The 54,744-nt window shown below is 71.3% G+C and carries 53 protein-coding genes and 1 tRNA gene (2 of these 54 cut by a window edge); 29 read left to right on the forward strand and 25 right to left on the reverse strand.

Translation table 11 applies throughout. The annotated features are described in order from the left end of the window. From ACQP2Y_RS06810 to ACQP2Y_RS06825, 4 genes are all read left to right on the forward strand, one after another. Nucleotides 1–2,183 carry the 3' portion of a CHAT domain-containing protein gene (locus ACQP2Y_RS06810; protein ID WP_433725582.1) on the forward strand. 70 nt of this gene lie to the left of the window's left edge, so the window shows 2,183 of its 2,253 coding nt (coding positions 71–2,253); its start codon lies off the left edge, out of view; it ends in the stop codon at nucleotides 2,181–2,183. Nucleotides 2,184–2,245: 62 nt separating this feature from the next. Next, nucleotides 2,246–2,392, forward strand: a complete 147-nt coding sequence (locus ACQP2Y_RS06815; RefSeq protein WP_433725584.1) for a hypothetical protein — start codon at nucleotides 2,246–2,248, stop codon at nucleotides 2,390–2,392. 233 nt (nucleotides 2,393–2,625) lie between these two features. Then, complete coding sequence (locus ACQP2Y_RS06820; protein WP_360814956.1) at nucleotides 2,626–2,760, forward strand: hypothetical protein; 135 nt, start codon at nucleotides 2,626–2,628, stop codon at nucleotides 2,758–2,760. A 703-nt stretch (nucleotides 2,761–3,463) separates the two neighbouring features. Further along, a complete protein-coding gene (locus ACQP2Y_RS06825; protein ID WP_433725586.1) occupies nucleotides 3,464–4,258 on the forward strand; it encodes an SAM-dependent methyltransferase in 795 nt (264 codons plus the stop codon). 78 nt (nucleotides 4,259–4,336) lie between these two features. Here the strand turns inward: ACQP2Y_RS06825 and ACQP2Y_RS06830 are convergent. Beyond that, nucleotides 4,337–4,409: transfer RNA gene (locus ACQP2Y_RS06830), tRNA-Lys, on the reverse strand. 156 nt (nucleotides 4,410–4,565) lie between these two features. Here ACQP2Y_RS06830 and ACQP2Y_RS06835 point away from each other — a divergent pair. The 3 genes from ACQP2Y_RS06835 (at nucleotide 4,566) to ACQP2Y_RS06845 (ending at nucleotide 7,842) form a co-directional block, all read left to right on the forward strand. Then, nucleotides 4,566–5,849 carry an Ig-like domain-containing protein gene (locus ACQP2Y_RS06835; RefSeq protein WP_433725588.1) on the forward strand — a complete coding sequence of 428 codons (1,284 nt, stop codon included), beginning with the start codon at nucleotides 4,566–4,568 and terminating at the stop codon, nucleotides 5,847–5,849. A 188-nt stretch (nucleotides 5,850–6,037) separates the two neighbouring features. Continuing rightward, nucleotides 6,038–7,264, forward strand: a complete 1,227-nt coding sequence (locus ACQP2Y_RS06840; protein WP_433725590.1) for an Ig-like domain-containing protein — start codon at nucleotides 6,038–6,040, stop codon at nucleotides 7,262–7,264. 98 nt (nucleotides 7,265–7,362) lie between these two features. Next, nucleotides 7,363–7,842 carry a hypothetical protein gene (locus ACQP2Y_RS06845; RefSeq protein WP_433725592.1) on the forward strand — a complete coding sequence of 160 codons (480 nt, stop codon included), beginning with the start codon at nucleotides 7,363–7,365 and terminating at the stop codon, nucleotides 7,840–7,842. Nucleotides 7,843–7,865: 23 nt separating this feature from the next. Here ACQP2Y_RS06845 and ACQP2Y_RS06850 read toward each other — a convergent pair whose 3' ends face one another. Then, nucleotides 7,866–8,930 carry an MFS transporter gene (locus tag ACQP2Y_RS06850; RefSeq protein ID WP_433725594.1) on the reverse strand — a complete coding sequence of 355 codons (1,065 nt, stop codon included), beginning with the start codon at nucleotides 8,928–8,930 and terminating at the stop codon, nucleotides 7,866–7,868. Nucleotides 8,931–9,086: 156 nt separating this feature from the next. Here ACQP2Y_RS06850 and ACQP2Y_RS06855 point away from each other — a divergent pair, with 156 nt between their 5' ends. Continuing rightward, entirely contained in the window at nucleotides 9,087–9,836 is a 750-nt protein-coding gene (locus ACQP2Y_RS06855) for an aminoglycoside adenylyltransferase domain-containing protein (RefSeq protein WP_433725596.1), read from the forward strand. Between the two features lie 7 nt (nucleotides 9,837–9,843). Here ACQP2Y_RS06855 and ACQP2Y_RS06860 read toward each other — a convergent pair whose 3' ends face one another. Together ACQP2Y_RS06860 and ACQP2Y_RS06865 are read right to left on the reverse strand one after the other, a co-directional pair. Continuing rightward, nucleotides 9,844–10,209 (reverse strand): nuclear transport factor 2 family protein, encoded by a 366-nt coding sequence (locus ACQP2Y_RS06860; RefSeq protein ID WP_433725598.1) that lies wholly within the window; start codon nucleotides 10,207–10,209, stop codon nucleotides 9,844–9,846. Between the two features lie 21 nt (nucleotides 10,210–10,230). Then, entirely contained in the window at nucleotides 10,231–10,602 is a 372-nt protein-coding gene (locus ACQP2Y_RS06865; protein WP_433725600.1) for a nuclear transport factor 2 family protein, read from the reverse strand. An 89-nt stretch (nucleotides 10,603–10,691) separates the two neighbouring features. On the opposite strand from ACQP2Y_RS06865, the gene ACQP2Y_RS06870 reads away from it, so the two are divergent. Continuing rightward, nucleotides 10,692–11,681 (forward strand): RNA polymerase subunit sigma-70, encoded by a 990-nt coding sequence (locus tag ACQP2Y_RS06870; protein ID WP_433725602.1) that lies wholly within the window; start codon nucleotides 10,692–10,694, stop codon nucleotides 11,679–11,681. On the opposite strand, the gene ACQP2Y_RS06875 is transcribed toward ACQP2Y_RS06870, so the two are convergent. The 4 genes from ACQP2Y_RS06875 to ACQP2Y_RS06890 all read right to left on the reverse strand — a co-directional run bounded on the left by ACQP2Y_RS06875 (nucleotide 11,632) and on the right by ACQP2Y_RS06890 (nucleotide 13,517). After that, a complete protein-coding gene (locus tag ACQP2Y_RS06875; protein ID WP_360555053.1) occupies nucleotides 11,632–11,982 on the reverse strand; it encodes a PRC-barrel domain-containing protein in 351 nt (116 codons plus the stop codon). The two genes, ACQP2Y_RS06870 and ACQP2Y_RS06875, sit on opposite strands and share 50 nt — an antisense overlap. Nucleotides 11,983–12,023: 41 nt before the next feature. Continuing rightward, the gene (locus tag ACQP2Y_RS06880; protein ID WP_433725604.1) at nucleotides 12,024–12,455 is read right to left on the reverse strand and encodes a response regulator; all 432 of its coding nucleotides are present in this window, start codon (nucleotides 12,453–12,455) and stop codon (nucleotides 12,024–12,026) included. A gap of 165 nt (nucleotides 12,456–12,620) precedes the next feature. Continuing rightward, nucleotides 12,621–12,971: a DUF2750 domain-containing protein gene (locus ACQP2Y_RS06885; RefSeq protein WP_433725606.1), complete on the reverse strand. Its 351-nt coding sequence runs from the start codon at nucleotides 12,969–12,971 to the stop codon at nucleotides 12,621–12,623. Between the two features lie 72 nt (nucleotides 12,972–13,043). Further along, nucleotides 13,044–13,517 carry a DUF2000 domain-containing protein gene (locus tag ACQP2Y_RS06890; RefSeq protein ID WP_433725608.1) on the reverse strand — a complete coding sequence of 158 codons (474 nt, stop codon included), beginning with the start codon at nucleotides 13,515–13,517 and terminating at the stop codon, nucleotides 13,044–13,046. 71 nt (nucleotides 13,518–13,588) lie between these two features. On the opposite strand from ACQP2Y_RS06890, the gene ACQP2Y_RS06895 reads away from it, so the two are divergent. Continuing rightward, nucleotides 13,589–14,056, forward strand: coding sequence for an Lrp/AsnC family transcriptional regulator (locus ACQP2Y_RS06895; RefSeq protein ID WP_433725610.1), 468 nt, complete (start codon nucleotides 13,589–13,591; stop codon nucleotides 14,054–14,056). On the opposite strand, the gene ACQP2Y_RS06900 is transcribed toward ACQP2Y_RS06895, so the two are convergent. Then, nucleotides 14,037–14,660 (reverse strand): DUF2238 domain-containing protein, encoded by a 624-nt coding sequence (locus ACQP2Y_RS06900; RefSeq protein ID WP_433725612.1) that lies wholly within the window; start codon nucleotides 14,658–14,660, stop codon nucleotides 14,037–14,039. The genes ACQP2Y_RS06895 and ACQP2Y_RS06900 overlap by 20 nt on opposite strands. 71 nt (nucleotides 14,661–14,731) lie before the next feature. On the opposite strand from ACQP2Y_RS06900, the gene ACQP2Y_RS06905 reads away from it, so the two are divergent. Beyond that, nucleotides 14,732–15,217, forward strand: a complete 486-nt coding sequence (locus tag ACQP2Y_RS06905; RefSeq protein ID WP_433725614.1) for an N-acetyltransferase family protein — start codon at nucleotides 14,732–14,734, stop codon at nucleotides 15,215–15,217. Between the two features lie 166 nt (nucleotides 15,218–15,383). Beyond that, nucleotides 15,384–16,157, forward strand: a complete 774-nt coding sequence (locus tag ACQP2Y_RS06910; RefSeq protein ID WP_433725616.1) for a hypothetical protein — start codon at nucleotides 15,384–15,386, stop codon at nucleotides 16,155–16,157. A gap of 117 nt (nucleotides 16,158–16,274) precedes the next feature. On the opposite strand, the gene ACQP2Y_RS06915 is transcribed toward ACQP2Y_RS06910, so the two are convergent. The 5 genes from ACQP2Y_RS06915 to ACQP2Y_RS06935 form a co-directional block, all read right to left on the reverse strand. Beyond that, on the reverse strand, nucleotides 16,275–18,860 hold the full coding sequence (locus ACQP2Y_RS06915) for a lipopolysaccharide biosynthesis protein (RefSeq protein ID WP_433725618.1): 2,586 nt from the start codon (nucleotides 18,858–18,860) through the stop codon (nucleotides 16,275–16,277). A 232-nt stretch (nucleotides 18,861–19,092) separates the two neighbouring features. Next, nucleotides 19,093–19,599: a GrpB family protein gene (locus tag ACQP2Y_RS06920; RefSeq protein WP_433725620.1), complete on the reverse strand. Its 507-nt coding sequence runs from the start codon at nucleotides 19,597–19,599 to the stop codon at nucleotides 19,093–19,095. Next, nucleotides 19,596–20,699: a magnesium and cobalt transport protein CorA gene (locus tag ACQP2Y_RS06925; RefSeq protein WP_433725622.1), complete on the reverse strand. Its 1,104-nt coding sequence runs from the start codon at nucleotides 20,697–20,699 to the stop codon at nucleotides 19,596–19,598. The genes ACQP2Y_RS06920 and ACQP2Y_RS06925 overlap by 4 nt, the downstream gene beginning before the upstream one ends. Nucleotides 20,700–20,845: 146 nt before the next feature. Then, nucleotides 20,846–21,583 carry an ABC transporter permease gene (locus ACQP2Y_RS06930; RefSeq protein WP_360555036.1) on the reverse strand — a complete coding sequence of 246 codons (738 nt, stop codon included), beginning with the start codon at nucleotides 21,581–21,583 and terminating at the stop codon, nucleotides 20,846–20,848. 3 nt (nucleotides 21,584–21,586) lie between these two features. Then, nucleotides 21,587–22,567 (reverse strand): ABC transporter ATP-binding protein, encoded by a 981-nt coding sequence (locus ACQP2Y_RS06935; RefSeq protein ID WP_433725625.1) that lies wholly within the window; start codon nucleotides 22,565–22,567, stop codon nucleotides 21,587–21,589. Nucleotides 22,568–22,629: 62 nt separating this feature from the next. Here ACQP2Y_RS06935 and ACQP2Y_RS06940 point away from each other — a divergent pair, with 62 nt between their 5' ends. Further along, entirely contained in the window at nucleotides 22,630–23,586 is a 957-nt protein-coding gene (locus ACQP2Y_RS06940) for a helix-turn-helix transcriptional regulator (protein WP_433725627.1), read from the forward strand. A gap of 151 nt (nucleotides 23,587–23,737) precedes the next feature. Continuing rightward, on the forward strand, nucleotides 23,738–24,295 hold the full coding sequence (locus tag ACQP2Y_RS06945) for an NADAR family protein (protein ID WP_433725629.1): 558 nt from the start codon (nucleotides 23,738–23,740) through the stop codon (nucleotides 24,293–24,295). On the opposite strand, the gene ACQP2Y_RS06950 is transcribed toward ACQP2Y_RS06945, so the two are convergent. Continuing rightward, nucleotides 24,285–24,797 (reverse strand): N-acetyltransferase family protein, encoded by a 513-nt coding sequence (locus tag ACQP2Y_RS06950; protein ID WP_433725631.1) that lies wholly within the window; start codon nucleotides 24,795–24,797, stop codon nucleotides 24,285–24,287. The two genes, ACQP2Y_RS06945 and ACQP2Y_RS06950, sit on opposite strands and share 11 nt — an antisense overlap. Before the next feature lie 27 nt (nucleotides 24,798–24,824). Further along, nucleotides 24,825–25,649, reverse strand: coding sequence for an ATP-binding protein (locus tag ACQP2Y_RS06955; RefSeq protein WP_433725633.1), 825 nt, complete (start codon nucleotides 25,647–25,649; stop codon nucleotides 24,825–24,827). 126 nt (nucleotides 25,650–25,775) lie between these two features. On the opposite strand from ACQP2Y_RS06955, the gene ACQP2Y_RS06960 reads away from it, so the two are divergent. Both ACQP2Y_RS06960 and ACQP2Y_RS06965 read left to right on the forward strand, forming a co-directional pair. Further along, nucleotides 25,776–26,618 (forward strand): LLM class flavin-dependent oxidoreductase, encoded by an 843-nt coding sequence (locus ACQP2Y_RS06960; protein ID WP_433725635.1) that lies wholly within the window; start codon nucleotides 25,776–25,778, stop codon nucleotides 26,616–26,618. Between the two features lie 21 nt (nucleotides 26,619–26,639). Then, the gene (locus ACQP2Y_RS06965; RefSeq protein WP_433725637.1) at nucleotides 26,640–27,128 is read left to right on the forward strand and encodes an NUDIX hydrolase; all 489 of its coding nucleotides are present in this window, start codon (nucleotides 26,640–26,642) and stop codon (nucleotides 27,126–27,128) included. Between the two features lie 10 nt (nucleotides 27,129–27,138). On the opposite strand, the gene ACQP2Y_RS06970 is transcribed toward ACQP2Y_RS06965, so the two are convergent. Continuing rightward, on the reverse strand, nucleotides 27,139–27,687 hold the full coding sequence (locus ACQP2Y_RS06970; protein ID WP_433725639.1) for an N-acetyltransferase family protein: 549 nt from the start codon (nucleotides 27,685–27,687) through the stop codon (nucleotides 27,139–27,141). A gap of 114 nt (nucleotides 27,688–27,801) precedes the next feature. Here ACQP2Y_RS06970 and ACQP2Y_RS06975 point away from each other — a divergent pair, with 114 nt between their 5' ends. After that, on the forward strand, nucleotides 27,802–29,328 hold the full coding sequence (locus ACQP2Y_RS06975) for a family 20 glycosylhydrolase (RefSeq protein WP_433725641.1): 1,527 nt from the start codon (nucleotides 27,802–27,804) through the stop codon (nucleotides 29,326–29,328). A 343-nt stretch (nucleotides 29,329–29,671) separates the two neighbouring features. On the opposite strand, the gene ACQP2Y_RS06980 is transcribed toward ACQP2Y_RS06975, so the two are convergent. Together ACQP2Y_RS06980 and ACQP2Y_RS06985 are read right to left on the reverse strand one after the other, a co-directional pair. Further along, complete coding sequence (locus ACQP2Y_RS06980; protein ID WP_433725643.1) at nucleotides 29,672–30,805, reverse strand: hypothetical protein; 1,134 nt, start codon at nucleotides 30,803–30,805, stop codon at nucleotides 29,672–29,674. 107 nt (nucleotides 30,806–30,912) lie between these two features. Then, on the reverse strand, nucleotides 30,913–32,127 hold the full coding sequence (locus ACQP2Y_RS06985; RefSeq protein WP_433725645.1) for a cytochrome P450: 1,215 nt from the start codon (nucleotides 32,125–32,127) through the stop codon (nucleotides 30,913–30,915). 211 nt (nucleotides 32,128–32,338) lie between these two features. On the opposite strand from ACQP2Y_RS06985, the gene ACQP2Y_RS06990 reads away from it, so the two are divergent. Together ACQP2Y_RS06990 and ACQP2Y_RS06995 are read left to right on the forward strand one after the other, a co-directional pair. Beyond that, the gene (locus ACQP2Y_RS06990; protein ID WP_433725647.1) at nucleotides 32,339–34,717 is read left to right on the forward strand and encodes a M48 family metalloprotease; all 2,379 of its coding nucleotides are present in this window, start codon (nucleotides 32,339–32,341) and stop codon (nucleotides 34,715–34,717) included. 194 nt (nucleotides 34,718–34,911) lie between these two features. Continuing rightward, complete coding sequence (locus ACQP2Y_RS06995; RefSeq protein ID WP_433725649.1) at nucleotides 34,912–35,403, forward strand: hypothetical protein; 492 nt, start codon at nucleotides 34,912–34,914, stop codon at nucleotides 35,401–35,403. Here ACQP2Y_RS06995 and ACQP2Y_RS07000 read toward each other — a convergent pair. The 3 genes from ACQP2Y_RS07000 to ACQP2Y_RS07010 are packed head-to-tail and all read right to left on the reverse strand — an operon-like array spanning nucleotide 35,392 to nucleotide 38,543. Next, nucleotides 35,392–36,594, reverse strand: coding sequence for a helix-turn-helix transcriptional regulator (locus tag ACQP2Y_RS07000; RefSeq protein ID WP_433725651.1), 1,203 nt, complete (start codon nucleotides 36,592–36,594; stop codon nucleotides 35,392–35,394). The genes ACQP2Y_RS06995 and ACQP2Y_RS07000 overlap by 12 nt on opposite strands. A 58-nt stretch (nucleotides 36,595–36,652) precedes the next feature. Continuing rightward, nucleotides 36,653–37,888 carry a hypothetical protein gene (locus ACQP2Y_RS07005; protein WP_433725653.1) on the reverse strand — a complete coding sequence of 412 codons (1,236 nt, stop codon included), beginning with the start codon at nucleotides 37,886–37,888 and terminating at the stop codon, nucleotides 36,653–36,655. Between the two features lie 10 nt (nucleotides 37,889–37,898). Then, a complete protein-coding gene (locus ACQP2Y_RS07010; protein ID WP_433725655.1) occupies nucleotides 37,899–38,543 on the reverse strand; it encodes a hypothetical protein in 645 nt (214 codons plus the stop codon). A gap of 298 nt (nucleotides 38,544–38,841) precedes the next feature. Between ACQP2Y_RS07010 and ACQP2Y_RS07015 the strand changes: the two genes are divergently transcribed. From ACQP2Y_RS07015 to ACQP2Y_RS07030, 4 genes are all read left to right on the forward strand, one after another. Next, complete coding sequence (locus tag ACQP2Y_RS07015; protein WP_433725657.1) at nucleotides 38,842–42,147, forward strand: nitrate- and nitrite sensing domain-containing protein; 3,306 nt, start codon at nucleotides 38,842–38,844, stop codon at nucleotides 42,145–42,147. Next, nucleotides 42,148–42,564 (forward strand): roadblock/LC7 domain-containing protein, encoded by a 417-nt coding sequence (locus ACQP2Y_RS07020; RefSeq protein WP_212989688.1) that lies wholly within the window; start codon nucleotides 42,148–42,150, stop codon nucleotides 42,562–42,564. It abuts the gene before it with no gap. 106 nt (nucleotides 42,565–42,670) lie between these two features. Further along, nucleotides 42,671–43,021, forward strand: a complete 351-nt coding sequence (locus ACQP2Y_RS07025) for a DUF742 domain-containing protein (protein WP_360555403.1) — start codon at nucleotides 42,671–42,673, stop codon at nucleotides 43,019–43,021. Next, a complete protein-coding gene (locus ACQP2Y_RS07030) occupies nucleotides 43,002–43,601 on the forward strand; it encodes a GTP-binding protein (protein ID WP_433725659.1) in 600 nt (199 codons plus the stop codon). Before ACQP2Y_RS07025 ends, ACQP2Y_RS07030 begins: the two co-directional genes overlap by 20 nt. 16 nt (nucleotides 43,602–43,617) lie before the next feature. On the opposite strand, the gene ACQP2Y_RS07035 is transcribed toward ACQP2Y_RS07030, so the two are convergent. Then, on the reverse strand, nucleotides 43,618–45,318 hold the full coding sequence (locus tag ACQP2Y_RS07035) for a BTAD domain-containing putative transcriptional regulator (RefSeq protein ID WP_433725661.1): 1,701 nt from the start codon (nucleotides 45,316–45,318) through the stop codon (nucleotides 43,618–43,620). Nucleotides 45,319–45,484: 166 nt separating this feature from the next. Here ACQP2Y_RS07035 and ACQP2Y_RS07040 point away from each other — a divergent pair, with 166 nt between their 5' ends. The 3 genes from ACQP2Y_RS07040 to ACQP2Y_RS07050 all read left to right on the forward strand — a co-directional run bounded on the left by ACQP2Y_RS07040 (nucleotide 45,485) and on the right by ACQP2Y_RS07050 (nucleotide 49,305). Further along, nucleotides 45,485–46,291, forward strand: a complete 807-nt coding sequence (locus ACQP2Y_RS07040) for a hypothetical protein (RefSeq protein ID WP_433725663.1) — start codon at nucleotides 45,485–45,487, stop codon at nucleotides 46,289–46,291. A gap of 78 nt (nucleotides 46,292–46,369) precedes the next feature. Next, entirely contained in the window at nucleotides 46,370–47,422 is a 1,053-nt protein-coding gene (locus ACQP2Y_RS07045) for a lactonase family protein (protein ID WP_433725665.1), read from the forward strand. A 182-nt stretch (nucleotides 47,423–47,604) separates the two neighbouring features. Beyond that, nucleotides 47,605–49,305, forward strand: coding sequence for a VWA domain-containing protein (locus ACQP2Y_RS07050; protein WP_433725667.1), 1,701 nt, complete (start codon nucleotides 47,605–47,607; stop codon nucleotides 49,303–49,305). Between the two features lie 53 nt (nucleotides 49,306–49,358). Here ACQP2Y_RS07050 and ACQP2Y_RS07055 read toward each other — a convergent pair whose 3' ends face one another. After that, nucleotides 49,359–50,492 (reverse strand): PP2C family protein-serine/threonine phosphatase, encoded by a 1,134-nt coding sequence (locus ACQP2Y_RS07055; protein ID WP_433725669.1) that lies wholly within the window; start codon nucleotides 50,490–50,492, stop codon nucleotides 49,359–49,361. Between the two features lie 50 nt (nucleotides 50,493–50,542). Between ACQP2Y_RS07055 and ACQP2Y_RS07060 the strand changes: the two genes are divergently transcribed. Continuing rightward, nucleotides 50,543–51,019, forward strand: coding sequence for a MarR family winged helix-turn-helix transcriptional regulator (locus tag ACQP2Y_RS07060; protein ID WP_433725671.1), 477 nt, complete (start codon nucleotides 50,543–50,545; stop codon nucleotides 51,017–51,019). 86 nt (nucleotides 51,020–51,105) lie between these two features. On the opposite strand, the gene ACQP2Y_RS07065 is transcribed toward ACQP2Y_RS07060, so the two are convergent. Continuing rightward, nucleotides 51,106–52,278: an ROK family protein gene (locus ACQP2Y_RS07065; RefSeq protein ID WP_433725673.1), complete on the reverse strand. Its 1,173-nt coding sequence runs from the start codon at nucleotides 52,276–52,278 to the stop codon at nucleotides 51,106–51,108. Between the two features lie 89 nt (nucleotides 52,279–52,367). Between ACQP2Y_RS07065 and xylA the strand changes: the two genes are divergently transcribed. Both xylA and xylB read left to right on the forward strand, forming a co-directional pair. Further along, entirely contained in the window at nucleotides 52,368–53,555 is a 1,188-nt protein-coding gene (gene xylA / locus ACQP2Y_RS07070; RefSeq protein WP_433725675.1) for a xylose isomerase, read from the forward strand. Between the two features lie 22 nt (nucleotides 53,556–53,577). Then, nucleotides 53,578–54,744: the 5' portion of a xylulokinase gene (gene xylB, locus ACQP2Y_RS07075; protein WP_433725677.1), read on the forward strand. 249 nt of this gene lie beyond the right edge of the window; the window shows 1,167 of its 1,416 coding nt (coding positions 1–1,167); its start codon is at nucleotides 53,578–53,580; its stop codon lies beyond the right edge, outside the window.

The following is a 54,744-nucleotide window of genomic DNA, read 5'->3' on the forward strand; positions in this document are numbered from 1 at the left end:
GCCTGGCCTTTGTCGTCCTGCCCGGAGGGCTGGCCATCGCCGCGACGGGCGTGCTGGTCTACCTCACCTGGTGGACCTGGTGGATGGCGCTTCCCCCGGTGCTTCTCATCGCCAGATTCGAGTTCGAACTCTGGGCTCGGCGGTTCATGCACAAGCCGTCCGTCGCGAGCGCCCTGCTGCTGCAGCAGCACACTGCATACGGCGAGCTGGCGGTATTGGAGGAAGGCATCCAGCTGAGTCGGCGCGCGGTAGCCGATGCGCGGCCCGGCTCTCCCGAGATCGGCTTCTTCCAGGTACGACTGGCCAATGCCCTCACCGCGTTGTTCTTGAGGACCCGGCAAGACGCTCTGATCGACGAGGCCACCGAGCTGACGCGTGGCGTTGTCGCCGCATGTCCACCCGGCGATCCGAAGCGGGCGGACCTCCTCGGCGCGTGGGGCACGATGCTGTGGGCGGCAGCCGAACACGGCGGCCGGCCGGACCTTGCCGACGAGGCGGTTACGGTTCTGCGCGAGGCGGCTGCACTGGGCGGGGAGCTGCACGAGCTCTGTGCCGCTCTGGTGACGTCGTTCACCGTGCACCAGCGGCCGGAGGATCTGGCCGCGGCGATACGAGTGGGCCGGGAAGCCGTCGCACGCTCGCCCGGGTCCCACCCCGAGCGCGGGATGGCTCAGTTTCATCTGGGCCGGGCCCTGGCGGCGCGATACGAACATGACGGCGACCGCGTCGCGCTGGCTGGGTCCTGTGCGGCCTATGCCGAGGCTGCGAGCATGCAGTCCACGTCGGGGAACCCCGAAGTTGTGGCCGCGCAGAGGGCCGCCGAGATGTACATCCGCGCGGGTGACAACGGCGCCGCCCTGGCGATGGCGGAGTCGGCGGTGCGGCAACTCCCGCGGATCACGCCGTGGCACCTGGGCTTCGATGACCGCGTCAACCGTTCCATCAAGGTGCTGGATCTGGCCTCGACGGCGGCGGAGGCCGCGATCCTCGCGGGCGCGCCCGGCCGGGCCTTGGAACTGATGGAGCAGGTGCGGAGCGTCGCCATGGGCAAGGAACTCGCCCGGCGCGACAATCGCGCCGGGACGATCGGGAAGCTCAGCGAGCAAGCGACCCGGGGGCCGATCATCTACGTCGTCGCCCATCGCGACCATGGCAGCGCGCTGATTCTCACCAGCGATCCCGGCGAGCCCGTCGTCGTGGACCTGCCGCTGTTCACCCGGCAGGCGGTCGACCAGCGCGTCACGGCCCTGCAGCAGGCCCAGCAGATCGCCACGGAGCCGGGCGCGGTCGCCGGGCGGCAGCAGGCTCAGCGCGACGTCCTGGCGATCCTCGCCTGGCTGTGGGACGCCGCGGCGGCACCGGTCCTCGACGCCCTCGGCCACACCGGTCCCCCGGGCGGCGGTCAGCCGTGGCCGAGGATCTGGTGGTGCCCGGTCGGCCTTTGTGCGCTGCTGCCGCTGCACGCCGCGGGCCGCCATGCCGACGGCGGTCACGACACCGCGCTGGACCGGGTGATCTCCTCCTATACGACCACGATCCGTGCGCTCGCTCACTCCCACCGCGCCCGGTCCCGGCCCCGTCAAGCGGCGTCCGTCCTGGTCGTGTCCGTCCCCGAGGCCCCCGGCGTCTCGCCGCTGCCCGGTGCCGCCGCCGAAACCCGCCTGCTGGAGAGGTTGTTGCCGGCCACGACGATCCTGCGCTCACCCGGCCACGCCACCGTCATCGAGGCCCTGCCGCACCACGAGATCACGCATTTCGCCTGTCACGGAGTCGCCGACCTGCTCACTTCCACCGAGAACCGCCTGCTGTTGCAGGACCACCTGGAAAGGCCGCTGACAGTGACCGCCATCAGCGGCCTGCGTCTCGACCACGGCGAACTCGCCTACCTGTCCGCGTGCAGCGTCACCCACACCACGGCGTTCCACGCCGATGAGACGACGCATCTGACGGCCGCCTTCCAGCTCGCCGGATATCGGGCGGTCGTCGGCACCCTGTGGCCGGTCAACGACCACGCCGCCACGATGATCACCGAGGACTTCTATCGCGGCCTCCTCGGGCCGGGCACCTCCGACCCGGATCCCACCACCGCTGCGACGGCGCTACATCACGCCGTCCGGGCCCACCGCGCTCGTCACCCCGCCCTGCCGACGCAGTGGGCCGCACACGTCCACCACGGCCTGTGATGCGGCCCAGGAACTGAAGCCCCGCCTCACACCGGGCTGACGACGCGGGCTGGTGCGAAGCGGTGGCCGGCTGCGAGGCGGGCGTCCGGCGCGTGGTCATGACCTCCGCGATCGGCGCGATCGCCTACGGTCACGCACCGCGCGACACCCCGTTCACCGAACAGGACGTGGACGCCGACATCGCCCCGTACCAGCGGTCGCCGCCCTGATCGCCATGCAGTTCGCCATTCGCCGATCACGGCAGGCAACTGTCGCCCCTGTTCGTCTTCTTCCTGCGCATCTTCCGGGGGCAGCTAGCGCTGACGCCGACGTCATCCGGGCTGGATGAGGTGGGTAGGCAGGACGCGCCCCACAGTGACTTACACGCGCACCTCAGCGCGTCGATCGAGTAGCCGGTCCTGAGTGCGTCGGAGAAGAGGGCAGAGGCCTCATGGGAAAGCTCATGAGCAGGATAGAAAAGGCCGCGAAGTCGCCGAAGGCGAAGGAACTCGAGAAGGAGATGATGCGCAAGGCCAAGGACCCGAAGACGCAGGCGAAGCTGTCCAAGGGTTTCCGGAAGCTGAGGTCCAAGCACTGAGACGGATGCTGGATACGCCGTTTCCGGGCCGGGTGTCACGCCGGTCGGAGTCGACGGCCGCACGCGGATGCGCCGTCGGCCCACCCGGTCACTTCTTCTTGTTCTTCTTGCCCTTCTTGTCCTTCTTCGACTTCTTCGCCATGGCGCGGCCTCCCTTCAACCTGTCATCGGCCGCCGGTCGGCACCCCCGCGGGGAGCGCGTTCCCGGGGAGGTGCTGCGGTGGCCATGCATCGAACGATGCTGGAAATCTCGTCCCCGTCCCTCATCCCTGATGGATGACAAGGTTCGGCTGCCCGTCACTTGGTGCCATAGCCGGCGCGGCGGTCACCCGGAGGCGGGTGAACGTCGATCGCCCATTGTGGACACGCGGCCGGTGAGCCCGTTCCGGTGGGCGAGCGGCGCGGCGTGCCGCTCCGGCAGCCGAACCGGGGGAGCGTCGGGTGTGGATGGTCAAGCGATGCACCGCGGTGGCTGGTGATCCGGTGCCGGCCGACCTGCCCGCTCGGTGCGTCACCGGGGACGGCCGCGTCCCGCCGCGCACCTTCACGGTCGTGAGTGACAACCCCGGCTACCGCAATGATTCCCGCCGGTTCGGCTGCCTCGCGTGTGACCGCGTCCTCGGCGTGGTCGCGCGGCCGGGACGGTGAGGCCGACCGCGCATCGGCCTTGTGCACCCGGTGTGGGTCCCGTACAAACGTGCTCATGGCGCCCACTGAGGACGAGATCTCCGCCCAGCTGCAGCCCGATGTGCCGCATGCGGCACGGATCTGGAACTACTGGATGGGGGGCAGGGACAACTTCGCCGCCGACCGGGCCGCCGGGGACGCGGTGGCGCAGGTCTACCCCGAGATCGTGCTCATGGCCAGGCATTCCCGTCAGTTCCTCATCCGGGTGGTCCGATACCTGGCCGCCGAGGCCGGCATCCGGCAGTTCCTCGACATCGGCACGGGACTGCCGACGATGCAGAACACCCACGAGGTCGCCCAGGCGGTCGCGCCCGAATCGCGGGTCGTCTACGTGGACAACGACCCGCTGGTGCTTGCGCACGCCCAGGCCCTGATGGCCGGAACCGGCGGCCAGGGCCGCGCCACGCATGTGGACGCCGACTACCACGACCCGGAGCTGATCCTCGCCGAGGCGGCGAAGGTGCTCGACTTCTCCCAGCCGGTCGGTGTGATGTTCATGGGCGTCATGGGTTACGAGCCCCGCCTCACGGTGGTGTCGTCCATCGTCAACCGGGTGATGGAGGCGACGCCGCCGGGAAGCTTCCTGGTGTTGTGGGACGGCACGAACACCACCCCGGCCGTGGTGGAGGGTGCCGCACGGCTGGCCCAGAGCGGCGGGGTGCCGTATGTCCTGCGCAGCCCGGACGAGATCGGCAGCTTGTTCGACGGCCTGGAGATGGTGGAGCCGGGCCTGGTGCAGATCACGGATTGGCGCCCGGACGGGAAGGCCGAGTGGCTGGATGCGTACGGGGCGGTAGCGCGCAAGCCGTGACATTGAGGTGGCGAGGCCGAGGGACGAAAAATGGCCCCGACCAAGAGTAGAACCTCTGGTCAGGGCCATCGTCACCTGTGCGCCGCGTAGGACTTGAACCTACAACCCGCGGATTAAGAGTCCGCTGCTCTGCCAGTTGAGCTAGCGGCGCTCGCTGACAACGCAGAAACATTAACACGGGGTTCCCGGGAGCCTGAAATCGGCACCCCCGCATGATCGTCTTGGCGAGTCCCACCGTCGGGATGACCCCTGGCGTTGCGCGGGTAGGGCAGGATGTGCCCGCGGAACGTGGGATCGAGGATCAAGGATGGTCAGCATGCGGCGCTCGCTCGTGGCGGTTGTGGCGTTGGTGGTGGTCACGCCGCTGGCGCTGGCTGCTTGCAGTGGTGATGAGGACAAGCCCACCCCTGCTGCCTGGGTCGGCGCCTCACCTTCTGCTGCCGCTTCCGGTGGGGTGCCCGAGTCCGGTGTCGCCGAGTCCGGCCAGTCCGGCGGTTCCACTGCCGTCTCGCTCACTGTGACTCCTGCCACGGGCAAGAAGGATGTTCCGGTCAGCGCCGAGATCGGTTTCAAGGTCTCCGGCGGCAAGGTGACGACCGTCGCACTCAAGGACGCTTCCGGCAAGACAGTCGCCGGCGCGCTGCGCGACGACGGTTCGGCCTGGGTGCCGAGCAAGCCGCTCAAGACCAACAAGAAGTACGACGCCACGGTCACCGCCGTCGACTCCGCCGGTGGCACCAAGACCGCCGGCACCTCCTTCACGACCATGGGCAAGCCGGCCCGTAAGACCGGCACCGGCCTCTACCTCTTCGACGACCGCACCTACGGCGTGGCCATGCCGGTCGTGGTCGAGTTCAACCCGGGCATCAAGAAGAAGGACCGGGCTGCCGTCCAGAAGCGGATGTTCGTCAAGACGTCCCCGGAGCAGCCCGGCGTCTGGTCGTGGACCGCGAGCGGCACCCAGGCCTACTACCGGGCGCCGAACTACTGGAAGACCGGTACCGAGCTCAAGGTGCGCATCGCCGTCGGTGGTCTGCCGACCGGTGGCGGCCGGTACGGCGACCAGGACCGCGGTGCGACCGCCAAGATCGGCCGCAGCTTCGTCATGAAGGTCGACAACAAGACCAAGAAGATGACCGTGGTCCAGGACGGCAAGACCGTCCGTACGCTGCCGGTCAGTCTCGGCAAGAAGAGCACCCCCTCGTCGAGCGGCACGATGGTCATCATGGAGAAGAAGGCGGCCACCGTCTTCGACACCACCGCCGAGCTGGGCCCGGACGAGGGCTACCGCACCGAGATCGAGTACGCCCAGCGCCTCACCTGGAGCGGCCAGTACGTCCACTCCGCGCCGTGGTCGGTCGGCTCGCAGGGCCGCCGGAATGTGTCACACGGCTGTGTCAACGTGTCCCCGTCGAACGCCCGCTGGCTTTTCGACAAGACGCTGATCGGTGATCCGATCACCGTTCGGGGTACTGAGGACAAGCTCGACGCCGGTAACGGCTGGACGGCGTGGGACATGAGCTGGAAGGAATTCATCAAGGGCAGCGCCCTGCCGGTGCCGGCCGAACTGGCAGCCCAGGAAGGCGCCTGAAACTTGAAGCGTAAAGTGGGTCCGGTCGCTTGAACCCGCGGCGCGGCGCCACCCTCCGGGCGCCGCGGCACGAAACCGGGATTGGTGGCCCGGCATTCATGGGGGAAGATGGGCGCCGGGACGACAGCGCGGTGAGAGGGATCATGGGACTTCGTGGAGAACGGTCGACGGGTGCGCGAGCGCTCCGGATGACCAGCCGGGCCGGGCGACGGCCGTGGCAGGTCGCCGTGGCGGCTCTGGCGACCGCGACTGTGCTGGTCACCGCCGGTTGCAGCGGTGACAAGGCCGAGACCCCCTCCTGGCAGGGCGGCGGACCGGGCGACGGCACCTCGGCCTCGGGCGCCCCCTCGCCGCAGCCCACGCTCAGCACGGTGGCGGTGACCTCGCCCGCGGCGGACGCCAAGGACGTCGAGGCGATCGCCGAGATCAAATACGACACCGAGGACGCCGAGAACACCTCCGTCGAGGTCAAGGACGCTGACGGCGCCGAGGTCAAGGGCACCCTCGACAAGGACAAGAAGGTCTTCACGCCGGCCAAGGCGCTCGGCTGGGGCAAGGCCTACACGGTGACCGTCAACGGCACCCCTTCGGGCGACAAGGGCGGCTCCACCACCAGCAACTTCACGGTGATGAACAAGCCGTCGAAGCTGGTCCGGGTGACGAGCTTCCTCGGTGACGGCAACGTTGTCGGTGTCGGCATGCCGATGATCGTCCGCTTCGGCCGCTCCGTCCCGGAGAAATACCGCGACGACGTGCAGCGCCGCATGACGGTGACGGCGACGCCGGCCCAGGAGGGCATCTGGCACTGGACCAGCCCCACCGAGGTGCACTACCGCCCGAAGACGTACTGGAAGGCCTACACCAAGATCTTCTACAAGGTGCAGCTCGCCGGGGTGCCGATGGGTGACGGCTGGTACGGCCGCTCCGACCTGACCGTGGACCTCAAGGTCGGCCGCTCGTTCGTGATGACGGTGTCCAACAAGACCAAGAAGATGACCGTCAAGCAGGACGGCAAGGTCGTCAAGACCATCCCGGTCAGCCTGGGCAAGAAGACCACCCCCTCCTCCAGCGGCACGATGGTCGTGATCGAGAAGAAGGAACACACCGTCTTCGACACGACCGACGAGCTGCCCGAGGGCGAGGGCTACAAGACGAAGATCGACTACGCGCAGCGGATCACCTGGAGCGGCCAGTTCATCCACGCCGCGCCGTGGTCCGAGGGCGTGCAGGGCAAGCGCAACGTCTCGCACGGCTGCGTCAACGTCTCGATGGCCATGGGCAAGTGGCTGTTCTCCCGCACGATGCTCGGCGACCCGATCACGGTCAGCGGCACTGAGGAGAAGCTGAAGAACGGCAACGGCTGGACGGACTGGAACATGAGCTGGGAAGACTACAAAAAGGGCAGCGCCATCTGAGCGCGCCTGACAAACCGCGTGCCGCGGGCCGGTCGGTTTCCGACCGGCCCGCGTGCCGTCTCCCCGGGGTACGCCCCCAGCGGCCTTACCCTGAGCCGATGCCACGATCACTGCCCGCTTTCGCCCGGTCCGTCCTGACAGCCGGCAGCCTGATCGCCGCCGGCCTGGTCGGCGGGAGCATGATCGCCGCCTGCTCGAGCCCGTCGTCGGAACCGGCCTCCGCGCCGCCGGCCAAGGCGAGCAGCGCACCGGTCCCCAGCGCCCCGGTCCCCAGCGCACCGGCACCCTCGGCCGCCTCGGACGACGAGCCACCCGGCGCGATCGCCTGCGGCAAGGCCGTCCGCGCGGTCAGCGACGCCTCACTGATGACCCCCGGCGTGGTCGCCGACATCACCGCCGCCTCAGGAACGGCGGACGCCCCGGTCGCCGACGCGGCGCAGGCCCTGTCGGCGGCGTACACGAAGGCGGTGGCCGCCCACGGCACTGACGCCGAACCGGACGCGGTCGCGGCGGTCAGCGCGGCGGCAGCGGAACTGGTCAAGATCTGCGGCGACTCAGGCCTCGAAACGGTCGGCTGACCCATTACCAAGGCCGCCGGCGCTCAGGTGGCGGGAAGGCCCTTGAGGGAGCGGATGGCCGAGCAGGCGGGAATGAGCGCCGCGCCGGCCGAGACGGCTGCGGCGAAGGCGATCACCAGGCGCGGCCCGATGCCGGTGGCAGCCATCCCACCCGCGAGGGCGCCGACGGTCGTCGCCCCGTACGAGATGGTTTTGACCACGGCGTTGACCCGTCCCAGTAGGGCACCAGGTGTCATCGCCTGGCGCAGGGCGATGCTGTGCAGGTTGAGCATTCCTGGTCCCGTACCCGCGAACAGTGCACCCGCCACGACCATGATCAGACCGCTGCCCGCCGCGACCAGGCCCATGCCCGCCGCGGCCGCGACGGCGGCCGTCACCACGACGCGGCCGATCCCCAACCGGCCCGCCGCGGCCGGGCTGATCAGCGCCCCCAGCAGGAACCCGCCGCCGAACGCCGCGACGGCGACCCCGACGGCGGCCGCCGGCAGTCCCAGCGGGCCGAGCACGAACAGCAGCAACGCGGTCTGGAAGGCCTGCGCGGCCAGATTGTTGACCGCCAGGTAGAGCGTCATCGGCCGCACGTAGCGGTCGCGCCACAGCCACGCCCAGCCCGCTCCCGGCCGGGACGTCCGTCGGTCCGGCGCCGGGACCGGCGACGGCCACCGGTTGACGGCGGTGAGCAGCGCGCCGGCCAGGAACGACAGCGCGTCCAGCAGCACCACCCCGGCCGCGGTCAGCGCGCCCACCAGCGCGCCGCCGACTCCCGGGCCCACCAGCGCGGCGCCCGCGTGCGCCACCTCGACGGCCCGGTTCGCGTGCGGCAGCCGGTCCGGCCGGTCGACCAGCTGGGGGAGCACCGACAGGTACGTGACCTCGTAGAGCACCGTGAACACGGCCACCAGCAGCACCAACGCCACCAGCCACCCGAGGGTCAGCACGTGCAGCGCGGCGGCCACCGCGATCGCCACAGCCAGGGGGAAGCGGGCCGTGTCGGCGATCAGCAGCAACCGCCGCCGTGACACCCGGTCCACCAGCAGCCCCACCGGGACCGCTAGCAGCAGGAACGGCAGGGTCTGCGCGGCCCGCACCGCTCCGACCCCCGAGCCGGAAGCGTCCGATGGCGAGCAGCGGAAGCGCCACGGTGGAGAGGGCGCCACCCGCCGCGCTGATCGCGTCCCCGGCCCAGAACAGCCGGAAACGCCGCTGCTGCCACACGTTTCCACCCTACGGATACCGTGACGCGGGTGAATGTCGAGCAGACCTGCGCGACCTACCTGGACCTGGCCGACCGGCATGCGCCCGGCCTGGTGCGCGGGCTCTACCTGCAGGGGTCGGTCGCGCTCGGGGACTATCAGCCCGGCGTCAGCGACATCGACTTCGTCGCGGTCGTCTCCGGTACGCCGGACGTGGCGACCCTGCGAGCCGTGCACGCCGACCTGCGACGAGCCCACCGCGAGCCGTACTTCGACGGTCTGTACGTGACCGCCGAGGACCTCCGGCGTGATCCCGCCACCTGCCCGCCCGGGCCCGCGGTACACGAGTGGCAGGTCGAGCCGGAGTCACGCTTCGAACGGCATCTCGTGACCTGGCACGTGCTCGCCCAGAGCGGGGTCGCCGTCCGGGGTCCCGGCGTGGCCGGGCTCGGTATCCACACCGACTGGCCGGCGCTGGCCGAGAGCACCCGGCAGAACCTCGCCGGCTACTGGACCCGCTGGCGCGACGTGACCGCGCGCGGCCCGGCCGGTTTCAGCGCCCGGGCGACGTCCTGGGGTGTCCTCGGGGCTGCTCGGCTGCGGCACACGCTTGCCGCCGGGCGGGTCACAGCGAAGACCGAGGCCGCCGACTTCGCCCTGCGGACGTACGACGAACGCTGGCATCGGGTGATCCGGGAAGCCCGGCGGATCCGGGTCGGCGGGCCGGCGCTGTACCGGAACCCGGTGCGCCGGCGCGCCGACCTGATCGGCTTTCTGCGGGTCGTGCTCGACGGGGCCTGAAAGCTGCTCAGACGACGCTCGCGTGGGCCGCGATGATGCGCCAGCCGTGCTCGTCGTCGTGCACCCACGTGCGGGTGTAGCGCATCCGGGCCTCGAACGGCGTGCCGTTGATGCTGCCGCGCAGGTCGCCGAGGAACCAGGTGATCCCGGTCCGCCCGGCGACCAGCACGGTCAGCTCCTCCTCGTGCAGGGCATCGATCACCTGCGTGCCGGTGCGGTGCACGCGCAGGTCGTCCTGTTTGCCGTAGAGCGCGCCGTCGGGCCCGGTGAAGACCAGCCGGTCGTCGAGCAGTTCGTCCAGCGCCGGTACGTCCGACGCCAGCTGGGCAGCCTGCAGGCGGCGTTCCGCCGTGCGCAACTCGTTCTCGTCCACCGGTACCTCCTGCCGCTGACGCTAGGCCATGGCCTGCCTCGCGGCGGCGAAGGGGAGGCGGTCGAAGATGAAGCGGCTGTGGGTGATCCGGCCCTGCCGCACGGTCAGGCATTCGGCGCCGGGAGCGCTGGCTACGAGCGCGGAGCTGGTGTCGTACATCAGCAGGGCTTTGTCCTCGTCGCCGAAGGCGGCGATCAGGGTAGTGCTGATCAGCGACCGGGCGAACGGCGCGAGGAAGTCGCGGTAGGCGTCGCGGCCGTCGATACGGCCGGCCGGTGCGTCGCAGACCAGGTCGTCCGCGACATAGGTCAAGGCCAGCTCGACGTCCTTGCTCGTCCAGGCCCGGTGGTACGCCAGCGCCACGCGCAGGGCGGCACTCTCTTCTTCCGGCATCGGGGTTCCCTTCGGTTCGGTGCTCGGTCCCTTGTTGAGACACCGGCGCGGGGACGATCGGAACGGTCCGGGGATGAGATGCTGCGGGCGTGGACGGTACGGACTTCGGTGAGCTGGTCGAGCCGTACCGTGGTGAGCTGCTGGTGCACTGTTACCGGCTGCTCGGGTCGCTGAGCGATGCCGAGGACGCCCTGCAGGAGACGCTGGTGGCGGCCTGGAAGGGGCTGGCGGGTTTCGAGGGCCGCTCCTCGCTGCGCACCTGGCTCTACACGATCGCGACCAACCGCTGTCTCAACCTCCGGCGCTCGGCCGGCCGGCGTGTCCCAGTGGCGCCGGAACCTCCGTTCGAGCCGCCCGCGCCGACCCGGCGCGACGCGGTGACGTGGCTGCAGCCGTGCCCCGACACCCTGCTGGAGCAGCTTCCCGACACTGCTCCGGGCCCGGAGGCGCGCTACGGCATGAAGGAGGCGGTGGAGCTCGCGTTCATCACCGCGCTGCAACGGCTTCCGCCCCGGCAGGCCGCCGTCCTGATCCTGCGGGACGTCCTCGGGTATCCGACCGCCGAGGTCGCCGGGATGCTCGCGACCACTCCCACCGTGGTGAAGGGCGTGCTCCAGCGGGCCCGGTCCGCGGTGGGCGACGGGCGGACGACGCCGCACGACGGCCGGCTGGCGCGACGCTTCGCGGACGCGTTCACAGCCGGTGACGTGGACACGGTCGTTGGGCTGCTGCTCGACGACGCCTGGCTGACCATGCCGCCGGCGCCGCACGAATATCAGGGCCCGGCGGCGATCGGCGCTTTCCTGCGGGCCAGCGACGCGTGGCGGGGGTCGCGGCAGCTGCTCCTCGTCCCGGCCGAGGTCAACACCCAGCCGGCTTACGCCTGCTATCTGGCCGAGCCCGGCGAGACGGTCGCGCGCCCGGCCGGCCTGCTGGCGCTGACGGTACGCGGGGAGCGCATCGCCGGCTTGACCCGCTTCCACGACAACGCCGCGCTGAGCCGCCTCGGACTCGTCGCGGCCGCCGGGGTCACTTCGGCTGGACGAGCCAGTTCCAGGCCCGGCGCAGACCGTCGGTGAAGGAGTCGTCCTCGCCGGCCTTGGCCATCGTCTCCTCGGTGGGCTCGTGCAGCTCGGCCGCGGGGACCGCCACGATGACACCGTGTTCGAAGAGGCCGTCGATCTGGGTCGCGGCGGCGTAGCGGTGGCCCTGCGCGGTCTTCACGACCAGGCCCTGGAAGATCTCGTCCCGGTCGTCGGAGAGGACGTGCGCGACCGTGCCCACCTTGTCGCCCGCGCGGTCGTAGACCGGCGTGCCGTCGGCGAGGACGAGGAAAGACTGCGGGGCCCCGAGGTCCTCGGGGGCGGTGTTGTCCGACATGGCTCTGCTCGTACCCCGCGGGGATGCGCGGTAACCGGCGCTCAGTCGCCCGGCGGGAGCAGCGCCACTTCGCGGTAGAAGCGGTCGATCGTCCGGACCGTGGCCTCGAACTCGTCCAGCCCGAACGGCTTGGTCACGTACGCGTTCGCCCGGTGCTGGTAGCTCGACGCGATGTCCGGCGCCGCGCCCGAGGTGGTCAGGATGACCACCGGGATGGTCTTCAGCCGCTCGTCGGTCTTGATCGCTTCCAGCGTCTCGCGGCCGTCCATGCGGGGCATGTTGAGGTCCAGCAGGATCAGATCGGGGCGGTGGGCGTCCTCGTACGGCGCCGTGCGCAGCAGGTAGTCGAGCGCCTCGCGCCCGTCCGCCACCCGGTTGACCGTCGTCTGCTGCTCGGAACCCTCGAGCGCCTCCGAGATCATCAGGGCGTCGGCATCGTCGTCGTCGACAACGAGGATCTCGAGACTTCGCACCGCTACCCCTTTGTTTGCAGTTCGGCAAGCATAGGGGGTGCCGGGGTCCGGGGCCACCGGCCCACGCGACGATTGCCCGGTCGTGCCTAGGAACCGTCGTCCGCGAGTGCGCCGACGTGCTGCGCGACTTCCCGCGCAGCGGGTCTCCTTGAGCGGTGAGCGTCGTCAGGGCTGCTCGGTGAACCACGCGGCGACCCGGTCGGGCGCCAGGTCGAAGCCGGTGGCGCGGGCGCCGGCCCAGTTCACCCCGACCAGCAGCCCGTCCTGCCGCAGGCCGGGCAGCCAGCTGTCCAGCCAGTCGGCCATCGGGATCTCCACCACGTCGAAGCCCCGGTACGCCGGCACCGCGCCGACCACGCGTTCGGCCCGGGAGGGCTTGGACCAGAACGGCATGGCCCGCCGGCCGGCCTCGTCCTCCGGAGCCGGATAGCCCGCGGCGTCCCGGATCGACCAGACCCGGCCCTCCTGGGGCGCCTCCCGGCGGAACGCCGCCGAATGGGCCGCACTGAGCGACATGCCGTCTCCCTCTGTCGGTAACCACCCCTATCGTCGCGTATCGGGGCTTTACCGGTGATTTGAACGGTCAAATCAAGCGAGCAGGCCCAGGCGGTGCACCAGCTTGTCGATCCGGTTGCGCGGCCCGACCAGGCTGACCGCGTGGTACGCCAGCTCGGCGCCGGCCGTCTCCCCGACCTGGCGCAGGTACTCGTCGTACACCCGGGTGGCCTGGCCCTGGACCGGCATGTCGGCGACGAAGACGCCCAGCGAGTCGGCTGCCCGCGTACGGATCTCGGTGAGCCGGGCGACGGGCGCGCCCAGCACCGAGCAGCCCGCCCAGGGCAGGCCGGGGTGCACGGAGCTGTCGGCGTCCTTGGCGTCCGGCCCGAGCAGCCCGGTCACCGCCGCGGTCGTGGCCGCCGCGACACAGATGGCCGCGTTGGTGGCGCGTCCGGCGGGCAGCGCCTCGTCGACGACGATCACCCACTTGAGCCGGGCGGAGCGGGTGGGCTCGCCAGTACGGATCTCCGCGGGCTCGAAGCCCACCTGATTAATGCCGTTCATAGTGAGAAACGGTAGGCATCCGCACGGGGTGCTGACAAGGAATCCGTACTTAATCCGGATACGCTGGCGCTATGGCGCATCTGGACGAACTTGATACGGCGTTGCTGCGGGAGTTGCAGATCGATGCACGGCGCACCAACCGCGACATCGCCGCCGCGGTCGGGGTCTCGCCGACGACCGCGCTGGACCGCACCCGGGCGCTGCGCGAGCGCGGCGTCATCCGGGGCGCCAGCCTCACCGTCGACCTGGCCGCGATCGGCCGGCCGGTGCAGGCGCTCATCGCGGTCCGGATCCGGCCCCCGTCGCGACGGAACATCGAGGCTTTCCGGAACTGGGTGACCGCCCTGCCGGACACGCTCGGCGTCTTCGTCACCACCGGCTCGGAGGACTTCCTGATCCACGTGGCGGTGCCGGACAACGAGAGCCTCTATGCCTTTGTCATCGACCGGCTGACCGAGCACGCGCACGTGGCGGACGTGCGCACCTCCGTGGTCTACGAGCACCTGCGCAACGACCGAATTACTCCGGTGGTGTCCTGAGCCCATCCAGCTGACGGTCGTGCCGGCGGGAGAAGAGCAGCTGGCTGACGACCGCACCGCACAGCGCCAGGAACATGTCCCACTGGGTGTCCCACACGTCGCCCTGCGCGCCGAGGAAGTCGTCGGCCGCGCTGCCGCCGATCAGGGCCGACCACCACTCGAAGAACTCCCAGCACGCGCTCACGCCGAGGACCACGCAGACCACCAGGGCGAAGAGCCAGCCGCCAGGACGCAGCGGGGTGCGGCGCAGCAGGATCTCGCGGGCGATGATCGCCGGGGTGATGCCCTGGAAGAGATGCCCCAGCCGGTCGTACGGGTTGCGCTCCAGCGAGAACAGGTCCTGCACCCATTCCCCGGCCGGGACCTGGGCGTAGGTCCAGTGGCCGCCGATCATCAGGATCAGCGCCTGGGCCAGGATCAGCCGGTAGGCGAGCGGCGTCAGCGGGAAGCGCCGGTAGGTCAGCACCAGGACCGGGGCGGCGATCAGCGCCGGCAGCACCTCGAGCAGCCAGGTGCCGTAGGAGTACGGACGGATCGCGGAGATCGCGAGAGCCAGGATCCCGGCGCCCAGCAGGACGGCCGGCTCGCGGCGTGCCTCAGTCATGTCGCGAATCCTGTCAGCGGGACCGCCCCGCCACCTGGGTACGCGAACTCAAGTCGCCCTAGGGTCGACGTATGTGGATCAGAGAGGCGACAGAGCAGGACTGGCCCCGGATCTATCCGTTCTGGTCGCAGATCGTGGAGGCCGGCGAGACGTACGCGTACCCGCTCGGGCTCGGCCCCGACGAGGCCCGGGCGTTGTGGATGGAGCAGCCACCCGGCCGCACCGTGGTGGCGGTGGAGGGTGACGAGATCCTCGGCTCGGCGAAGATGGGGCCCAACCGGCCGGGCCGCGGCGCGCACGTCGCCACCGGCAGTTTCATGGTCGACCCGGGCCGGCACGGCCGGGGCGTCGGCCGGGCGCTGGGTGAGCACGTCGTCGAGTGGGCCCGCGCCGACGGCTATCACAGCATCCAGTTCAACGCGGTTGTGCAGGTCAACGCCGCTGCCGTGCACCTTTGGCAGTCGCTGGGCTTCGTGATCATCGGCACCGTTCCGGAAGCATTTGATCATCAGTCGAAAGGACTAGTAGGCCTCCACGTAATGGTTAAAAAGCTATAAATTCTCCCGAAACGCCTCTAAATCCCGTAGTGAGGCGCAAATCGCCCATAACCTCTCTTTCGTCAGGCCAGCCCTCGGCCTGACAACGAACTAGTTTCGGAGGAATGGGATGAACAAGTCTCGGCGTATCGGAGCCCTCGTGGCCGCCACCGTCGCTTCGGTTGGCATGGCGTCGCTGGTGGCGCCCACCGCTGCGGAAGCGGCACCGCGGGGACCGCAGCCCGTCTCCAACTTCGTGCAGCGGGTCCGGGCCCACACCGACACCTGGGTCAGCATCCGCTGGCAGACCGACCGTCGCATCTGTGACGCCCAGGTCTGGGTGAGCGGCCGGCGCGTCGACGTCGACTACCCGCGCAACGCCCGCTCGACGTCCTTCTCGCGGGGCGACTCGCTGCGCCCGGGGCGCACCGACTTCACCGCGTTCCGCGTGAACGCGGACTTCGACCGCTCCGGCGTGGCGCTGCTGCGCGCCACCCTCGTGTACGACAACTGCGGCCGCTTCGACCGCCCCGTGCGCCGGTCCTTCGGGATCGCCATGCCGGTGGTCGCGTACCGCCCGGGCAACGGTGGCCCGATCGGTGGCGGCAACGGCCACGGTAACGGCAACAACGGTGGCGGCAACAACGGCCACCAGGGCGGCAACAACGGTCACCAGGGCGGCAACAACGGTCACCAGGGTGGCAACAACGGTCACCAGGGTGGCAACAACGGTCACCAGGGTGGCAACAACGGCGGCACCACCGGTGGCGGCACGACGGGTGGCGGCACGACGGGTGGCGGCACGACGGGTGGCGGCACGACGGGTGGCGGCACGACGGGTGGCGGCACGACGGGTGGCGGCACGACGGGTGGCGGCACGACGGGTGGCGGCACGACGGGTGGCGGCACCACGGGTGGCGGCACCACGGGTGGCGGCAGCCACGGTGGCGGGCACCACTGACGTCCGGCTCACTGAAGTGACGCGCGGGTGGCCGGACGGCCACCCGCGCGTTCTCCTGTTCCGGAGCTGATTACGCGCGACCGGCGGGGGCGGCCGGCCGCGCGTAAGTCCTCATCCTCAGCGGGTCGCCATGATGAGCGCGGCCGGGTCGGTGCAGACCAGCTCCAGCGCCCGGGCCACCACGGCCGGGTCGTACGTCGAGGCGTGGAACGTCGCCTCCAGGTGCAGCACCCCGCCCATCTCGGACGTGGTGAGCGTGATGCCCTCCGGCCCGTTGAGCGTCGGCACGCTCTGGTTGACCCGGCCCGCGGCCTCGGCCGCCCACGGCAGGTCGGCGAGCACGTCGTGCCGGCCCTGGTTGCTGAACGTCAGCCGGGGCCGCGGTTCGATCGCCGCCTCCGACGGGTACGCGTCCGGCAGGCCCGGTGCGCCGGCCACCGCGATCTTGCCCTCGCGCAGCAGCATCATGGTCAGGATCCGGCCGGTGGCCAGTTCCGCCTTGAGCGTCGTGTGGATCGCCTGCGGGTCGGTCAGGCTCGGCGGGCTCAGGAACGGGCCCATGCAGAAGTTGCTGTCGATGCTGACGCCCTGGTCCACGTAGCGCCGGGCGTCGGCCAGGAACGTGCCGCCGGACAGGTCCGGGTTCAGGCCCAGCTCGCGCAGCGCCGCCGTGAACGCGGCGAACGTGATCGCCGAGGTGGTGACGCCGGGCGCGTACTGGTCACGCCACGTGCGCATCTTGCCGAGCACCTCCGCCGAGCGGGCGGTCTCCACTGTCAGTCCCGGCGTCCACGGCCGCGTCGGCGACTCCTGCGGGTGCGGCGGCCGGGCGAAGCTCAGCCCCTGCTTCCACCGGCCCGGCTTGGTGCCGAACTGCTTCCACCAGGCCTTCGGCAGCGCCCACCGGTGCCGGACGGACGGGGCGATCTGGGCGGCCCGTTCCTCGCCGGCCGCCCGGATCAGCTCGCGGAGCAGCGTGTTCACCGGGCCCGCGTCGCCGTACGCGTGCGCCACCTTCATGGCCACGTACCCGCCGCCGGCCAGGATCCGCACCGGGTGGTGACCGCGCGGCTCGGCCTGCAGCTCGCGGGTCATCGCGTCGAAGTCGGCCGGTCCGTCACCGAGGTCGGTGACCGCCTCCCGCACGTAGGCCGCGAACGCGGTCGCGTCCATGTGCAGCCACTTGGCGCCGGCGCGATCGAGACGCGACACCGCCCGGTGGGTCGGGTCGGCGGCGTGCAGGCCGATCAGGGCGGTCCGCAACCGCTCGGCGGTCACCCCGGTCAGCGGGCCGACGGTACGGATGTACTCCAGCGGCAGCCAGGCGCGTTCGCGCAGAGTCAGGCTGGTGGTCGACATGATGTTCTCCTCCAGGGGCGGGCGGGCGAGGACGACCCGCAGCACGGTCGGCGCGACGAGCACCATCTCGACGGCCATCACCACTGCCACCCAGGTGACGAGTTCGGTGAGGCTGCCGCGGCTGCCGCCGTACCAGGCGGCGACGAGCTCGGCGATGCCGGCGAAGACCGAGAAGATGCCGGCGCCCCGGACGCGGCCCTGCACCCGGGAGATCGCCAGGAAGAAGTGGTGGAAGACGAACGGCACGTAGGTCAGCGCCAGGATCATCAGCGCGGTGCCGGCCGACTCGGCGTAGCTGGCCCCGAACAGGCCCATGATCGGCTTGGCGAAGAAGACCACGACCAGCGAGACCGGCAGGCCGCCGCCGAGACAGATGAGCAGGCCCATCCGCACCTTGGAACGCAGTGCGGCCTTGTCACCGCTGGCCACCGCGAACAGCGTCAGGGCCACGTTGCCGGGCACCATCGCCAGGAACGAGAGCACCATGAACGCGGTGTAGAAGGACGCGTTCGCCTCGGCCGACAGCACCGCGGTGACGACCAGGGGCAGGGCCGCGCGCGGCAGGTAGGTGGCCAGGTTCAGCAGGTTGTGGTCGAACGTCGCCCGGCCCCGGCCGCGCAGCAGCGACACGCGGGGGCGTACCGAATCGACCATGCCCTTGCGCCGCAGCGTGCGGCCCAGGATCACCACCGAGAGGACCATGCCGGCGATCCAGGTGAGCAGCAGTTCGCCGCCGGTCAGGGTGAGCGGCAGCACGGCGAGCACGCCGAGCAGGACCAGCTTCACCACCGAGAACCAGGCGTTGCGCATCAGCTGCAACGGTCCCTGCAGGAGCCCGACCAGGGCCTCGTCCAGGACCAGGGTCATCGCGTTGAGCGCGATGCCGAAGACCAGCAGCACGGTGGCGGCCGTGCTGCCGAGCGCGTTCTGCAGGCCGGGGACGGCCAGGTGGGCGAGCGCGACGTAGATCAGCCCGCCCAGGGTCGCGGCGCTGCCGGCGACCAGCAGGCAGGTGGAGATCAGTTCCCACTTGCGGCCGCGCAGCGCGGGCAGGTCGGAGATCAGCATGGTGCCCATGCCGAACATGCCGATCGTGCCGATCAGCGTCATCGCGGAGACCGCCGCGGACGCCTGGCCGACGGCCTCGGCCGATGCGGTACGCGCGGCCAGCCACCAGTACGCGAAGCCGAACAGCGACGTGATCGCCGTCGTGGCCATCAGCGAACCGGCGTTCAGGAACAGGTCCAGATGCCCGCGCAGAACGGTGACCAGGCCACCACGACCCGGACCTTCCGGTCCCGGATCCAGGCTTTCCGGCACGACCTCGGTGACCGTACTTTCCACTACTACCGCCCCCAGTGCAGTGATCGAATCCAAACGGTAGTTACCCGCAGTATTCGACTGCCACGGCAGAGTGGTGCACACTCCGCACACTGTCCGGAGTGGAGAACCTGCGGACCGGGGGACGGGTCCGGACCGTTCGGTGGATCTTTGAGGCGCCTGGGACCTCAGGCGTTATGCCTGGTCACAGCCGTAACGTCCGATGCCGCGGGTGAGCCGGCACACGGCGGGAGGCCTACTCCTCCCAGACCGGCACGGAGGGTAGACCCCGCTCGGCGCGGGCCGCGTCGGTGAGCTCCTGGATCAGCCCGGTCTTACCCCGCGTGTACGCGTCCCCCGGCCCGAACTTGTCCATCAGCTCGCGCTTGAGGGCGGCGTACCGGTCCCGGTCGGCGGGATGGGTGAGCAGGTGGTCGCGCAGCAACCGCTCGTTGCGCACCGGCCAGCTCTCCGCCGTGACGACGTGCAGGTGGTACGCCGTGCTGTCGTAGTCCTCGCGCCGGAAGAAGAGGCGCTGCGGCATGTCGGTCGGCGCTTTGCGGTAGCCGAACGTCCCGAGCGCGCTGGTGTTGACGTCGTCGAGGTCCTCGAGGCTCGCCATCAGGTCGATCACCGGTTTGGCCGGCAGCCCGGGCACTGCGGTGCTGCCGACGTGCTCGACCGCCAGGAACAGCGGTGCCAGCACGACACAGGCCTGCCGGCCCAGGTCGGCCCACCGCTGGTCGGGCTCCGCGATCGTCACAGCCAACCCACCTTCTTCAAGCGGCGGTGCAGCACCACCGCGGCCCCGGCCATCAGCAGCAGCACGCCCGCATAGCCGTATCGCCAGCCCAGCTCGGGCATGAACTCGAAGTTCATCCCGTAGATGCCGGCGATGGCGGTCTGCACGGCGGCGATCGCGGCCCACGACGCGATCTTGCGCATGTCATTGTTCTGGTCCACCGACACCTGCGCGAGCCGGGCCTGCAGGATCGAGTTCAGCAGATCGTCGAAACCGGCGACCCGGTCCACCGCCCGGTTCAGCCGCCCCCGCACATCCACCAGGTACGGGTACAGCCCCGCCGGCACGATGTCGCGGTCGAGCAGTCGCTGCAACGGCTCCTGCAGCGGCAGCACCGCCCGTTTGAACTCCACCATCTCCCGCTTGAGCTGGTAGATGTGCGCGATGTCAGGCGGCTTGCTGGCGGAGAAGGAGACCTCCTCCAGCGCCTCGAGGTCGTGCTCCACGTGCGCGGCGACCTCCAGGTAGAGGTCGACCATGCGGCTGCTGACCGCGTACGCGACCGCCCACGGACCCTCGGCCAGCAGGGCGGGCCGCTGCTCCAGCTCCTGACGGACCGGCCGCAATGCACCCGCGGCCCCGTGCCGCACGGTGATGACGAAACGGTCGCCGATCAGCACGGTGACGTCGCCGGTGTCCACCACCTCGGAGCTCTCGGTCAGCTCCTCGTGCTCGACGTAGCGCGCGGTGCGCAGCACGAGCCGGGTGACCTCGCCGATCACTTCGGCGGCGGGCCGGTGCCCGGCCGTGGCGGCCTGTTCGGCGGTGAGCTCGTGCAGGCCGAAGACCCGGGCGATCGCGGCCATCGTGGGCTCGTCCGGCTCGTGCAGCCCGAGCCAGACGAACGCGTCCTTCTGCCGGTGCGCCTGGCGGACGGCGTGCGCGTAGTGCAGCTGCCCGGGCCGGCGCGCACCCGCGTGATACACGGCGCAGTCGACGACGGCGTCGGGATTGCTGCGCCTCTGCTCCGGCGCGGCGGGCACCGGGCGGGCCAGGCCCTCGATGAGCCGGCCGAGCGTACGCGGAAGGGAGCGCGTCTCGCGCCGCCGCAACCCGAACATCCGCGGTTCCCCCATCGATCGCCGGTCGTCCGGGATGACGGTAACGGTTGACCGCCCGCTTGCGCCGCACCGTGTGCCCGTACCGGGTTCGGATCCTGCACCGGCGCGGGCCGGGCCGGCTCGCCGAGCCGGCCCGGCCGCCCGGATCAGGCCGAGCGACGCATCGCCCGGGTGCCGACCAGCAGGCCGAACGCGCCCACCGCGGCGGCCGCGATCGCGCCGGTCACGGTCGTCGACGCCCAGACGTCGCCGTTGAACAGCGCCCGTTCCGCGTCGACCACGTAGGTCAGCGGGTTCCACTTCGACAGCGCCTGCAGCCAGCCCGGCCCGGCCTCGACCGGCAGCAGCATGCCCGCGAGCAGCAACAGCGGGAACAGCAGCGTCTGCTGCACGGTCCAGAACAACCACTCCTGATTCTTCGCCGCCAGCGCCAGCGTGTACGACAGCGAGCCGAGCCCCAGGCAGAAGACCGACAGGATGACCAGGCCCAGCAGCGCGCCGCCGAGGTGCAGGTCGAAACCGAACGGCAGGCAGATCGCCACGATGACCGCGGCCTGCACGACCACCGGCACGATCTCCTTGAGCGCGCGGCCGATCAGCAACGCGGGCCGGCGCAGCGGGGTGACCAGCATCCGCTCGTGCGACCCGGTCTGGATCTCGAAGAGCAGGTTGGAACCGGTCATCGAGGTGCCGAACAGGCACGACATCACCACGATGCCGGGCACGAACCACTGCAGGCTCAGATCGTCGGGCAGCAGCGGCGCGAACAGGCCCAGGAAGACCAGCGGCTGGACCATCGCGAAGACGACGGTGAACGGGTTGCGCAGGACCGGCCGCAGTTCGCGGCTGAAGACCACGCCGGTGTCGGTGACGAGATTGGTCATGACTCAGGCCTCCACGAGAGCGGGTGCGGTTTCCTCGGTGTCCCCGGCCGACCGGGCGGCGCCGCCCTCGCGCAGGCTGCGGCCGGTCAGCTGGAGGAAGACGTCGTCGAGCGTGGCCCGCCTGACCTCGACCTCGGCCGGGGGCAGCCCCCAGGCGCGCAGGTCGTCGAGCAGGCCGGTGACCAGCCGAGGCGCTCCGGGGACGGAGATGGTCACCTCGGTGCCGTGCCGGTGGGACTTGTGCGGGACGCGGGCCGCGACCGCCGCCGCGTCGGTCTCGTGCTCGAAGCCGAGGACGATCCGGTCGCCGACGTGCTCGTCCTTGAGGCGGGCCGGGGTGTCGTCGGCGATGATCCGGCCGTGGTCGATCACGATGACCCGTTCGGCCATCGCGTCCGCCTCGTCGAGATAGTGGGTGGTCAGCACGATCGTCGTGCCGTACCGCTCGCGCAGCTCGACGATGTGCTCCTGCAGGTTGGCCCGGTTCTGCGGGTCCAGTCCGGTCGACGGCTCGTCAAGGAAGAGCAGCTCGGGGGCGTGGATGAGGCCCATCGCGATGTCCAGGCGGCGGCGCTGGCCGCCGGAGAGCGTCGACACGGTCCGGTCGGCGACCTCGCCGAGGTCGAGCGACTCGATCAGCTCCGCGGCGCGCCGCCGGGCGTCGGCCACCTTCATCCCGTACGCGCGACCCTGGCTGATCAGCTCGTCGCGGCCGCGCTGGCTGTGCGCGGCGCCGTTGCCCTGACCGATGTAGCCGATCCGGTGACGCACCTCGCGTTGCGCGCGGACCACGTCGTGGCCGGCCACCCGGGCGGTGCCGGAGGTCGGCGGGATCAGCGTGGTGAGCATGCGCAGGGTGGTCGACTTGCCGGCGCCGTTCGGGCCGAGCAGCGCGACCAGCTCACCCGGGGCGACGGTGAGGTTGATCCCGCGTACCGCCTGCACGTCCTTGAAATGCCTGGTCAACTCGTGTGTCTCAATCATGGGAACCACGCTAGGAGCAGATGCGGCCACTTTCTGACCGCAATCGACGGCAGACTGACGACATGGCGAACACGAGTGCCCGGATGCTGCGGCTGCTCTCCCTGCTGCAGACCCACCGCTACTGGCCCGGCACCGAGCTGGCGGACCGGCTGGAGGTCAGCCCGCGGACCCTGCGCCGCGACGTCGACCGGCTGCGCGAGCTCGGCTATCCCGTCGACGCGGCCCGCGGCGTCGCCGGCGGCTACCAACTGCAGGCGGGTGCGGCGGTGCCACCGCTGCTGCTCGACGACGAGGAGGCGGTCGCCATCGCGGTCGGGCTGCGCACCGCGGCGGCCGGGGCGGTGGCCGGCTTCGAGGAGACTTCGGTGCGGGCCCTGGCGAAGGTCATCCAGCTGCTACCGCCCCGGCTGCGCAAGCGCATCGACGCGTTGCAGGCGGCGACCGCGCCCGGTGTCTTCGGCGGCGGCCCCACCCTGGACGCCGCCAGCCTGACCACGATCGCCCTCGCCTGTCGCGGCGAAGAGCGGCTGCGCTTCGCCTATACACCCCGCGAAGGCGCCGGATCCTCCCGCTACGTCGAACCGCACCGCCTCGTCTCGCTCGGCCGCCGCTGGTATCTGGTCGCCTGGGACCTGGACCGCGGTGACTGGCGCAGCTTCCGGATCGACCGGCTGACCGCGCCCCAGCTGACCGGCGCCCGCTTCCGCCCCCGCGAGATCCCCGGCGGCGACCCGGTGGCCTGGATGCGCTCCCGGCTGGCGGCGGTGCCGAGCCGTTACGACGTGTCGGTCGTCATCGGCCGGCCCGCGCCGGAGGTGCGGAGCTTCGTCGGCCAGTGGGGATCGGTGGAGCCGGAGTCGGCGGCGAGCTGCCGGCTGCGGATGAACGTGGACGACCTCGGCTGGCCGGTCATGGTGCTGGGCATGCTGGGCGCCGACTTCACAGTGGAGTCGCCTCCGGAATTACGCGATCAGGCCCGCGCAGCAGGCGAAACCCTGCTGCGCGGAGCCGACCGGTAGCTGGTCGGATCGGCGCCCCCGTGGCGCCGATCCGCACGAGAAACCTATCGACCGGGTACGACACTTTTTCGCGTCGCCGACGCCCGGCACCCCCGCCGGATCCGGGGAAACCCGGCTGAGAATGTCGGTGGTGACCGGCATACTTCCGGTCGTGAACGAGGTACCGGAAACCGTCGACGACGTCATCGAGCTGGCCCGCTCCGGCCGGCGGCTGAAATATGTCTTCTTCTGGGGCCACCGGCCGCAGCGCGACGGCAGCATCGGCACCGGCTGCCTGAGCCAGTGGTGGCCGTCGGCGTTCACTGTGGACGGTGTCCGGTTCAGCTCGGCGGAGCACTACATGATGTGGCGCAAGGCGCTGCTCTTCGGCGACGAGGAGACCGCCCGGTTGATCGTCGCGGCCAGCCATCCCCGCCAGGCCAAGATGCTGGGCCGCCGGGTCCGCGGTTTCGACGAGCCGACCTGGGTCCAGCACCGCTGGTCCATCGTCACGCAGGCCAGTGTGGCGAAGTTCGGTCAGCGTCCCGAGCTGCGCGACTTCCTGGTCGGCACGGGGGAGCGGATCCTCGTCGAGGCCAGTCCCACGGACCGGATCTGGGGCATCGGGCTGGCCGCCACCGACGAGCGGACGGCCGATCCGGCCCAGTGGCAGGGGCTCAATCTGCTCGGCTTCGCCCTGATGGCGGCGCGCGAGCAGCTCAGGGGATGAGCTTGCGCATCCGCCAGGTCCACACGTCGTCCTCCGGGCCGGCGCCGTAGGCCTTGCGCTTGCTCACCTCTTCGAAGCCACGCGCCCGGTAGAAAGGGATGCCCTTGGTGTTGTCCACGACCACGGAGGCCCACAGTTCCTCGGCGCCGAGCTCGGTCACCTGCTCGATGATCCGGTTCAGCAGCAGGGTGCCGAGCCCACGCCCGAGTTCGGCCGGGTCCAGATAAATGACGAAGAGCTCACCGACACCCGGCCCGGTCATGCCACCACCGGCCGCGCCGAGGACCCGGCCGTGCTCCTCGACGACCTGGTAGCCGAGCCAGCCGGGCGGGCTCGCGGCGATCTCCCCGGTCACCCGCTCCGGGTTGTAGAACTCGGCGATGACCCGTTCGACATAGTCGCCGGACAGCAGGCCGGCGTAGGTGTCGCGGTAGGCGTCGGTGCAGATCCGGCAGATGGCCGCCACGTCGCCGGCGGTGGCGGCCCGGACGCTCGCGTTCATGCGAGGCAGGTTAACCCGGCCCGCCGCTCACCACCGTCGGCGGTGACCCGCGCGGTCCCGGACGGTGGCCCAGACCATCTTGCCGCCCGCGGTCGGGATGGCACCCCAGGCCACCGAGTCGGCGTGCACCACGCGCAGGCCGTGCCCGCGCTCGTTCAGCGGCAGCCCCGGCTCCACCGGACAGGGGTCGATGATCCGCGGCAGCGTGGGGTCGCGGTCCCGGACCGCCAGGTGCAACGCGGTGCCGCGACGCGAGATCGACACCTCCATTTCCGTACGGGCGTGCTCGACCGCGTTGGCGACCAGCTCGGAGAGCACGGCCCGGCCGGGGTGCAGCAACGGGGCGAGGTTCCAGGCGTGGCAGGCGCCGCCGACGAGATTGCGCGCGACGCCGGGGGAGACAGGCGAGGGTGGCAGGCGCATCCGGACCACGTCGGTCAGCGGGCGGCTGCCGGTGAGCGACTCCCGGGCCTCCGCGACCGAGGCGAAGACCGGCAGGTAGCGCTGGGCGCCGATCTGGCCCAGCCGGTGCGCGAGCGGCGACCAGGCGGGCAGGCAGAGGGCGAGCCGGGCGGGCGGATCGGCGGCCGCGGCGGCCTGGGTGGCGGACAACCACACCGGCACGCTGTCGGCCGCCGGGTCCGTCACGCCGGCCACGTCGATGAGGATGGCGGCGGGACTCTCGGCCAGGCAACGACCGATCTCCAGGGCCACCGTCGCGCCCAGCTGCGGATGCCAGTCGCCGCGTACCGCGATGTCGATGACCGCCCCGTCGACGTCCGCGGTGACCGAGACCTGGGCGCGGGCCCCGTCGAGCGCGGGCAGGAACAGGTACGGAGGGTTCTCCTCCATGGACGCAGCTCCTCAGTCGACACGTCGGTCCGGGTAATCAGGCAGTCTCGGCCGCTGTCCGCTGCCGGTCAACGAAGCTCACCCGTACGGGTGCAATTGCTCGGCTCCGCCAGGGAGGATGGGCGGGTGACCCGACTAGGTGCCATCTTCCTGCCCCAGAATCCGCCCGAGCGGCTGCGGAGCATCGCCCGCGCCGCTGACGAGGCCGGCCTCGAACAGCTCTGGCTGTGGGAGGACTGCTTCCTGAACAGCGGTGTCGCGGCCGCCGCGGCCGCGCTGGCCTGGACGACGAGGCTGCGGGTCGGCATCGGCATCCTGCCGGCGCCCCTGCGCAACGTGGCCCTGACCGCGATGGAGGTCGCCACGCTGCACCGGATGTTCGGCGACCGTGCGATCGTCGGCGTCGGGCACGGCGTGCAGGAGTGGATGGCCCAGGTCGGCGTCAAGGCGGCGTCGCCGATGACCATGCTGCGGGAGCAGGCCACCGCCCTGCGGGAACTGCTGCACGGCGAGACCGTGACCACCGAGGGCCGCTACGTACGGCTGACCGAGGTCAAGCTGGACTGGCCGCCGGAGCAGCCGCCGGCGCTGTTCATCGGCGCGACCGGTCCCAAGACCCTGCAACTCTCGGGTGAGCTGGCCGACGGCACGATCCTGACCGGCGGCACCTCACCGGAGGGCGTCCGGGCGGCCCGGGAGCACATCGGCGGGGCGGACGGCCACCAGCTCGTCGTCTTCCTGCCGGCTGCGTTCGGCCCCACGGCGGCCGACCGCATGGCCCGCCAGCAGGAGCGCTACGGCATGGACTTCCCGGGAGTGGCGGGCGACGCCCAGGCGGTGGCGGCGACGGTCGAGCGCTTCGCCGAGGCCGGTGCGACCACGGTGGTCCTCCAGCCGACGGTGGACGACCCGGATCCGGAAGCGTTCGTCCGGGCCGTGGCGACGGAGGTACGCCCCCTGGTCGGCTGACCCTGCACTATCTTGTCCGACATGCCCATTTCGCCATACCTTCACAGCCTGCGCGAAGTCGTCGGCCACCGGATGCTCCTGTTGCCGGGCGTAACCGCGGTCGTCTTCGACGATGCGGGCCGGCTGCTGCTTGGCCAGCGCGCGGACAACGGCACCTGGGCGCTCATCGCGGGCACGATGGACCCGGGCGAGCAGCCGGCGGAGACGGTCGTCCGAGAGGTGTACGAGGAGACGGCCGTCCACGTGGTCCCGGAAAGGATCACCAGCGTGCTGACGCAGCCGCCGAACACGTACCCGAACGGCGACGAGACGGAATTCGTCGACATCACGTTCCGCTGCCGGGCGGTCGGGGGCGAGGCCCGGGTGAACGATGACGAGTCGCTGGCGGTGGGCTGGTTCGAGCTGGGCGACCTGCCCCCGATCAACGACCTGAACCGCCGGCGCATCGAATACGCACTGACGCCGGGTGCGGACGCGTGGTTCAGCGCCCCGGCCGTCCACCAGCCCTGATCTGCGGCTCTCAGAGCCGGCGGGCTCGCACGTGGTCGTCGTGCCAGACGTCGCCGACCAGGAACTTCTTCGTGCCGATGATCTCGAAGCCGTGCTTCGCGTAGAACTTGGCCGCCCGCTCGTTGCGCTGGTTGACGCCTAGCCAGCAGAGCCGCGCCCCGGTCGCCGCGGCGGCCTCGAGCGTCGCCGTCATCAGCTTCGCGGCGATGCCGGAGCCGTGATTGCGCGCCGCGACATAGAACTTGCTGAGCTCGATCGCCGGTGCGGCCGCCGGGTCGTCGGCGGAACGGACCACGGCGGCCAGTTCCGGATCGTGAATCGGGCCGCCGATCAGCATCGCGTACCCGACCGCCTCGCCGGCGTCCTCGGCCAGCAGCAGGATCCGCGCCGGGTCGGCCAGATATTTCTCGAAGCTCGCCAGAGCGAGATGTTCGGCGATGAAGGCGTCGATGTCGGTCTGAAGCGTGCCGGGCGGGGTAGCCAGACCGAAGGTGTCGGCCGCAAGCCGGTGCAGCTCAGCCGCGTCCGCCGGGACCGCGCGCCGGATGGTGATCGCCATGGCGTCACGATAACGGCGGCGTGACGCGGGCCATCGGGGCGTCCCGAAACTGGAAAGAGGGTTTAGAGTCGTGCCGACCGACCGATCGACGGTCCGGAACGGGAGGATGAAGCGGTGAGCGAACCGGCATTCCAGCGCAGAGGCCTCGGCGACGTGATCCCGGCGCCGGCCGAGGTGCGGCCCGACCCGGCCGCCGACTTCACCATCGGCGAGGGTACGGCGATCCGCACGGCGCCCGGTTCGACCGAGGCCCGCCGGATCGGTGAGTACCTCGCCGCGCTGCTGCGCCCGGCCACCGGGTACGCGCTGCCGGTCGGCGAGGACTCCGGTGAGATCGCCCTGCTGCTCGACCCCACCCCCGACCTTGACGCGGACGGCGACTTCGATGGCGCCCCGGACGAAAGTTACCGGCTTGAGGTCACCGCGTCCGGTGTCACGGTCTGGGCTGCTGCGGCGGCTGGGCTGTTCGCCGCTGTGCAGACGCTGCGGCAGTTGCTGCCCGCCGCGATCGACGCGTCCGGCCCGCAGCAGGGCACCTGGGTGCTGCCCGGCGGCGAGATCGTCGACCGCCCCCGGTTCCCGTACCGCGGCGCGATGCTCGACATCGCCCGGCACTTCTTCACCGTCGCCGAGATCAAGGCGTACATCGACTCGCTGGTCCAGTTCAAGATCAATCACCTGCATCTGCACCTGACCGACGACCAGGGCTGGCGGCTGGAGATCGACGGCTGGCCGAAGCTCACCGAGGTCAGCGGCGGTGAGGGCACGGGCGTGGACGGCACCGGGCCGGGCTTCCTGACCCGCGCGGACTACACCGAGCTGGTCGGCTACGCGGCCGAACGGTTCGTGACGATCGTGCCGGAGATCGACATGCCGGGACACGTGAACGCGGCGCAGGTCGCGTACCCGGAGCTGACCGCCGACGGCGTAGCGGTGGCACCCCGCACCGACATGGAGGTCGGCTACAGCTCGCTGGTCGCGGACAAGGAAGAGACGTACGCGTTCGTCGAGGACGTCGTCCGCGAGGTCGCGGCGCTGACCCCGGGGCCTTACCTGCACATCGGCGGCGACGAGGCCCAGGCCACGACGGCGGAGGACTACCGCACGTTCATCCAGCGGGTGCTGCCGCTGGTCGCCAAGTACGGCAAGCGCGTCGTCGGCTGGCACGAGATGGCCGGCGTGGAGCTCCCGGAAACAGCGATCGCCCAGTACTGGCGAATCGAAGCAACCGACGAGGGCACCGCCCGCGCAGCCGCCAACGGCAGCAAGGTGATCATGTCCCCGGCGGACCGCACCTACCTGGACATGAAGTACACCCCCGACAGCAAGCCCGGCCTGGACTGGGCAGGCGTGATCAACGTCGAACGGTCATACGACTGGGACCCGGCAGACCGCCTCCCGGGCGTATCAGAGCAACACCTCCTCGGCGTCGAGGCGCCGCTGTGGTCGGAAACGCTGCGCAGCCTCGCCGACGTGCAGACGATGACCTTCCCGCGCCTGCCGGCTGTCGCGGAGATCGGCTGGTCCCCGCGCGCTACGCACGATTGGGAGTCGTTCCGGCAGCGGCTGGCGGCTTTCGGTCCTCGCTGGCGTAACCAGGGCATCGCCTTCCACGCGTCCCCGGAGATCCCCTGGACCTAGGCCGACCGCACCGCGGGCCATGACGTCCGGGGCGAACCTGGACGTCATGGTCGGCGAGTGGCAGCAGTAGGCGGGCTCGAGAGTCAAGGTCCCGCTCAGCGGCAGGTCCCGCTCAGCGGCAGGTCCCGCTCAGTGGCAGGTCCCGCTCAGCGGGAGTGTCCGCACGGCGCGGCAACTTGCCTGCGGGAGCAGACCGGCCCGGCTCGGCGGGAGGACCCAGCCTGCTCGACGGGAAAGCCCACCAAGGCCTTGCCGCTTGGCAATCACCGCCCGGCTGTGGTCCGGCCGCGAACCTGCCGCCAACCGAGCAGCCAATCCCAAGTCACCCCGGCCCGCCAAGGCGTCAGCCGATCCGCTCCACCAGGGCAACGTGGTCCTTCGCCGGATCCGAAACCGCACCAACTCCCCAGAACGCCGACGTCCCAGGAATGTTCTCCACCGCCGAAAGGAACGGGTCCGCCGCTAAGAACGGATTGTCGGCCCGAACCTTCGGCCCGTAGACCACACTCCACTTCTTGCCCTGGTAGCGCAGGAACAGCGACCCCGGGTACGACACCCCGTACGGCTCGCTCGGATTACTTCCCATCACCCACAGATTCCCCGCAGCGTCCCCGCTGACGGCCCACAGATTGGCCGACTCGGTCGGTGCGGCCACGCGCTGCCACGAGACACCATCCCAGTGCATGATCAGCGGCTTGGGCCGAGACGAGTCGTACTCGACAGTCCCGACCGCCCACGCGTCGGTGGCCGATCGCGCGTGCACGCCGGTCAGCCGCGCACTGAGCACCTTAGGCAGCGCCGCCACCCTCCAGGTGTCGCCAGTGCGCTGCACGATCAGTGGTTCCGGGTAACCAGCGTTGTCGACGTGCCACGACCCGACCGCGAACGCAGCACCGCCCGGTGCAGTCGCCACCGCCTGCAGGCCGCCACTCCACATGTCACTGCCCGGCACGGCCACCTCGTGCAATCGCTGGCCGTCCCACTCCATGACGAGAGCGCCACCTGCACGCCGAGCGCCGACAACCAGCGGCTTGCCGTTGCGGGCCGCCACGTCACTGAACCGGCCCTGGTCGGCCACCGAAATGCCCTGCCAGGCCGTGCCGTCCCAGCGAGCCGCGTACGGCAACTGCTTATCGTCCTGCCCGACCGCCCACACGTTCGAGGGATCCACCGCGCTCACCGCCTCCGGTGAGTCGAACGGCGCGGGCAGGAGGCTCTCCGACCACGTCCTGCCGTTCCACCGCACCAGCGCAGCCGGCTGGACCGGAATACGCCCGTACGCGTTGTCCTGATATCCCACCGCCCAGGCGTCAGCCGGCCCAGTTGCGCTCACGTCGACCAGCCGGCTCGCCGGTTTCAGCGGTGGTTCCACCGCTATCCGCCAGGTCGCCGCCGCCTCGGCCGGCACCGCACCGGCCAGGCTGACGGCGATCGCACCGACCATTGCCACCACCGGCGCACGCCTCATCGCCCCCATGGACATCTCCCTCGATAGGTGGAATGCCCATCAGCGTCACAGCTGTCGATGGTCGGCGCGAGGGGCGCGGCCTGACCGTAAGGACCTCGTAAGAGGTCCCTTGTGGTTCACGGAACTACGATTTCCACGTCGCTGGTCGGCCGGGCCGGGATGCGGCTCAGGTTGATGCTCAGGTCCTGTGGGGGCAGGTAGTAGTCGAGCCGGGCCAGCCGTTGCACCAGGGTGCCCAGCAGGGCGACCGTGATCCGTTCGCCCGGGCAGCGGTGACCCGTGCGGGGATCGCCGCCACCCTGGGGGATCAGGTCGAACTCGCCGATCGGCCGGTCCACGAAACGCTCCGGACGGAATTCGTACGGCTCAGGGAAGAGGAGGTGGTCATGGTTCTGGCCATAGACATCGAGCAGCACCAGAGCGCCCTTCGGGATGTGCTGGCCGGCGAAGGTCAGGTCCGCGATCGCCCGCCCGCCGAGGAACGGGGCGAACGGGTAGAAGCGGCGCACCTCGTGCACGAAGGCCGCGGTGAACTCGTCGTCGCCGTCCCGCAACGGGCGGCGGTGCTGCGGCCAGCGCTCCAGGGCGTGCGCGCTGAACGCGACGAACCACGCGACCGCCGTCGCCGGGCGGATGATGTTGATCAGTTCCACGGCCGCCGTACGGGGCTTGAGCGGCTCGCCGTCCTCGCGGAAGTGCGCGATCGTGGTGATCGCCGCGTCGGCCGGTGCGATGACGTCGCCGCTGCGTACCCCCTCGATCTTCTTGGCCAGCCAGCGCTCGCGCCGGCGGCGGGCCGCCAGGGCGCGCCAATGTCGTGGGCCCGGGGTCGCGAAGCCGTCCACCATCGCGACCAGGTCGGCGGCCAGTGCCGGCAGCTCGTCGTCGGTCACCGGGATGCCGGCCCACCGGGTCACCGCGCGGGCGATGACCAGGGCCGACTCGTCGAAGAGAGTCACCGACCGCCGGCCGCGCCAGCTTTCCGCCGCCTCATCGAACGACTCGCCGACCAGCTTGGCCAGCACGTCGATGCCGTCGTTCATCAGCAGCGCGACGAACAGCGCCTTGCGGTGCCGGTGCGCCTCCCCGTCGAGCGTGTGCACCGCGCCCTTGCCGAACAGCGTGGCCACGACCGGATGCGGCAGAGCAGTGTGCCGCTCGAGGTGGCTCTCGTCGTAGAAGAACCGCACGGCCTCCGGTCCGCAGACCGCCACCGCCCGCCGGCCCAGCACCCGCAGGGGCACGGGCCGGTCGTGATGCCGGCGGCGGAGATCGGGCAGCCAGGCGTAGCCCTTGATGCCGGCCACGAGAGTCTGATCGAGGTCAGTCATGCGGTCGTGGATCCCCACGACGCCGCCGCCGAAACGGCGGCGTTGTGTCGCCGGCGTGAAGGTCCCGAAATCTTCCTTAAATCTTCTTACCGGTACGGCGGGCCGACACGTCGGATCCGCGCACGTCACCGCCCTTGTTCGGGGCTCAATCGTGACCGTCCGGCGGAGCGGCGGCCATGGCGTTGTCGTAGGCCGGCCCTAGGCTAGCCGCGTGCAGAAGAGGGTGCTGGCATCGGCGACCGCGCTGGCCGGGTTCCTGCTCGTCGCGGCACTGCAGCTCGCGCTGGTGGTGGTGCCGGTCCTGCTGCTGCTCTCGATGCTGCCCGGCGCGGCCGCGCTACGCCTCGGCGTCCCGGTCTGCATCGCGACGGTCGGCGTGATGGCGTACGCGACCTGGCGCGCCCTGCACACGCGCCGCCCCGAGCCGGTCGGCATCCCGGTGACCCGCGCGGACGCCCCGCGCCTGTGGGAGCTGCTCGACGGCGCCGCGGCCGCAGCCGGCACCCGCACGCCCGACCGGGTGACGATCGTCGCCGACGCGGCCGCGAAGATCATCGAGCGCACCCGCCTGCTCGGCCTGCTCGGCGGCCGCCGCGACCTCTACCTGGGCCTGCCTCTGCTCCAGGCGTGGGACGAGGCACACCTGCGCGCGGTCGCGGCCCACGAGCTCGGCCACTTCTCGCCGCGGCTGGGCCGCCTCGCGCCACTGGCCTACCGCGGCCGGGTGGCGGTGGGCCGGACGGTGCCACGCATCCCGCCGCGCAATCCCGCCGGGCCACTGCTGCGGACGTACGCGAAGTGGTACCGCCGGATCGACGCACCGTTCAGCCGGGCCCAGGAGCTGACCGCCGACCAGATCGCCGCCGAGTACGCCGGCCGTCCTGCCGCCACCGCGGTGCTGCGCGACCTGCCGGCGTTGGACGCTCTGCAACGGATCTTCCACGCTGAGTATCTGGGTCCGGGCTGGCAGGCGGGGCACGTGCCGGACGACCTGTTCGGCGGGTTCCTGCGGGTGCTGGCGGCCCGGGCGGACGACGTGGCGGTGCTGCGTGCCCGCGACCCGGGGGTCCCGTCCACTTGGGACACCCATCCGCCGGTCACCGAGCGGCTCGCGGCACTGAGCGCGGCCCAGGTCGTCACGCCACGAACGCCTGGCGCGGACGAGCGAGAGCCGGAGTTGGTCGGCGCGGCGGCCTCGACCTCCAACGCCTCGATGACCGCGTCCGGGCTGAGCGCGGGCGGACTGGTTACCGCAGGCGGGCCAAGCGGCAGCAGGTTGGGCGGTGGGCTCGGGCTCGGCGCCAGTGAGCCGTCTACCGCAGGCGGGCCGACCGCTAGCGAGCCGGGTGCTGAAGGTGGGTTCGGCGCCACCGGGCTGGCTATCGCAGGCGGGGCGAGCGTCGGCGGGCCTGCTGGAGAGGAACCGAGCACTGAAGGCCGGCCGAGCGCAGGCGGTTCGAAAACCGACCAAGCCGGGAAGCCGGTGAAGTCGCCCGCTGTAGCGGTGGGCGACGACGGTGCATCGCCGGGTCCAACATCCACCGGGTTGTCCCTCGCCCCAGGTCAGCCGGATTCCCCGGCGGGAGCTTCGGCCACCGCGTCCGAGCCCGATGAGGAAGCCGCGTCCAAGCCCGACAAGGCAAAGACCGCGCCGGTCGGCATGGACGATCCGCAACCAGCCGGCTTCGATCTCGGCGCCGCCGCCGGAGATCTGGTGCCCGACCTGCCCGGACTCGGACGGGCGCTGCAAGGCGTCGCCTTCCCCGCGCAGGGCCGCACCACCGTCGACTGGGACTCCTTTTTCGGCGCGGCCCGCACGGTCGAGATGCAACGGGAGGCCGACGCCGCCCTGGCCACCATCTCCCGCGCCGCCGCCGTCCCCGTCGTGACGGCCGCCGATGTCCTTGACCTCGCCGCCGACGGCCGGCTGCACAAGGCCGCCGAATCAGTCTTCGCCGGCCTCCCCGCCGACGAGACCGCCGCCCGCGTAGCCGAGCTCGTCACCCTCCTGCTCGCCCTAGCCGCGTTGCGCAGCGGTGCCGCCCGCTGGCGGCACAGCTGGACCGGCAACGCCGAGCTCATCGCCGCCGACGGCGCCCACCTCGACCTCGGCGGCCTCGCCGCACTGGCCAGTGACCCCGCGACGGTCGCCACCGCCCGGGAACGGCTCGCCGAGCTGCGCATCGATCCCGCCGCCGTGGCCGGCGCGGACACCGCACAGACCCGGCCCGAAGTCGTCGGCGGCGTGGTCAACCTAATCGTCGACGGCGCCCGGACCGACCTGCTGATTGTCGACACGGGACTGTTCCTCGTGCCCGGTCTGCCCCGTTCGCAGAACGGCTCGGCCAAGCGCCGGCTCGCCCGGTTCGCGGCCGCCGATGTGCCGCAGCGCGACGAGACCGCGCCCGGCAGTCGGTTCGTGCCGTTCGCCGAGGTGGCCGGCGCGACCCGGACGCGGCGCCGGAGCTGGGATCTGAGTCTGCGGGACGGCGGCACGCTCAGCGTGCGGACGGCGCTGGACTCCGACGAGTTGCCGGGTGGCTGGGCGGCGCTCGACGACGCCGTAGCGTTCCTGTCCCGTACCAGATAGTTGCCGGGTCGGCTGAACTGTTGATCGCCGGCGTCCGTGGTGAATAAGAGACGTCATTCCGACGGGATGAGTCACGAACTTGTCACCAGGGGTCATCATGGGTGCCATGTTCGTTCGCTTACCCTTCGCCGAATTGGGTAGATGAAGGCCACTCGAAGCGGCGATGATCGTCACTGACAGGGGGGAGGGGCGCTATGGAACGGGGACCGATGGCGCTCTTCGGGGCCATCGTCGCGATCGGCCTCGGACCGGCAATGTGGCTCGGCGTGCAGTTCGGTCAGGTGACGTTGTCGCCTGAGCGTCCGCCCGCCGTGACATCCGTGCAGAACAACGTGGAGGCGCCCCGCGGCGGTTCCGGTGCGGGCGACGCACCGACCGAGGCCGAGGCGATCCGTACCGAACCGAAGTCGAACACCCAACCGCTCACCCGGACCAAGAACGCCCGCCCGGCCACGACCAAGTCGCCGTCGCCGTCGCCGTCCGATTCGGAGAAGCCGCCGACGTCACCGACCGACCCGGCCTCCTCGGAGACGCCGGATCCCGGTGGCAACGAGACGACCCCGCCGACGGAGTCGTCGACCCCGCCGGACGATCCGCCGCCGGACGACGAGGACCCGGACGTGCCGCCACAGCCGCCGACCGACCCGAAGACCGAGCAGACCGCGAACGACACCTCACTCGTCTGACGACCGATCCACCCGGAGCCCGGGCCCGAGCGGCCCGGGCTCCGCGCTGTCCGAAGAAGAAGCAACGGAGAGACCGTCCGAACAAGCAACGGAGAGACGGTCCGGAGAAGACGCGGCGGAGAGACGGTCCGAGGAAGCGGTGGAGTGACCGTCCGAGCAAGCGGCGGAGTGACCATCCGAGGGAGCGGAAGAGAAGGGAGCGGAGGAGGCAGGAGCCGCGGAGAGATACGTGCGGCTCAGGCCGCGAGCCGTCTCCGCGAAGCATTCCCGCAGCTCCGGCGGATCCAGCACCTCCGCCTCCGCCCCCAGCTTCAACAACTCGATGTGTCCATGCCGCACCGATTCGATCGGCACCGTCGTGGTCAGCCACCCGTCGTCCCCGGCCGGCCCCGCGCAGGCCCGGGCCGTCCGCGCCATCTCCGGCGGGAAGACGTACGCCATCCGATTCAGGGCCTCGGTCGTCATCCGTACGGTCGCCTGCGCCCGGTAGACGCCGCGCTCGTACTGCTCCGTCCACTCCTGCCAGAACCGCGCCAGATCAAAACCAGCCGGTCGGTGGGCCGGCTCGTCGAGCAGTTCGGCGTCGAGGATGTTCACCACCCGGTACGCCGTGATCCGCTCCTGGGACCCGGCCACCAGATACCAGCGTCCCGCCTTCAGCACCACGCCCAGCGGAGACAGTGTCCGGGTCACCTCGCGAGGCGCCTTCCAGCGCCGGTAGCGGACCTCGATCTTGCGCGCCCGCCACACCGCGTCCGCCACCGTGGCCAGGTGCGGGGTCGGCTCGTCGGCGCGGAACCAGCCCGGCGCGTCCAGGTGGAAGCGTTCGCGTACCCGGTCCGCCCGGTCGGCCAGCTCACCCGGCAGCGACGCCCGCAGCTTGAGCTCCGCGGCCGCCAGCACCGAGCCCAGGCCCAGTTCCGCAGCCGGGCCCGGCATCCCGGCCAGGAAAAGCGTGCCGGCCTCGTCGCCGGTGAGGCCGGTCAGCCGGGTGCGGTAGCCGTCGAGCAGCTGGTAGCCGCCGGCCGGGCCGCGGTCGGCGTAGACCGGCACACCGGACGCACCGAGCGACTCGACGTCGCGGTAGACCGTCCGGACCGAGACCTCGAGCTCGTCGGCGAGTTCCTGGGCGGTCATCCGCCCGCGGTTCTGCAGCAACAGCAGCAGGGAGAGCAGCCGGGACGCGCGCATCCGCCCAGCATGGCACCGGCCGCGTGCGGTGAGCACGCGGCCGGGATGCGGAACGGGGTCAGAGGCTGAGGATGCGGTTCAGCATGTCCCGGTATCCGCGCAGCTGCACCCGCAGCTGCTCGGTGTCCTCGGTGTCGTTGTTGAGGCCTTCGCGCTGCGAGCGCAGGCTGGCGGAGAGCTTCTCGACGGCCTCGTCGACCAGCTTGGCGGCGTCGCCGGCGGCGTCCTTGGGGCTGTCGACGAAACGCAGCTGCACGTCACGCCACCGCTCCTGGAACGTCCGGGCGTCGTCCTGGTCGAACAAGCTGCCGGACTTCTCCGCCGTGCCGGCGGAAGTCGAAGCGGCAGCGGAGGGGGTGGCCGCGGCAGCGGCAGCGGCGACCGGGACGGCCGCTTCGGCGGGCGGCGTGCTGTCGATGGGCGTACCCGTGGCCGGTTCGACGGCCTTGGGGTCGTCGAAGCCACCGTCGTCCTTGAGCGGGGCGTCGTCCTTGAGCGGGGTGGTGTCGGCGGTGTTGCCGTCCGAGGTGGTGCTCTCGAGGGGAGCCTCGGTGGCTGGGTCGACGGCCTTGGGGTCGTCGAAGCCGCCCTCGTCCTTGAGCGCGGCGGACGTCGCCGGGGCCTGGTCATCAAAGGTGGTGACCGAGTCGTCCCGGTTGCCGTCCCGGTCGAGGTCGGGGAGGTCGTCGGACCGGGCGGAGACCGCGCCGGGGCCGGTGCTGCTCGTGTCGTCGAGCGGAACGTCCACCACGTCGTCGGGATCAGTGCGGTCGCGCCCGTCGCGGGTGTCCTCGGCGGTCCAGGTGGCCGGGACGGTGTCGGGGGCGGTGACCGTGCCGTGGCCGGGGTGCGGGTCGGCGGCCGAGTTGACCACGCCGTCGCCCGGGGCGACGTTGGCGTCGTCGCCGACGCCGGTGTCGGCGGCCGAGTCGCGGTCGGTCGCGTCCCACCGGTCGTTGGTCGGGTTGGCCATGGCCGACGCCGCCACCGCGCCGCCGACGGTCGACGCGCCGAAAGCGGTCGGCTGCGGGCTCGGCTCGTGGAACGGCGGCGGGTCGGTGTCCTCGCGGCGGGTCACGTCATCGACCTCCTGGTCCACGACGCCATCCCGATCCGGGTCGGCTGCCGTGCTGTCGGCTGGGGTGCGATCGTCGGCTGCGGGCGGCGTGTTCGACCAGGGCGACGGCGGCCGCTGATTCGGTACGGCCACCGGCTCGGAACGTACCCGCTCGGGCCCGTCGTCCTGGGTCTGGTCATCGCTGGACTCGCGCGCGTCGTTGGAGAAGAAACGCATGGTCGGCTCCTCAGCGGCTCGTGGCGTCGGGACGGGAGCCCGCGACGTCGCTGTCGTGGTTGTTGATCTGCTGGTTGGGGACCTTGGGCTCGTCCGCCGGCGTGCTCGCGCCCTCGCTGCGGACCGGGTTCTCGCCGAGCAGGTCGGCGAAGAGGGCACGGTAGTGGACCAGCGCCTGCCGCAGGTCCTCGGTGTCCGCCTGGCCGCTCTTGCTGCGCTCGCTGATGGCGTGGGCGTCGCGGTAGTGCTCGAGCGTGCGGGCGTGCTCGACGGAGAGGGTGGCGAGCTGGTCGTCGTAGTCGCCGGTCGGGTAGCCACGCTCGGCGATGAGCCGGGTGGTCAGCTCGTCGGCGGTCGACACGGCGGTCTCGGGCGCGTCCACGAACTGGATCTGCACCTCTTCCCAGGCCACCGAGTACTTCGCCTTGGACTCGGCGGACAGCGGCTTGAGCTCGAGCTCGGCATGCCGCTTCTCGCGCTCGCGCAGCTCACGCTCGGCATCGGTACGGCTGTCGGCGTCGGCGACGACGCGGTCGTACTCGGGGCCGAAGGTCTGCTGCAGCTTCTTGCGGCGGCCGGCCCGCACCGCGAGCAGAATCGCGGCGACGATCACCAGCACGACGATGATCAGGACGATGGTGAGCCAAGCGGACATGGCGTTCCTCCTTCTTCACCCGGAGGTATGCCCACTCAACCAGGGTCATCAATCCGATTCCAGGTGCCGGGGTGAAATCCTCCTCACGTGCGTCGTGAGCGCGGGCCTGGACCGCTTCGACCGCTTCGCGGGTGCTATGTGGAGATCCATGGCACACCGGTGAGGTGGCTGGGAGCGCATCCATTCCGTATTCTGCCGGAGGCGCACGCAGCACCGATGTCAACGGCGGTCAATCCCTCGTCCGTGGTCACCCGGTCCAGCGTGCCGACGGTCCTGTAATCCCCTCGGGCGGAGTCTGATGCGAACCCGCAACTGGTCGATCCGTTCGAAGATCATCGCGCTGGCCGCGGTCCCGTTGACCGCCCTGCTGGCGCTGTGGGTCTTCGCCACGGGCGTGACCGCCGGCCCGGCGATGAAACTGCTCTCGGCGCAGACCCTGGTCGACAAGGTCGGCTCACCCGGTGAGCGGCTGGTCGGTCAGCTCCAGCTGGAACGCCGGCTCTCTGTCGCGTACCTGTCGGACGACCAGGCCGTCCCGCCCGCGCTGGTCGCCCAGCGCGTCTCGACCGACCGCGCGGCCGCGGATTTCCGCCGCTCGGCGGGCAGCGCCGACGCCCAGGACGCCGCCGACGACGTGCTCCGCACCCGCATCCGGCAGCTCGTCTCCGACCTCGACGGCCTGAACGAGAACAGGCAGCACATCGACCGCCGCGAGGTCGACGCGCTCGGCGCGCAGAATCTCTACAACAGCATGGTGGAGTCCGGCTTCCGGATGTTCGTCGCCACCGCGGCCTTCGGCGACGAGCGGATCGACCGCAAGATCCGCGCGGTGGTCACCATCGCCCGCGGCCAGGACTACCTCAGCCGGACCAACTCCCTGGTCGGCGGGGCGCTGGCGGCCGGCGAGCTCAGCGCGCCCGCCCGCAACGACCTGGTGCAGGCGATCAGCATGTCCCGCTTCCTGCTCGCCGAGGGCGTCACCGACCTGCCCGCCCAGGACCGCACTGCATACCAGAAGCTCAGCACCGGCGCGTCGTTCAGCCGGCTCAGCGAGCTGCAGGACGAGCTGCTCAGTGACAGCCGGCCCGGCACCGCGTTGCCGATCACCGCGGCGGAGTGGCGGCCCACGTTCGACACGGCGACCCAGCAGCTGACCGCGTTCGAGGTCAACGCCGTCGCGGCGCTGCCCGGCGACGCCCGGCCGGTCGCCGTGGACGTGCTGGTCCGCCTCGGCCTGGCCGGCCTGCTCGGCCTGATCGCCTTCATCATCTCGATCATCGTGTCGGTGCGGGTCGGCCGCTCCATGGTCGGCCGGCTGACCCGGCTGCGCGGCGAGGCCCTGGAGATGGCCGGCGAGCGACTGCCGACGGTGGTCAAGCGCCTGCAACGCGGCGAGGCTGTCGACGTCGAGGTCGAGACGCCACCCCTGGAGTACGGTCGGGACGAGATCGGTCAGCTGGGCCGCGCCTTCAACGAGGTCCAGCGCACGGCCGTGCAGTCAGCGGTCGAGGAGGCGAACGTCCGCCGCGGCATCAACGAGGTGTTCCTCAACATCGCCCGGCGCAGCCAGACCCTGTTGCACCGCCAGCTGGCCCTGCTGGACAAGATGGAACGGCGCGAGACCGAGCCGGACGAGCTCGAGGACCTGTACCGCGTCGACCACCTCGCCACCCGCATGCGCCGGCACGCCGAGGACCTGGTGATCCTGGCCGGCGCCGCCCCGGGCCGCGGCTGGCGCAACCCGGTGCCGGTGATCGACGTCGTCCGCGGCGCGATCAGCGAGGTCGAGGACTACAAGCGGGTCGACATCGTCTCGGTCGAGTCGTCGGCGGTGCTGGGCCGGGCCGTGGGTGACGTCATCCACCTGCTGGCCGAGCTGCTGGAGAACGCGGCGTCGTTCTCACCGCCGCAGACCCGGGTCCAGGTGGTCGGCCAGGTCCTGCCCAACGGGTACGCGCTGGAGATCGAGGACCGCGGCCTGGGCATGTCCCCCGAGGCGCTCGCCGAGGCCAACCGCAAGCTGCTCGAACCGCCGGACTTCGATCCCGCCGACAGTGCCCGGCTGGGCCTGTTCGTGGTGGCCCAGCTCGCCGACCGGCACGGCATCCGCGTCTCGCTGCGACCCAGCGGCTACGGCGGCGTGACAGCGGTCGTGCTGGTCCCCGGCGAGCTGGTCACGACCGGCCAGGGCCAGGGCCAGGCCGCGCTGCCGGCCGGCCCGACCCCGCCGGACACGTCCTGGGACAGGCCGCTGGTCGGCTCGGGCACCGAGGACCCGGCCCGCAGCTCCCTCGGGGCACTGCAATGGCAGGGCACCGAGCAGGTCCGCTCGATCGCGATGACCGGCCGCCCGGTGACCATCAACGGTACGGCGACCGCGGGCCCCGAGCTGACCGACGACACCGTTCGGCCCGGTTCGGACCGGCATGAACCGGCCACCGCGACGGGCGCCGATGTGGGTGACCCGACCCGGCCGCTGAGCAGGCACAGCCTCGGCCTGTCCGACACCCCGGTGGCCGAGCCGGCCGAGCCGGCCGCGACGCTCGGTGGCCCGGCGCCCAGCGCGGTCGTGGACGGACTGACCGAGGACGGGCTGGTGCAGCGACGCCGCACGAAGCCGCGGCGGGGGAGCGGTCAGCGGGCGGCCCCGCCGGCCCTGCTGCCACCGAACCTCACCTCGCCGGACGGTCTCTCCAGCGCGCCTGGTTCTTCCGCGCCCGGTTCGGCTGCCGCTGGATTCCCTGCGCCTGGTTCCGCGCCGGCCACCCCGGTGAGGCCGGAGTCGCTGAGCTCCGACTTCCCGTCCGCCGGCAACGGCCGGACAACGACGAACGGCAACGGCCTCACCGGCGCCGGCCTCAACGTGCCGGGCGTGGGTGGCCCAGCCCTCGACGGTCCAGGCGTGGGTGGCCCGGCCTTGGACGGGCCCGGCGTAGGTGGTCCCGCCCTGGACGGTCCTGGCCTGAACGGCCCGGCCCTGGACGGTGCCGGCCTGAACGGCCCCGGTCTGACCGGGTCCGGCCCAGATGGGCTGAGTCTCGACGGCCCGCTCCGGCACGGCGAGGGCCCGGCGATGCTGGGCACTCCGCCGCAGGTGCCGCCACGGATCCCGTCACCCCGGGTCGCCCCGAAGACGATGCCCGGAGCCCCGAAGGCAATGCCCCCGGCCGCCCCGACGGCGATGCCCAAGGATGCGCCGGCCGACGATCCGTCGGCTGACCAGGCCGACGAGCCACTGCTGCCGCGCCGCGTCCGTCAGGCCAGCCTCGCCCCGCAGCTGCGCGGACCGGTCGCCGAGCAGACCGCGGCCCCGTCGCGTTCGCCGGAGCAGGTCCGGTCCCTGATGAGCGCGCTGCAGCAAGGCACCACCCGAGGCCGGCGCGAAGCAGCCGGACTGGCCGCCGCGGCGGCCGGCAGTGCACCGGACGACAGGGCAAGCAATGGTCCGGAAACTGACAAAGAGCAGACGGTTGGGGAGCCGATGTGGTCCGAGGCGGCTACCGTCATTTTCCCGGCAGTGCAGGACCCGGTGGCGGCCGGATCCGACAACAGCACAGACAACGCGCCCGAAAATCACGAGAACCAGCCGGATAAGGACGCATAAGTGGGATACACGACAAACCAGAGTGCCAACCTCACCTGGCTGCTCGACGACCTGATCGAGCGAGTGCCCTCCGCGCAGCAGGCGGTGGTGCTGTCGGCGGACGGGCTCATGATGGGCGCCTCGGCGGCGCTGAGCCGGGAGGACGCCGAGCACCTGTCGGCGATGGCGGCGGGCTTCCAGAGCCTGGCCAAGGGCGCGAGCCGGCACTTCCGGGCCGGCCCGGTGCGCCAGACCGTGGTCGAGATGGAGGACGCGTTCCTCTTCGTCACGGCCGCCGGGCTGGGCGCCTGCCTGGCGGTGCTGGCGGCCAGCGACGCGGACCTGGGCCTGATCGCGTACGAGATGGCCATGCTCGTCACCCGGGTCGGGCAGACGATGGATGCGCCGGAACGGCCTGCCGGGTCCGATGCCCGCTGATCGACGGCCCTCGCACGAGTGGGGCCCGACGCCGGCGGGACCGCGGGCGTCGCACACCTGGGAAGGCGGGCACCGGGCCGACCCGCTGCGGGCCCCGCACGACTGGATGGACCAGGATGCGGGCCCGGTGGTCCGGCCGTATGCGGTCACCCAGGGCCGGGTCGCCCCCTCCGGCGGCGAGTTCGACCTGGTCGCCTTCGTGGTGGCGACCGTGCCCGACGCGCCGCCGGCACCGTCGCTGCAGCCGGAGCATCATGCTCTGGTCGGCGCGGCGTGGGAGCCCACGTCCGTCGTGGAACTAGCCTCCAAACTGGACCTCTCCATCGGGGTCGTCCGGGTCTTGCTGGGTGATCTACGCTCGGCGGGATTGATTTCGCTCTACGAGCCCCCCGCGGCCTCTCAGCCGCACGACGTCGACGTACTCAAGGCGGTTGTCAATGGACTCCGTGCGCTCTGACCGAGACGGCACGCGCTCGCGTATCCCGGTCGCGCTCAAGATCCTCATCGCCGGCGGGTTCGGTGCGGGCAAGACCACCATGGTCGGCTCGGTCAGCGAGATCCGGCCGTTGCAGACCGAGGAGGTGCTGACCGGTGTCGAGGGCGCCGACGACACCTCGGGCATCGAGGAGAAGCGGACCACCACGGTCACGATGGACTTCGGTCGCATCACGATCACCGAGGACCTCCAGCTCTACCTGTTCGGCACGCCGGGGCAGGACCGCTTCTGGTTCCTCTGGGACGAGTTGTCGCAGGGTGCGCTCGGTGCCGTCGTGCTGGCCGACACCCGGCGGCTGGCGGACTGCTTCCCGTCGATCGACTATTTCGAGCAGCGTGGCACGCCGTTCGTCGTGGCGGTGAACTGTTTCGACTCCGACCGGCGCTTCGGCGCGAAGGCGGTCGCCAAGGCGCTCGACCTGGATCCCGATGTGCCGGTGGTGGAGTTCGACGCCCGGGAGCCGCTGGCCGCCCGCAACGTGCTGATCGAGCTGGTGGAGTACGTGGCGCGCCGGCAGCTGCTGGCGGCCGGCGCCCGCTGAGGTCGCCGGCGCGGCGTCAGCCGTAATGCGCGGAGGGGTACGTCGACGACCAGCCGCCGGGCGGGGTGCCGTGCTGCCTGGCCGGTAGGCAGATCAGCTTCGAGGAGAGCCTGTTCACCGCGCGCATCGGTAGCACGCCGCGGACGACGAGGTCCTCCGGCCGGGCGTACGGGCCGTGGTTGAGCCGGTCGATGACGATCCGGTGGGCCTGCTCCGAGCTGATCCCGGGCAGCCGGGCCAGTTCGTTGCCGGGCACGTGGTTGACGTCGACCAGCCCGCCGTCGTCGAAGGCGCGCATCAGGTCCGGCCGGCCGATGCCGAGGATGCGCGCCCGTTCCGGATCGAAGGTGGCGAACTGGCGGGCCTGGTCGCGCAGGGTGTGGCTGCGAGGGCTGTCACCCGGGTGTGAAGCCAGCACGGCGCCGTGCACCGCCGCGCCGATGGCGATCGCGGCGAACATCGTGAAGGCGATCCACTCGGTCGAGGTCAGGTCGGGACTGTCGACCGGGCTCGGGTTCGCCGCAGCGATCACCACGGCCACCATGAACAGCCCCGCATAGCCCAGGGCGACGAAGAACTGGCGCTGCTCCTGGCGGCGGATGCCGGCGTACACGAAGTAGATCCAGCTGCCGAACGAGCAGATGACGATCGGCAGCAAAGCCGCCAGGATCACCTCGCCGACCGGGAACCGCTTGCGGGGCGGCGCGTACGCGGGCGGCGCCGGTGTCGGCGCCCAGGGCGCCGCACCGACCGGGTATTGCGCCAGGCCGGGCGCCGGCCGGTGGTCCGGCACCACCTCGGTGACGTCCGGCGGGACGTACTGCTGCACGTAGCCGCCCGGTGGCGCGACCGCGGCGGCGGGCCGGGCGTTCTCCGGAGAGGCGCGCGGCGCCGGGATGTCGTCGCTGTCGGCCCACGGATCGACCGGTTCGGAGTAGAACGGCTCACCGCGCAGGATCCGCCGGTGCGTCTCCTGCATCCGTTCGCCCGGCTCGACGCCGAACTCCTCCAGGAAGTAGGCGCGGGCGTCGCGGAACGCGGCCAGCGCCTCGGCCTGCCGCCCGCCCTGGTGCAGCGCGATCATCAGCTGAGCGCGTAGCCCCTCGCGGAGCGGGAACTGCTCCACCAGCCGTACGAGATCCGGCATCAGCCCGGTGTGGTTGCCCCGGGCCAGCTCGATGTCGGCCCACTTCTCCCACGCGGTGGCCCGCGCCTCGGTGAGCCGGGTGCGGGCGGAGTCGAAGGCGGGCCCGCTCAGCCCGGCCAGCGCTTCACCCTGCCACAGCTGCAACGCCCGGCGCAGGGTGTCGGCCGCCTCGGCGAGCTGCCCGGCCTTGCGTTCGGCGGTGGCCTGGGCCAGGCCGGACTGGAACCGATCGGCGTCCAGGGCGCCCGCGTCGACGCGCAGGACGTACCCGCCGTGGGCCAGAGCGATCAGCTCACCCGGGGTCCGCGGCGAGCGGTCCGGCTCCAGCACCCGGCGCAACCCGGCCACGTATTTCTGGACCACGTTGGAGCCGTTCTCCGGGGGCTCGTCACCCCAGACGGCGTCGACGATCTGGTGGGTCGGCACCGGCCGGCCGGCGTTCAGCAGCAGCACGGCGAGCACCGCACGCTGCTTCGCCGGCCCCAGATCGACCTCCTCGGGGCCGCGCAGAGCGCGTACGTCACCGAGGATCTCGAACCGCAGCCCGGGGTCCGACGGTGTTCCGGTCACCGCGACACCCCCCTTGAGCAGCCCGTACGGGAAACGGCAGCGGAACGGCAGCCGGCAGCAGCATAACGGCAGCCCGGCGGCAGCACTGTCACCCAGGCTTCACTGCGTCAACTCGACATGGCGGACCGGCCGGGCCGGCCGCCGCGGGAGAGAAAGCGATGACGTGATGAATGTTTCTGAGGCTCGGCTGGCCGGTCTGGGTGTCCTGCTCGCGGTGAGTGTCGCGGCCGGTGGCTGTGGTGTCGCGGACGCCGTCGAGGACGCGGCCGCGCCCGCCTCGGCCAAGCCGCTCGCACCGCGGGACGCGCTGCTGAAGTCGCTGCCGGACGCCTCGACCGGCAGCTTCCGGTTCGAGGTCGAGGACGGCGAGACCCCGACCGTCGGGGAGTTCGACGCGAGCAAGCAGAGCTACCGGGTCGGCTTCCGGTACCGGGAGCCGTCCGCGGGCTTCACGCTGCACTCGGACTACCTGGTGGTGAAGAAGCAGTCCTGGATCAAGATCCGCTTCACCGGTACGGAGGGGCTGAGCGGTCTGCCCAAACTGCCCAAGAAGTGGATGCTGCTCGACCCGGCCAAGGTCAAGACCGACGACGTGCCGGTGGCCTACGACAACGAGACGGACCCGGGCGAGGCCGGTGTGGTGCTGCGGGCCGTCGTCGATGTCCAGCAGACCAGTGCCGGGCACTTCGCCGGCACGACCGACCTGACCCAGCTGGGCGACTCGTCGGTGGTCGAGCCGGCCCGGCTGAAGGCGCTGGGGGACAAGGCCAAGGCGGTGCCGTTCGAGGCGACGGTGGACGGCGAGGGGCGGCTGACCTCGACGGTCGTGCGGATCCCGGCCGCCGGCAAGACCAAGGCCAGCAGCTACGAGATCACCTACGCCGATTACGGCAAGACCCCCACGCCGGCCCCGCCGGCCGCGGACGAGCAGCAGCCGGCGACCAAGGCCGCCTACGAGCTGATCAACGCCTGAGGTACGGGGGACAGCGGCGGTCGCGCGGGTCTACGGGGGTCCGCGCGCCCGCCGCCCGCCCGTGATTGGATCTGGGGCATGGGCGCGAATCACGAGTACGTCTTCCTCGGCTGCTACACCGGTGAGAGCGGCGGCGAGGGGGAGGGCATCGCGCTGTTGCGGCGTGACCGGGCCACCGGCGAGCTGACCCGGCTGGGCGTCGTCGCCCGTACCCCGTCGCCGTCCTTCCTGGCCCAGCACCCCCGGCTGCCGGTGCTGTACGCGGTCAACGAGCTGGACGCGGGCACGGTGAGCGCATTCGCGATCGCGGAGGACGCGTCACTGACCCCGCTGGCCGTGCAGTCCACCGGCGGCTCGGCCCCGTGCCACCTCGCGGTCTCGGCCGACGCCCGCCACCTGCTGGTGGCCAACTACCTCAGCGGCGACGTGTCCGTGCACCCGCTGGACGCCGACGGTGTGCCGGGCGAGCGTTGTGACCTGCTCGGGTTCGAGGGACAGGGTCCGGTGGCGGACCGCCAGGAGGGGCCGCACGCGCACATGGTCGCGCCGGATCCGAACGGCCCGGACGTGCTGATCTCCGATCTGGGCTCGGACCGGGTGTGGCGGGCCCGCCTCGACCCGGTGTCCGGCCGGTTGACGCTGGTCGGCGCGGCGATCGTCGCGACTCCCGGCACCGGTCCGCGCCACCTGCGGTATGCGATCGACGGCGCGCTGCTGCTGGTGGGCGAGCTCACCGGCGACCTGACCTGGTACCGACCGGACACTTCGGACGGCAGTCTCCAGCTGGCCGGCGGGGCGGTGAGCAGCTCCGACAAGTCGAACTATCCTTCGGAGCTGGCGACCGGCCGCGACGGCCGCTTCGTGTACGTGGCCAACCGCGGTCCTGACACGGTCGCGGTGTTCGCCTGGGAACCCGACGGCGGCACTCTGATCGCCGAGGTGGCGACCGGCGGGCAGTGGCCGCGGCACCTCGCCCTGCTCGGGGATCACCTGTACGTAGCCAATGAGCGTTCACATACCGTCACGATCTTCCGGATCGACCCGGACTCGGGCATCCCGCAGTCCCAGGGCGAGCCGGTGGCCGAGGGAAGTCCGACGTGCGTGCTGCGCTGGAATCCGATCACCGGCTAGCTTGCACGGCCCGGATTGGCTTCATCACGGAACGTGAATTAAGTACGGGAAAACCCCGATCCGAGTAACTTTCGTCCGAACGTATATGGCATTCGCGTCTCCTACTGCGCAGTATGGAGCGCGTGTCAGGCCGCCATCGCAGAAACTTCAATCTCAGAGGAGCCGGCGTCGTCGCATCAGCGATGGCGATCGTTGTCGTCCTCGCTGGTTCCTGGCTCGGCTATCAGAGTCTCGCCGCGGACAAGTGCTCCGGTCAGATCAAGCTGACCGTCGCTGCCGCTCCCGAGATCGCCCCCGCCGTGGACCGCGCTGCTCAGCAGTGGGTTTCCGGCGGTGCCAGTGTCAACGGAACCTGTGTCGCCGTGAACGTGACCGGCGTCAACCCCGCGACCACGGCCTCGGCCCTGGCGCTCAAGCACGGTGTCACGCTCACCGGTCTTCCCCCGGCGGGTAAGTCGTCGCTGGTCCCGGACGTGTGGCTGCCGGACTCGTCGACCTGGCTGCTGCGGCTGCGCTCCGAGGCCTCCGGCTTCGTGCCCACCGACGGCAAGTCGATCGCCCGCAGCCCGGTCGTGGTCGCCATGCCGGAGCCGGTCGCCCAGCAGGTCGGCTGGCCCGACAAGAAGCTCGCCTGGTCCGACCTGCTGGCCAAGATCACTACCGGCAACTCGCTGCGCACCGGCATCGTGGACCCGACCCGTGACGCGGCCGGGCTGGCCGGTCTGCTGGCCCTGGGCAGCGCCACCGGCACCGACCCGGCGGCCAAGGCCACCCAGGTCGGCGCCCTGCGCGCGCTCGCCGCCGGCAGTTCCTCGCTGCGCGACGACCTGCTGCAGAAGTTCCCCCGCTCGCTCGACGCGGCCGACCTGGCCAGCAGCATCAGCGCCGCACCGCTGTCCGAGGAGGACGTGGTCGCGTACAACGCGGAACGCCCCGAGGTGAAGCTCGCCGCGCTCTACCTCGAGCCGACGCCGCCGGCGCTGGACTACCCGTACGCGGTCATGCCCGAGGTCGACCTGACCAAGGCCGCGGCCGCGACCGGTCTGCGCCAGGCGCTGGAGCAGCCCGGCTTCAAGAACGAGCTGGCCGCCTCGGGCCTGCGGGCCGCCGACGGCACGGTCGGCAACGGCTTCGCGGCCCCGGTCGGCGCGCCGCCGGCCTCCCCCGCCGCGGCCAAGCCCGCCGGTGGTTCCGAGGGCGCCGCTGCGGCGGGCCTGGACGCCGGCGCGCTCAACCGGGCGCTGGGCAGCTGGGCCGCGATCACCCTGCCGGGCCGCGCGCTCGCCGTCTTCGACGTCTCCGGTTCGATGCTCACCAAGGTGCCGACGGCCGGTGGCCTGACCCGCGCCGAGGTGACCAGACGGGCCGCTGCCCAGGGTCTCGCCCTGTTCGACGACAAGTGGGCGGTCGGCACCTGGATCTTCTCCACCGAGCTGGTGGGTAAGCGGCCGTGGAAGCAGATCGAGCCGATCAGCCCGCTCTCCTCGCGGCGGGCCGCGCTGGCCGCCTCGATCCAGAAGATCCAGCCCAAGGAGGGCGGCCAGACCGGTCTCTACGACACGGCGCTGGCGGCCTACAAGAACGTGCAGGACAGCTGGCAGGGCGGCAGGGTCAACTCGGTGCTGCTCTTCACCGACGGGGCCAACAAGAACCCCGACGGCATCAGCCGGGCCACCCTGGTCGCCGAGCTCAAGAAGCTGGCCGACCCGACCCGCCCGGTGCGCCTGGTGATCATCGGTATCGGCAACGAGGTCGACCGCGGCGAGCTGGAAGCGATCGCCAAGGCAACCCGCGACGGCGGCGTGTTCGTCGCGCCCGACCCCGCGAAGATCGCCGACATCTTCCTCGAGGCGATCTCGTCCCGCTCGGGCGCCAAGAGCTGACCCGCTGAAAGACACCACGGCCGCCGGTTCCCGCGAGGGAGCCGGCGGCCGTCTCAGTTCGTCGTGCCGCCGGTCCAGTCGAGACAGACGGCCACCGCGTCGTCGTCCAGGTCGCCGCCGACGAAGGCCCGCAGATCACCCAGCAGCGAGCGGATCGCCTGCAACGGTGCCAGCGAACCGGTCCGCCGGACGAACCGGTGCAACGCGGACTCGCCGTACCGGCTGTTCTCCTTGGCGGCATCAAAGACGCCGTCGCTGACGATCAGGAGCCGGTCGCCGGGGCGCAGGGTGAAGGTCTGCGGCCGGTACTCCGAGGTCTCGAACATGCCGAGCGGGAACTGCGCCTCCAGCGGCTCGTCCAGCACGTCGCCGTCGCGCAGCACCATCATCCGCGGCGAGCCGGCATCCACCGCCTGCACCACCCCGGTCCGCAGGTCGAGCTCCAGCAGCAGCGTCTCCACGTGCAGGTCGCCGCGGTGCTGGGCGAAAACCGCCTGATCGGCGAGGGCGGCCTGGTCGGCCAGCGCCAGCCCGGCGCGGCGGGCATTGCGCAACGCGTACGTGGCCAGCGACGTCAACAGGGTGGCGTTCATCCCGTCGCCGTGGCCGTTGAGAACGTTCAGGTAGAGCCGTCCGTCCTGCTCGGCCCAGTCGAAGCTGTCGCCGTGCACCGCGTACGACGGCTCGAGCTGCCCGGCCAGGCTGAACGACGGGCCGTTGCGGCTGCGCCCGGGCAGCAACTCCCACTGCATCTCCGCCGCCAGCGTGAGGCGCCTGGTGCGGGCCGCGACGGCGTACCGATCCGTGCCGGCGGCTGCTGCTTGCAGCTCGTGGGCGAGCATCGAGGCCACTTCGGCCAGCTCGGCCCGCGTGGCCTCCGAGTCGGGCACCGGAGTGAAGCGCAGCACCCCGATCCGTTCGCCGCGCGCGGTCACCGGCACAAAACCGGTGTGCCCGGCGACGACCTCGCCCTGGTGGTCGAACGCGCGCCACGCCGGATCGCCGGCCCGGGTGACCGGTGGGCCGTCGAGCAGCGGCAGCAGGGTGGCCAGGCGGTAGTCGACCAGCAGCAGGTCGAGGTCGGTCACCGCGTACTCCTTGGCGACCGTCTCCGCGAGGCCCTCGACCAGGCGATCAGCCGGCGCGTCGCGCAGCGCGCGCCGGACCGCGGTCAATCGGTCGGACACGGTTTCCACCCCTCGACAGCCTCCGGCGTACGGGTAGTCTCTGTCGCACCATGGCCGAACACCATGGGCCGGATGGGCCGGACCCGATGCGCGCCGCGGCAGTCGACGACGCCGCGCCCGCACTGCTGGCGATGTGGGATGCCGCCCGCCAGCGGGCCACCCCGCTGCTCTCCGGCCCCCAGCTGAACGCCCTGCTCGTGGTCGAACGCGAGGAGGGCATCAACCTGCGCGGCCTGGCGACGCAACTGCGGATGATCCTCTCCTCGGCCAGCCGGCTCTGCGACCGCCTGGTGGCCTCGGGCATGGTGGAACGCGCGCCGGGCCGGGCGGACCGCCGCGAGATCGCGTTGTTCCTGACGCCGTCGTCCCGCCAGCTGCTTGAACACCTGCGCACCACCCGCCGTGAGCTGCTGACCGACGTGCTGGAGCGGATGACGCCCACCGGCCGGGCCTCGCTGCTGCACGGCCTGAGCGAATTCGCCGCCGCGGCCGACGAGGCGCCGGGCTCGACCGCCCGCTCAGCCTGAGCTTACGGCCGCCACCGGTCCGGCGCGGCCTGCTCACCGCGTGAGCCCACCCACCCCTGGGCGGTGAGGCCCCGCGCGGTCCAGAATCACGGCCGGCGGCGCGCGAGCCAGGCCGCAGGGTCGTCGAGCACGCCACGCAGCACCGACCCGGCCGCCCCCAGCATCGCCGCGTCCGGCCCCAGCGCCGCAGCCCGCAGTTCCACCGGCGACCAGGCGGCAGTGAGCACCCGCCGACCTGCCTCAGCCGCGATGCCGTCCCGCAACCAGGGCAGCAGCGACGCGTAGCTGCCGCCGAGCACGATCGTCCGAACATCGAGCAGATTGACCACAGTCGCGATAGCCATGCCCAGCGCGGCACCAGCCGCCGTGAGCGCAGCCAGCGCGTCAGGCTCCCCGGCTGTCGCGGCAGCTGCCAGCGCACTGACCGTGCCGACACCAGCGGCGCGGAGCACAGCCTCCTGCCCGGCGTACTGCTCAAGACACCCCCGAGCGCCGCACCGGCAGCCCGGCCCGTCGGAGTTGATCGGGATGTGCCCGATCTCGCCGCTCCAGCCCCGGGAGCCCCGATACAGCGCGCCGTCGAGCACGATGCCGGCGCCGATGCCGATCTCGCCGCTGACGTAGACGAAGTCCTGGGGGAGTTCGCCGACGTCGAGCTCGCCCAGCGCGGCCAGGTTGGCCTCGTTGTCGACGGTCATCGCCAGCCCGTCGGGCAGGTCTCCGACGGTGACCTCCTGCCAGCCGAGGTTGGGGGCGATCCGCACCATGCCGTCGGCGGCGACCAGACCCGGCACGGCGAGCACCGCGCCGGCGACGGTCAGCCCGTCCGCTTCGGCCAGCGCCCGTGCGCGGGCAGCGAGTCGACCCAGTCCGGCGAGCGCGGTCTGCGGATCCTGGAGGCGCTGGTCGCCGGGCTCCACCAAGCGGTGCCGGACGGCTCCGGTGAGGTCGACGACACATGCGCCCCGGTAGTCGACGTTGATCTCCAGGCCCAGCCCGGCCGGGCCGTCCGGCGCGACGACCAGGCCCACGGCGGGCCGGCCGGCTCCGGTGCGCGGCGCCGGCTCGCGTTCGGTGAGCAGGGCGCCGGTGACGAGGTCGTCGACGAGCGCGGAGACGGTGGCCCGGGTGAGCCCGGTGGCCGCGGACACCGATGCCCGAGATATCGGATCTGGGCTGTTCGCCACGGTTCGCAGCACCAGCGCGAGATTATGGGCCCGCACGCTCGATTGCCGGACCGGGGATCCCATAGCACTCATCATCCGGCCCGTCACGCCCTTGACAATGCCACACCGCGGTCAAATAATTCAACCAATAAACAAATCAGTTCTGTTACGTGGAGGTAACCGTGTCGGTCCAGCCCACCCGCGAAGACAAGTTCTCCTTCGGTCTCTGGACCGTGGGCTGGACTGCCCGTGACCCCTTCGGCGACGCCACCCGCACTGCCCTCGACCCGATCGAGGCGGTGCACAAGCTCGCCGACCTCGGGGCGTACGGCATCACCTTCCACGACGACGACCTGGTGCCGTTCGGGTCCGACGCGCACACCCGTGACGGGATCATCGCCAACTTCAAGAAGGCCCTCGAAGAGACCGGCCTGATCGTGCCGATGGTGACGACCAACCTGTTCACCCACCCCGTTTTCAAGGACGGCGGCTTCACCAGCAACGACCGCAGCGTCCGCCGGTACGCGCTGCGCAAGGTCCTGCGCAACATGGACCTCGCCGCCGAGCTGGGCGCCAAGACGCTGGTGTTCTGGGGTGGCCGGGAGGGCGCCGAGTACGACGTCGCCAAGGACGTCCAGGCCGCGCTCGACCGCTACCGCGAGGGCCTCAACCTGCTCGCCCAGTATTCCGAGGACAAGGGCTACGGCCTGCGCTTCGCCATCGAGCCCAAGCCCAACGAGCCCCGCGGCGACATCCTGCTCCCCACGGCCGGGCACGCCATCGCGTTCATCCACGACCTCGAGCGCCCCGAGCTGTTCGGCATCAACCCCGAGGTCGGCCACGAGCAGATGTCGAACCTCAACTACACCCAGGGCATCGCCCAGGCGCTGTGGCACGGCAAGCTCTTCCACATCGACCTGAACGGCCAGCACGGCCCCAAGTTCGACCAGGACCTCGTCTTCGGCCACGGCGACCTGCTCAGCGCGTTCGCCACGGTGGACCTGCTGGAGAACGGCGGCCCCGGCGGCGGCCCCGGCTACGACGGTCCCCGGCACTTCGACTACAAGCCCTCCCGCACCGAGGACTACACGGGCGTGTGGGAGTCGGCCAAGGCCAACATGCGCATGTACCTGCTGCTCAAGGAGCGCGCGGCGGCCTTCCGGGCCGACCCGGAGGTGCAGGCGGCGCTGGAGGAGGCCAAGGTTCTGGAGCTGTCCAAGCCGACGCTGAACGACGGCGAGAGCTACCAGGATCTGCTCAACGACAAGAGCGCCTTCGAGAACTACGACGTCGACGCGGCCGGTGCCCAGGGCTACCACTTCGTGAAGCTGCACCAGCTCGCCATCGACCACCTGCTGCGCGCACGCTGATCTTCGACGGAGAATGAACCCCATGACGCTGGTAGCCGGGATCGATTCCTCGACACAGTCCTGCAAGGTGGTCATCCGTGACGCCGAGACCGGCAAGCTGGTCCGGCAGGGGCGGGCGACCCATCCCGACGGGACGGAGGTGCATCCCGACGCCTGGTGGTCCGCGCTGCAACAGGCCATCGACGAGGCCGGCGGCCTGGACGACGTGGCGGCCGCGTCCGTCGCCGGCCAGCAGCACGGCATGGTGGTTCTGGACGAGAACGGCGAGGTCGTGCGCCCGGCGCTGCTGTGGAACGACACCCGCAGCGCCGGGGCCGCGGCCGACCTGATCGAGGACCTCGGCGGTGGCGACGCCGGCCGCCGGGCCTGGGTCGACGCGGTCGGCATCGTGCCGGTGGCCAGCTTCACGCTCACCAAGCTGCGCTGGCTGGCCCGGAACGAGCCGGCCGCGGCCGAGCGGGTAGCGGCGGTCTGCCTGCCGCACGACTGGCTGACCTGGAAGCTCTCCGGTGCGCAGGGCCTGGACACCCTGCGCACCGACCGCAGCGATGCCAGCGGCACGCTGTACTGGTCGGCCAAGGCCAACGAATACCGGCACGACCTGCTCGAGCTCGGCTTCGGCCGGCGGCTGCTGGTGCCCGAGGTGCTCGGCCCGACCGGGATCGCCGGTCACCTGCCCAACGGCGCACCGCTCGGCCCGGGCGCGGGCGACAACGCCGCGGCCGGCCTCGGTGCGGGGGCGCTGCCCGGCGACGTGATGATCTCCATCGGCACGTCCGGCACGGTGTTCGTCTCCTCCGACGTCGCCCCCGACGACCCGAGCGGCACGGTCGCCGGCTTCGCCGACACCACCGGCCGGTTCCTGCCCATCGTCGTCACGCTGAACGCCGCCCGGGTCCTCGACGCGGCGACCCGGCTGCTCGGCGTCGACCACGAGGAGCTGTCCCGGCTCGCGCTGTCCGCGCCCGCGGGGGCGGACGGGCTGGTGCTGATCCCGTACCTGGAAGGCGAGCGCACCCCGAACCGGCCGAACGCGACCGGTGCCGTGCACGGCCTGACCCTGCGCACGTCGGACCCGGCGCACCTGGCCCGGGCCGCGGTCGAGGGCATGCTGTGCGCGCTCGCCGACGGCCTGGACGCCCTGGTCGCCCAGGGTGCGACGGCCAACCGCATCGTGCTGGTCGGCGGC

The sequence above is a fragment of the Actinoplanes sp. CA-051413 genome (assembly GCF_050955795.1).
GTDB lineage: Bacteria > Actinomycetota > Actinomycetes > Mycobacteriales > Micromonosporaceae > Actinoplanes.

What these genes read in the sequence shown, in the direction of transcription:
- ACQP2Y_RS06820 (WP_360814956.1), top strand. Translation starts at nt 2,626, where the DNA reads ATGAGCAGGATAGAAAAGGCCGCGAAGTCGCCGAAGGCGAAGGAACTC.
- ACQP2Y_RS06825 (WP_433725586.1), top strand. Translation starts at nt 3,464, where the DNA reads ATGGCGCCCACTGAGGACGAGATCTCCGCCCAGCTGCAGCCCGATGTG.
- ACQP2Y_RS06835 (WP_433725588.1), top strand. Translation starts at nt 4,566, where the DNA reads ATGGTCAGCATGCGGCGCTCGCTCGTGGCGGTTGTGGCGTTGGTGGTG.
- ACQP2Y_RS06840 (WP_433725590.1), top strand. Translation starts at nt 6,038, where the DNA reads ATGACCAGCCGGGCCGGGCGACGGCCGTGGCAGGTCGCCGTGGCGGCT.
- ACQP2Y_RS06845 (WP_433725592.1), top strand. Translation starts at nt 7,363, where the DNA reads ATGCCACGATCACTGCCCGCTTTCGCCCGGTCCGTCCTGACAGCCGGC.
- ACQP2Y_RS06865 (WP_433725600.1), bottom strand. Translation starts at nt 10,602, where the DNA reads ATGCCGGAAGAAGAGAGTGCCGCCCTGCGCGTGGCGCTGGCGTACCAC.
- ACQP2Y_RS06875 (WP_360555053.1), bottom strand. Translation starts at nt 11,982, where the DNA reads ATGTCGGACAACACCGCCCCCGAGGACCTCGGGGCCCCGCAGTCTTTC.
- ACQP2Y_RS06885 (WP_433725606.1), bottom strand. Translation starts at nt 12,971, where the DNA reads ATGTCGCTCAGTGCGGCCCATTCGGCGGCGTTCCGCCGGGAGGCGCCC.
- ACQP2Y_RS06890 (WP_433725608.1), bottom strand. Translation starts at nt 13,517, where the DNA reads ATGAACGGCATTAATCAGGTGGGCTTCGAGCCCGCGGAGATCCGTACT.
- ACQP2Y_RS06895 (WP_433725610.1), top strand. Translation starts at nt 13,589, where the DNA reads ATGGCGCATCTGGACGAACTTGATACGGCGTTGCTGCGGGAGTTGCAG.
- ACQP2Y_RS06900 (WP_433725612.1), bottom strand. Translation starts at nt 14,660, where the DNA reads ATGACTGAGGCACGCCGCGAGCCGGCCGTCCTGCTGGGCGCCGGGATC.
- ACQP2Y_RS06905 (WP_433725614.1), top strand. Translation starts at nt 14,732, where the DNA reads ATGTGGATCAGAGAGGCGACAGAGCAGGACTGGCCCCGGATCTATCCG.
- ACQP2Y_RS06910 (WP_433725616.1), top strand. Translation starts at nt 15,384, where the DNA reads ATGGCGTCGCTGGTGGCGCCCACCGCTGCGGAAGCGGCACCGCGGGGA.
- ACQP2Y_RS06925 (WP_433725622.1), bottom strand. Translation starts at nt 20,699, where the DNA reads ATGTTCGGGTTGCGGCGGCGCGAGACGCGCTCCCTTCCGCGTACGCTC.
- ACQP2Y_RS06930 (WP_360555036.1), bottom strand. Translation starts at nt 21,583, where the DNA reads ATGACCAATCTCGTCACCGACACCGGCGTGGTCTTCAGCCGCGAACTG.
- ACQP2Y_RS06935 (WP_433725625.1), bottom strand. Translation starts at nt 22,567, where the DNA reads ATGATTGAGACACACGAGTTGACCAGGCATTTCAAGGACGTGCAGGCG.
- ACQP2Y_RS06940 (WP_433725627.1), top strand. Translation starts at nt 22,630, where the DNA reads ATGGCGAACACGAGTGCCCGGATGCTGCGGCTGCTCTCCCTGCTGCAG.
- ACQP2Y_RS06950 (WP_433725631.1), bottom strand. Translation starts at nt 24,797, where the DNA reads ATGAACGCGAGCGTCCGGGCCGCCACCGCCGGCGACGTGGCGGCCATC.
- ACQP2Y_RS06955 (WP_433725633.1), bottom strand. Translation starts at nt 25,649, where the DNA reads ATGGAGGAGAACCCTCCGTACCTGTTCCTGCCCGCGCTCGACGGGGCC.
- ACQP2Y_RS06965 (WP_433725637.1), top strand. Translation starts at nt 26,640, where the DNA reads ATGCCCATTTCGCCATACCTTCACAGCCTGCGCGAAGTCGTCGGCCAC.
- ACQP2Y_RS06970 (WP_433725639.1), bottom strand. Translation starts at nt 27,687, where the DNA reads ATGGCGATCACCATCCGGCGCGCGGTCCCGGCGGACGCGGCTGAGCTG.
- ACQP2Y_RS06980 (WP_433725643.1), bottom strand. Translation starts at nt 30,805, where the DNA reads ATGGGGGCGATGAGGCGTGCGCCGGTGGTGGCAATGGTCGGTGCGATC.
- ACQP2Y_RS06985 (WP_433725645.1), bottom strand. Translation starts at nt 32,127, where the DNA reads ATGACTGACCTCGATCAGACTCTCGTGGCCGGCATCAAGGGCTACGCC.
- ACQP2Y_RS06995 (WP_433725649.1), top strand. Translation starts at nt 34,912, where the DNA reads ATGGAACGGGGACCGATGGCGCTCTTCGGGGCCATCGTCGCGATCGGC.
- ACQP2Y_RS07000 (WP_433725651.1), bottom strand. Translation starts at nt 36,594, where the DNA reads ATGCGCGCGTCCCGGCTGCTCTCCCTGCTGCTGTTGCTGCAGAACCGC.
- ACQP2Y_RS07005 (WP_433725653.1), bottom strand. Translation starts at nt 37,888, where the DNA reads ATGCGTTTCTTCTCCAACGACGCGCGCGAGTCCAGCGATGACCAGACC.
- ACQP2Y_RS07010 (WP_433725655.1), bottom strand. Translation starts at nt 38,543, where the DNA reads ATGTCCGCTTGGCTCACCATCGTCCTGATCATCGTCGTGCTGGTGATC.
- ACQP2Y_RS07015 (WP_433725657.1), top strand. Translation starts at nt 38,842, where the DNA reads ATGCGAACCCGCAACTGGTCGATCCGTTCGAAGATCATCGCGCTGGCC.
- ACQP2Y_RS07025 (WP_360555403.1), top strand. Translation starts at nt 42,671, where the DNA reads ATGGACCAGGATGCGGGCCCGGTGGTCCGGCCGTATGCGGTCACCCAG.
- ACQP2Y_RS07030 (WP_433725659.1), top strand. Translation starts at nt 43,002, where the DNA reads ATGGACTCCGTGCGCTCTGACCGAGACGGCACGCGCTCGCGTATCCCG.
- ACQP2Y_RS07040 (WP_433725663.1), top strand. Translation starts at nt 45,485, where the DNA reads ATGAATGTTTCTGAGGCTCGGCTGGCCGGTCTGGGTGTCCTGCTCGCG.
- ACQP2Y_RS07045 (WP_433725665.1), top strand. Translation starts at nt 46,370, where the DNA reads ATGGGCGCGAATCACGAGTACGTCTTCCTCGGCTGCTACACCGGTGAG.
- ACQP2Y_RS07050 (WP_433725667.1), top strand. Translation starts at nt 47,605, where the DNA reads ATGGCGATCGTTGTCGTCCTCGCTGGTTCCTGGCTCGGCTATCAGAGT.
- ACQP2Y_RS07060 (WP_433725671.1), top strand. Translation starts at nt 50,543, where the DNA reads ATGGCCGAACACCATGGGCCGGATGGGCCGGACCCGATGCGCGCCGCG.
- ACQP2Y_RS07065 (WP_433725673.1), bottom strand. Translation starts at nt 52,278, where the DNA reads ATGAGTGCTATGGGATCCCCGGTCCGGCAATCGAGCGTGCGGGCCCAT.